Genomic DNA, 56114 nt, shown 5'->3' with positions numbered 1-56114 from the left:
AAAGCATCCAGATCCTCCCGCAGCTGGCTGGGGTCTCCTTCGCTGGCAAAGCGCACGCGCATGAAAAACAGGCCAGTGGCCGGATCGTTGAACTGGGCGGCTTCTTCAATATTGCTGCCGTGCTCCAGCAGGAATCCGGATACCGCGTGGACCAGCCCCCGGCGATCAGGGCACGAGAGAGTGAGGATGTAAGCGTTGGTCATAACCTGCCATTGTCGCAGTGTTGGCTAAGGGAGTTCCCCAGTCGGGGTTTGGTCTTTTTGCCGGGTAGAACGAAGCTGCGACTTTGTAAATAAACGTCAAGATTATAAATTTATTGTTCTGGCATCCAGCCGTCATGCGGGTCCATTGACGACCCGGAAAACCGCTGAAAATCAAAGACATCGACCAGAACCCGTGCTGCTTCGGATCCCGCCGTAAATAAGCGCTTCCTCGCTTCTCGAGCCGTGGCAGCGCAGCATTTCGGCGCTCGGGCCGAGCGGGTATGCAGCCACACCACAAGGGTGGTTTCGTGGTTTCCATGTTCGGCGAATGGGGGTAGATTGGTTGTTGGCCTCCAAACCCCCAAGTGCGTTTGGATCGGCCTATAGATTTCACCAAACTGCCGCCCTGACCCTGGGCATGCCCGAGCCACCATGCCCCGCTGCATGGCGCCGGGGTGCGGGTCGTCTGGCGCCAGTGCTGCCCCAGCGGCAGCCCATCGCCGCGATCTGCTTGCATACGACCGTTTTTTTGAGGATTTAACAGATGAAACGCGACAACATCACCCAGTCTCCCCAGGCCCTGGCTGCCCAGGCACCCCAGGCACCCCAGGCCATCAGCCTGGATGTGCTCAAGGAGAAGTACTTCAAGGGTGATGAGTCCAGCATCGAGGACCTGTACAGCCGCGTCGCACGCGCGCTGGCCTCGGTGGAAAAGCCCGAGCTGCAGGCCGAGTGGGAAGCCAGGTTCTACGCCAACCTGCATGCCGGCGCGATTGGCGCGGGCCGCATCATGTCGGCCGCAGGTACCGACATCCAGGCCACCTTGATCAACTGCTTTGTGCAGCCGGTGGGCGACTGCATCCAGGGCTTTGACGACGAAGGCTATCCCGGCATTTACGAGGCACTGCGCGAAGCCGCAGAGACCATGCGGCGCGGCGGTGGCGTGGGCTATGACTTCTCGCGCATCCGCCCCCGGGGTGCCGAGGTCAAGGGCACGGCCTCAATGGCCTCGGGCCCTTGCAGCTATATCAATGTGTTTGACCAGAGCTGCTCGACCGTGGAATCGGCCGGCGCACGCCGGGGCGCGCAAATGGGCGTGCTGCGCATCGACCACCCCGATGTGATGGAGTTCATCACCGCCAAGCGTACGCCAGGCCGCTGGAACAACTTCAATGTGTCGGTGGGCGTGCCCGATGCCTTCATGCAGGCGGTGGTGGACGATGCCGACTGGCAGCTGGTGCACAGCGGCAAGCCCAATGCCAAGCTGCGGGCCGAAGGTGCCGTGCTGCGCGACGATGGCAAATGGGTCTACAAGACGGTGCGTGCCAGCGCGATGTGGGACACGATCATGACCTCGACCTATGACTTTGCCGAGCCGGGCATTCTGTTCCTCGACCACATCAACGACGACAACAACCTGCGCTACTGCGAGCGCATTGCCGCCACCAACCCTTGTGGCGAGCAGCCGCTGCCGTCCTATGGCTGCTGCGATCTGGGCCCCATCATCCTGACCCGCTTTGTGCGCAACCCCTTTGGTTTTGGCGGCCTGCCGAGCTTTGATTTCGACAGCTTCGAGCAGGTGGTGGCCACCCAGGTGCGGGCGCTCGACAATGTGCTGGACGCCACCTTCTGGCCGCTGGAGCAGCAGCGCGAGGAATCGGCTGCCAAGCGCCGCATCGGCGTGGGCTTTACCGGCATGGGCAATACCTTGACCATGCTGACCCTGCGCTACTCCGACCAGGAAGGCCGCGACATGGCCAAGCGCATTGCCGAATGCATGCGCGATGCCTCCTACCGCGCCTCGGTCGGCCTGGCTCAAGAGAAGGGCGCTTTCCCCAAGTTCGATGCCAAGGGCTATCTGGCCAAGGGCACCTTTGCCAGCCGCCTGCCCCAGGACATCCAGGACGACATCCAAAAGCACGGCATCCGCAACAGCCACCTGCTGTCGATTGCGCCGACTGGCACCGTCTCGCTGGCCTTTGCCGACAATGCCTCCAACGGCATCGAGCCGGCTTTCTCCTGGACCTACACCCGCAACAAACGCGAGGCCGATGGCAGCAAGAGCCAGTACCAGGTCGAAGACCACAGCTGGCGCCTGTACCGTGAGCTGGGCGGCGATGTGGAGCAGCTGCCTGCCTACTTTGTCTCGGCGCTGGAGATGTCGGCCACCGAGCACCTGGCGATGATGGAAACCGTGCAGCCCTATGTGGACACCGCCATCTCCAAGACGGTGAACATCCCCGCCGACTACCCCTATGAGGATTTCAAGAACCTCTACCTGCAGGCCTGGCGCGGCAACCTGAAGGGCCTGGCCACCTACCGCCCCAACAGCATTCTGGGTGCGGTGCTGGAGACCACGCCCGCCGCCAAGCCCGAGGCAGCAGCCGCCGCTGACAAGGCCCCCGCTGCTGCCGTGGTGGACCCGATGAAGCTGGTGATCGAGCGCCGCCCCGAGGGCGAGCTCAGCGCCGTGGCCGACAAGGTCGAGTACTGGACGCAGGAAGGCCAGCAGCGCCTCTACATCATCGTCTCCTTCCTGCCGGTGCCCAGCGCCGATGGCAAGAGCATGGTGGACCGCGCGGTGGAGTTCTTCATGCCCGTGGGCCAGAGCGGCGAGTCGCAGCAGTGGATCACCTCCAGCATGCGCCTGCTGTCGCTGGCTGCGCGCGGTGGTTTCCTGGAGCGTGCGCTGGCCGACATGCGCAAGGTCGCCTGGGACCGGGGCCCCGTGCGCTTGGGCACCTACCAGCGCGCTGACGGTACCCATGTGCCGATGTGGCATGACTCGGAAGTGGCTGCCATCGCCTACGCGGTGCAGCAGATCCTGGAGCGCCGCCGCCAGCAGAACCTGCCCGGCATCAGCAGCTCCACCCTGACCCCGGCCGTGCCCGCGCCCGTGGTGAGCCAGGCCCTGCAGACCATGGCCGGCAAAAAGTGCAACGAGTGCGGCGCCCATGCGGTGATCCGCAAGGATGGCTGCGAGTACTGCACCTCCTGCGGTGCCGTGGGTGCCTGCGGCTAAGCCTGCGCTGGTGCTGAACCTGGCACCTTGTCCCTAAGAAAAACGCCCGTGTCGCAAGACCGGGCGTTGGTGTTTTCAGGGGTTCAAACGGGCATCAGCGCTTGGGCACCTTGGGCAGCAGGATGGCCACCATGCCCAGCAGCGGCAGGTAGGCCGCCATGGCATAGACATGCTCGATACCGCTGCGGTCGGCGATCATGCCCAGCACGGCAGCGCCCAAACCACCCATGCCAAAGGCCAGGCCAAAGAACAGGCCCGAGACCATGCCGATCTTGCCGGGAATCAGTTCCTGCGCGTAGACCAGGATGGCCGAGAACGCGGAAGACAGCACCAGGCCGATGATGATGGTGAGCACCACCGTCCAGCCCAGGTTGGCATGGGGGAGGATCAGCGCGAACGGCGCCACGCCCAGGATCGAGGCCCAGATGACGGGCTTGCGGCCAATGCGGTCGCCAATCGGGCCGCCCACCACCGTGCCCACGGCCGAGGCCAGCAGGAAGACAAACAGCAGCAGCTGCGCGTTTTGCACGCCCACGCCAAAGTGCTCCATCAGGTAGAAGGTGTAGTAGCTCGACAGGCTGGCGATGTAGAAGTACTTGGAGAAGATCAGCACCAGCAGCACGGCCACGGCACCCAGCACCTGCGAGCGCGGCAGGCCATTGGCCACCGGGGCGCCTGCGCCCTTGGCCGCGCGGTGCTGCAGCGCATACCAGCGGCTCACCCAGGTCAGCAGCGCAATGCCGCCCAGCGCAGCCAGCCCAAACCAGGCAATGCTCTGCTGGCCAAAGGGCACGATCACTGCCGCCGCCAGCAGCGGGCCCAGCGCTGTGCCGGTGTTGCCACCCACCTGGAACAGCGACTGCGCCATGCCATGCTTGCCGCCCGAGGCCATGCGGGCCACGCGCGAGGATTCGGGGTGGAAGATCGACGAGCCCGTTCCCACCAAGGCCGCGGCCACCAGCACCGTGCTGTAGTTGGGCGCAAAGGCCAGCAGCAGCAGGCCGCCCAGGGTAAAGCACATGCCCAGCGGCAGCGAATAGGGCGTGCTGCGCTTGTCGGTGTAGAGGCCTACCAGCGGCTGCAGCAGTGAGGCGGTGACCTGGTAGACCAGGGTGATGAAGCCGATCTGGCTGAAGCTGAGCTGGAAGTTGCCCTGCAGGATGGGGTAGAGCGCCAGGATCAGCGACTGCATCATGTCGTTGACCATGTGGGCGGTACTGATGGCGCCCAGCACGCCAAAGGCGGTGCGGGGCGGGGCAGCAGAGCGCTGCGCGGGATGGGCGGCGAGGGTGGAGTTCATGGCGGCATGGCCTGTGCGGTTCAACAGAAAGCAGCCATGCTAGGGCCGGCTCATTTGCCTGTCTTGCGCATTTTGGGATAAAGTCTCCGCGAAACGGACATTTGATGCCTTACTACTTCCAGACCCTGGAGGAGATGGAGCGCAGCCCCGTGCCCATCGCCTGCCATGCCACCGACTATGCGCCGGGCAGCAGCACCGGCACGCACCGCCATCCTTTCCACCACCAGCTCATCCATGCGGTGCATGGCGTGATGCTGGTCGCGTCGGAAGGCGGGCAGTGGATCGTGCCGCCCACCCGTGGCATCTGGATGCCGGCCGGCACCGAGCACCAGGTGCGCCATATTGGCGAGGTGCGCATGCGCAGCCTGTTTGTGCGCCCCCATGCTGCCCCCGGCCTGGCCGAGCAGGCCCAGGTGGTGGGCATCTCGCCGCTGCTGCGCGAGCTGATCCATGCGGCCATGCAGATCGACATCCCCTACGAGGTTGATTCACGCGATGGCCGCCTGATGCGGCTGCTGCTCGACGAACTGCAGGTGCTGCCCGTCCTGCCCATGCACCTGCCCAGCCCCGCCGACCCGCGCCTGCAGCGCATCTGCAGCCATATCCAGCGCAAGCCCGAGGACCAGGCCACGTTGGCCGACTGGGCGCGTTATTTCGAGGTAGATCCCAAGACCTTGCAGCGCCTCTTTCTGCGCGATACCGGCATGGGCTTTGCCCGCTGGCGCCAGCAGGCCCGGCTGCTGCAGGCGCTGGAGCGGCTGGCCCAGGGCCAGAAGGTGATCGACGTCGCGCTGGCGCTGGGCTATGACAGCCCGGGCGCCTTTGCCACGATGTTCAAGCGCCAGTTTGGCCAGACGCCGTCGGGGTTCTTCCGCTGATCAGACGCCATCGGCCGGGCGCTGCGCAAACACCTCCTTGGCTACAAACAGGCCATTGAGCGCTGCCGGAAAGCCCGCATACACGGCCATCTGCATGATGGTCTCCACCACTTCTTCCTGGCTGCAGCCCACATTCAAGGCCGCCTGGATATGCACCTTGAGCTGCGGTGCGGCATGGCCCAGGGCTGTGAGGGCGGCCACTGTGGCAATCTCGCGGCTTTTGAGGTCCAGCCCGGGGCGGCTGTAGATGTCGCCGAAGGGGAATTCGATCAGGTAATCCGCAAAGTCAGGCGCGATACCGGCCAGGCTGGCCACCACCTGTTCGCCGGCGTGGCCATCGATCTCGCGCAGCTTGTCCAGGCCTTGTTGGTAGCGGGTGGTTTCAGCCATGGTTCGACTCCTTCTTGGGCGTGTTGTTTTTGTGGGTGGGCGCAGAGGCCGCGTCTTCCAGTGCCTGATAGTGGGCAATCTTGTCTTGCAGCGCCTGGGCGGCTTGCTGCATGGCGCTGATGTCGGCCTGCACCTCGGCCAGATGCGTCTGCAGCATCTGGCGCCGTGCGGGCACGGTGGCATCGCCGCTGCTGCGCAGCTGGGCAAACACGCGCATCTTCTGGATGGACATGCGGGTGGTGCGCAGCCGGGTCAGAAAGGCGAGCCAGGCCAGGTCGGCGGCGGCATAGCGGCGTTGGCCGCCGGCTGCGCGCGTGACGGCGGCAATCAGGCCAATGCGTTCGTAATAGCGCAAGGTGTGGGCGCTCAGCCCGGTGCGTTGCGCTGCTTCTTCAATGCTGAGGGGTGGTTCCATGCAGGCATTGTCAAAGTTAGAGCGCACTCTAAGTCAAGGGGCGCTGACCAGCTTGGGCAAAAAAAAGCTGTTTGCGCCTGGAGGGCACGCAAACAGCTGGGATGGGTTGGGGGAGAGGTGCAGGGGTTTAATGCACGATCACCGGTTGTTGAGCGAGGCCGGTATAGCGGTCCAACGTCGCCTCGACTTCTTCTTCGGTCGGTGCATTGGCTTGCCAGGCCTGGATTTGCTGGTGGAACATTTCTGCCCAGGCGCCATCCAGGTACAGCTCCTTGCCGCTGCGCTTGTCCACAATTTCAAAACCCTGGCGCTGCAGATGGCGCAGGGGTTCGGTGATGGTGGGGGTGGTGACGGAAGCACCATCATTGGACAGGGGCAGCTCTGGCGTCAGGTGCAACACCACAAAAGAGTCCGAGTCGTAAATCATTTGCATGATGTTCCTCCTTGTGAAGTGCAGGTGGTGGCAGTTTGCAGCATTGCAAGTCTGCGTCCACACGTCCGTTGTAGCAGGTTTTGATGGCATTCCAGGCCATTCGCGCTGTTTTTACAGCCAAACGTCGCAAATCGGGGACGTATCGCGCAGGCTTTGTCGTACAAGGCTGGGCGGAACCGCCGTCAAGGTGGGCTGTCCACCGTGGCGGCCTGCAGCTGCAGATCTGCAAAATCGCCATTGGACTGGGACAGCCGGATGCGCACCGGCAGGTACTGCATTGACGGGGCCAGCCAGAGGTGGGCGGTCTGGTCCTGGTCTTTGCGGGGCTGGCGCGTCAGGCGCAGCGCTTCCGTGGGGCCGGCGGGCAAATCCAGGGTCTCCTTGGCGTCGACGACAAAGGTCCATACCTCCGTGCTGCGCGCGCTGGTCACATTGATCGCCACCGTGCTGCCCGGCGCATAGCGCTCGGGGTTGGCCGCCACCATGCTCGACAGCTGCAAAAAGATCGACAGCCGGTCCTGCACGCCGGCGCTGACGGCCTGGGGCTCGTCGCCATCGCTGTAGCGGATGCGGCCCGCCGAGGCATCCAGCTCGGCGCTGCGCTCTTTGCGCGCCTTGTCCACAAAGCGCTGGGGTGCCAGGCCATGGGGCGTAATCTGGCCGCTGCTGGTCTGGCTGCGGCTGCCCATCAAAAAGGCCGATACCTCCTGCTCCGCCTGGTAGCGCTGGCCATCGGTCTTGAAGCTCAGCTGCGCCTTGGCCGAATACTGGAAGCCCTTGGCCGAGCCTTTAGCCTGGAACTGCAGCCGCGCCGAAGGCGGCAGCTTGATCGCCGGCATCGGGCCGGCATAGCCGGGGCTGCCAATGCCGATCGGCGGGGCAGGTTCGCTGGCACTGGGCGCCTCCGTGTCGGCCTTGGCCTCAGCGGCGGCCGGGGCGGGCGTGGCGCCGGCATCGCCCTGGCCGGCGACATTGTTAAGCGGTTGCAGATCGGCCGCGGAGCCGGGGATGGGCGTGGGCGCGGCGCTGGCGTCGCCCGATGCGAGCAGCTGGTCGAGAGCCGAAGGCGCGGCGGGCGCTGCAGGGCTTTCTTCCGGCGGCGCAGTTTCGGCGGCGGGCGCGCTAGGGTTGGCTGCCACCTTTTGGGCCACCGGGCCCACACTGGCGCGACTGGCCGGCGCCTGTTTTGGCGGTGCTTTCTGGGCCTGGACCTGGGGCCGGGGGGGGATGGGGGCCGATTGCGCTAGGCTGGGCCTGGAGGCCGGTGCGGGTGCCGACGGCGCGGCCACCGGGGGCGGGGGGCTGATCTGGCGCACCTCAAAGCGCAGCTCGTTCGGGGTGCTGCCGGTGATGCGCGCCTTTCTGATGGCCTCCTGCACCCCGGGCCAGGCCAGCAGCAGCCCGTGGGCGGCCAGCACGGCAAAAGTCAGCAGGATCAGGGGGCGTTGGCGCATGAGACGCTCAGTGTAGTGCCTGCTGCGCAGGCCCACAGGTCCGCTGGATTAGCGCTGCAGGCGGGGTTCTGCGGGGCTGTAGCCCAGTTCGTGGGAGAGCTGCGCGGCGATGGCCTGCAGGCCCTGGGCCATGGCGCCATCGGGGGTGGGGTCAAAGGTCGCTTGCGTGCCCAGGCTGGTGATGCCCAGCACCAGCTGGCCCCGCGCATCAAAGACCGGGGCGCACAGCGCCACCACGCTGGGTAGCAAGGTATCGACCACGCAGGCGGTGCCCTGGCTGCGTACCTGGGCGAACAGCTGGTGGGCGTCGGCGGCAGTTTGGGGCAGGTCGCTGCGCCCGGCCAGGCGTGCCTGCGCCAGTTCGCGCTCCAGCGCGGGCTCCGTGCGGGCGGCGGGCAGCCAGGCGCCAAAGCAGCGCCCAGTGGCGGACGAGAGCAGGGGCATCACATCGCCCAGACGCAGGTGGCCGGTGGTGCCGTGCGGTGGTTCTTCCCAGTGCACGATGGTTGCGCCATGGTTGCCCCAGACGGCCAGCGCCACGGTATGGTCCAGGCGCTCCAGCCAGTCGGGCATGCGCTCGCGCGCCAGCCGCACCGCATCGCTGCGGCGCAGCGCCGCCAGCCCCAGCTGCAAGGCCATCGGGCCCAGGTCATAGCGCGAGGTGGCCGCGTCCTGCTTGACCAGGCCGCTGCGCTGGTAGCTGACCAGGTAGCGGTGGGCCTTGGCTGCCGGCATCGCAGCGGCATGCGCCAGGTCTTTGAGCGCCAGCGGGCCACGGGCCTCCACCAGCGCCTGCAACAGCGCAAATCCCACCTCCACCGACTGAATGCCTGCACGATCCTTGTCCATGGCGCTAGTTTAAGGTATTCTAAATAAAGGAATGCATTTCACTAATCGTAATTTCACGCTGCAAGGCGTGCATTGCGATAGGCGCAAGCAGCGTGGCAAGCGCCCAGCCCGGGGCCAATCTGGCACGATAGAGGCATGTTTGACTGTGAGACACCGGTATGAAGCTTGCAAGCTATAAAGACGGATCGCGCGACGGCCAGTTGGTCGTCGTGTCGCGCGACCTGCGTACGGCCCACTACGCCTCCGGGATTGCGCACCGCCTCCAGCAGGTGCTCGACGACTGGTATTTCTATGCCCCCCAGCTGCAGGACCTGTACGACGCGCTCAATGCCGACCGCGCCCGCCACAGCTTTGACTTCAACCCCGCCCAGTGCATGGCACCGCTGCCACGCGCTTACCAGTGGTTGAGCGGGGCGGCCTACCTGAGCCATGTGGCCTTGCTGCGCCAGGCACCGGGCGAGGACCTGCCCGCTGCGCTGAAGACCGACCCCTTGCTCCACCAGGGCGCCAGCGACGCCTTCATCGGCCCCAACGATGACATCGTCGTGGCCAGCGAGGCCATGGGCATTGATTTCTCCGCCGAGCTGGCCGTCATCACCGGCGATGTGAAGCAGGACAGCAGCCCCGAAGATGCGCTGGACAGCGTGCGCCTGCTGATGCTGGCCAATCCGGTCAGCCTGCGCCAGCTGGAAGCGGCCGAGCGCGACAAGAGCGCCGGCCTGGTGCAGAGCAAGCCGGTGACGGCCTTCAGCCCGGTGGCCATCACGCCCGATGAGCTGGGCGATGCCTGGCGGGGCGGCAAGGTGCACCTGGCCTTGCAGACCAGCTGGAACGGCCGCAAGGTCGGCATGTGCGATGCGGGCCCGGAAATGGGCTTTCACTTTGGCCAGCTGATCGCCCATGCGGCCAAGACGCGTAACCTGCGCGCCGGCACCGTGCTGGGCAGCGGCACCGTCAGCAACAGCGGCGCCGAAAAGCATGGCCGCATGGACTGGCCCAAGGGCTATGGCTGCATCGCTGAAAAGCGCAGCATGGAAGCGCTGCAAAAAAGCAAGAGCCAAACCGGCTTCATGCAGTTTGGCGACACGGTGCGCATCGAGATGAAGGGCAAGGACGGCAACAGCCTGTTTGGCGCGATTGACCAGAATGTGGCCTCGCTCTACCAGGCGCAGACCGATGCCGTGGCTGAGCCGGAGGCCGCTGCATGAGCGCCAGGCTGCATGCCTGCCAGCGGTGGCGCAAGCCACTGCTGCGCCATGCATGCAGCCATGCGGGCCGCAGGGTGCCGCTATTCGGGCAGGCTGGTCTGGCGCGCGTGCTGCAGCAAGCGGTCCAGCAGCACACTGAGCTGCTCGCGCTCGTCAATGGTCAGGGCCGAGAGGATTTCTTCGTTGCGGCGGGCGATCACCACCATCACCTTCTCCCAGCAGGCACAGCCCTTGGGTGTGAGGCTGAGCACCACGCCGCGCCCATCCACCTCGCTGGCCTGCTTGAGCACCATGCCCTGCTCGACCAGGGCCTGGGTGGAGCGGCTGGCCTGGGCCTTGTTCAGGTTGGCGCGCATCGCCAGGTCATTGACCGACAGGGGATGGAACGCGCCAATCGCTGCCAGGCAGCGGGCCTCGCTGATAGGTATGCCCACCTCCTCCTCGTACACCATCTGGGTGGTGCGGTCGGTGATCTTGGCCAGCGCATGCAGGCGGTGGGTATAGGTACGGTCCAGCGGCGTGTTCAACGCGTCTCCTTGGTTTTGTATCGATGCTGGCTGGGAAAGCAGCTACCGCGACTATGTCACGGAGCCCCGCTTTGCGGAAGCGCCCAAGTCAAGACAGCGTCAAGTGTTTACCCTAGCCGCCAGGTCCCCGGGCCTGCGCAGCTGCCCCCCAGAATGACTGACAGGAGACAAGCATGAGCAGTTTGAGCGCCGAGCCCCGGCACTATATGACAGGTTTTGCCAATGAATGGGCAACCGAGGCCGAGCCGGGTGCCTTGCCGGTCGGCCGCAACTCGCCGCAGGTGGCGCCGTTGGGCCTGTATGCCGAGCAGCTGTCGGGCACGGCCTTTACCGCGCCGCGCCACAGCAACCGCCGCAGCTGGCTCTACCGCATCCGGCCCGGCGCCATGCATGAGCCCTTTGCGCCGCTGGCGCTGCCGCGCTGGAAAAGTCATGCCACCGGCGGTTTCGACGAGGTGCCCACGCCCCCCAACCAGCTGCGCTGGGATCCGCTGCCGCCGCCCGATGCGCCCTGCGATTTTCTGCAGGGCATGGTCAGCATGGCTGGCAATGCCGCCTGCGGCATCCACCTGTATGCGGCCAACCGCAGCATGGAAGGCCGCTACTTCTACAACGCCGATGGCGAGCTGCTGATCGTGCCCCAGCAAGGGCGCCTGCAGATTGCCACCGAGCTGGGCACGTTGGAGGTGGAGCCGCAGGAGATCTGCGTAGTACCCCGGGGCGTGCGCTTTGCGGTGACCTTGCTGGACGGCAGCGCACGCGGCTATGTCTGCGAGAACTACGGCGAGTTGCTCAAGCTGCCCGACCTGGGCGTGATCGGCTCCAACGGCCTGGCCAATCCGCGTGATTTTCAGACGCCGGTCGCTGCCTATGAGGACAAGGAGGGCGACTTTGAGCTGGTGGCCAAGCTGCGCGGCCACTTCTGGTCGGCGCGCATTGGCCATTCGCCCCTGGATGTGGTGGCCTGGCATGGCAACTACGCGCCCTACAAATACGATCTGCGCCGCTTCAACACCATCGGCTCGATCAGCTACGACCACCCCGATCCGTCGATCTTTCTGGTGCTGCAATCGCCCACCTCACTGCCTGGCGTGGATGCGCTGGACTTTGTCATCTTCCCACCGCGCGTGCTGGTGGCGCAGGACACCTTCCGTCCGCCCTGGTTCCACCGCAATTTCGCCAGCGAGTTCATGGGCCTGATCGAAGGCGCCTACGACGCCAAGGCCGAGGGCTTTGTGCCCGGTGGCGCCTCCCTGCACAACTGCATGAGCGGCCACGGGCCCGATGCCGACACCTTCGACAAAGCCAGCAAGGCCGACACGCACAAGCCGCACTACATCGACAACACGATGGCCTTCATGTTCGAGACCCCGGCCGTCATCCAACCCACCGCCTATGCGCTGGAGACGGTGCAGCTCCAGCACGAGTACTACCGCTGCTGGCAAGGGCTGCAAAAGCATTTCAAGCCCCAGCGCAAAGCCTGAGGCGATTCCCCCACTTGGAGACATCCCGCATGACCCTGCTCAACGAAACCCATGACCCCGCACTGCAAAGCTGGGTCAGCAGCGCCCAGGCCGCTGGCAGCGATTTCCCGCTGCAGAACCTGCCCTTTGCCAGCTTTCGCCGCCAAGGCAGCCAGGACGCCTGGCGTGGTGGCGTCGCCATTGGCGACCAGATTGTCGACCTGCAGGCGCTGGCCGCCAGCGGCAGCCTGAGCGGTGATGCGCAACGCGCAGCCGAGGCGGGCGCGCAGGAATCGCTCAACGCCCTGATGGCGCTGGGCCCGAAAGCCTGGAGCGCGCTGCGCCTGGCGCTGTCGCGTGGTCTGCGCGTGGGCGCGGCCGAGCAGGCGCAGTGGCAGGGTTTCCTGGTGCCGCAGGCGCAGGCCGCCTACAACCTGCCGGCGCGGATCGGCGACTACACCGACTTCTACACCTCCATCCACCACGCCACCAACATCGGCAAGCAGTTCCGCCCGGACAACCCCCTGCTGCCCAACTACCAGTGGGTGCCCATTGGCTACCACGGCCGCTCGTCGAGCATCGTGGTCTCGGGCACGCCGTTCAAGCGCCCGGTGGGCCAGACCAAGGCGCCCGATGCAGCAGTGCCAACGGTCAAGGCCAGCGCGCGCATGGACATCGAGCTGGAAATGGGCATCTTCGTGGGCCAGTCCAATGCGCTGGGCGAGCCCGTCAGCATCGGCGAGGCCGAGGACCATGTGTTTGGCCTCTGCCTGCTCAATGACTGGTCGGCGCGCGACATCCAGCCCTGGGAATACCAGCCGCTGGGCCCGTTTCTGTCGAAGAACTTTGCCTCGACCCTCTCCCCCTGGGTCGTGACCCTGGAGGCGCTGGCGCCTTACCGCGTGGCCTTTGCCCGCCCCGAAGGCGATCCGCAGCCGCTGCCCTATATGGACAGCGCCCACAACCGCGATGCCGGCGCCTTCGACATCGCGCTGGCCGTGGACCTGCAGACCTCCCAGATGCGTGCTGCCGGTGAAAAGGCCGTGCAGATCACCCAGTCCAACTACCGCCATGCCTACTGGACGGTGGCGCAGCTGGTGGCCCACCACACCATCAACGGCTGCAACCTGCAGCCCGGCGACCTGCTGGGCACCGGCACCTTGTCCGGCCCCAGCCTGGACCAGGCCGCTGCGCTGATCGAGCTGACCGTTGGCGGCAAGCAGCCGCTGACCCTCCCCAATGGCGAAACCCGCACCTGGCTGGAAGATGGCGACGCCGTGGTGCTGCGCGGCTGGTGCGAGCGGCCCGGCGCGGCCCGCATCGGCTTTGGCATCTGCGAAGGCCAGATGCTGCCGGCGCGCACGCTTTAAGCGACAGGTCAGGGGCCGGGGGCAGGTGGACAATGCCACCAGGCCCCAGCCCGGCGCCTGTAGCTGGGCGCCCCTAGGCGGGCGCCCGGCTAGGGGCCCCACAGAGACAACAAAGATTACCAACAGGAGACAACCCATGCCCACCCCTTTTTCCCTGCGCCAGCTGCTGGCTGCCGCCGCGCTGGCCTTGCCGGCGCTGAGCCAGGCCGCCTACCCCGAGCGTCCCATTGAATGGGTCGTGCCCTATGCGGCGGGCGGCGGCTCTGATGTGGTCGCCCGCGTGGTGGCCGAGCCGATGGCCAAGGCCCTGGGCCAGTCCATCATCATCCTCAACAAGCCCGGCGCGGCCACCAATATCGGTGCCGACTACGCCGCGCGCGCCAAGCCCGATGGCTACACCTTGCTGACCGGCGACACCGGCACCCTGGCGGCCAACGCCTTTCTGTACCAAAAACTCAGCTACAACGCCGAAAAGGACTTTGCGCCGGTCGGCATGCTGGTGCGCTTTCCGCTGATCTTGGTCGTCAACCCCAAGCTGCCGATCAAGAACCTGGCCGAGTTCACGGCCTGGGCCAAGGCGCAGCAAGGCGGCGTCAGCTATGCAACGCCCGGCGCCGGCTCGCCCCACCACCTGGCGACCGAGATTTTCAAGGAGCAGGCCAAGCTGAGCCTGGTACATGTGCCGTACAAGGGCGCAGCGCCCGCCGTGCAGGATGTGCTGGGCGGCCAGGTGCCCTTCATGTTTGTCGACTCGGTGGCCGGTTTCCAGAACATCCAGGCGGGCAAGCTGCGCGCCATCGGCATTGCGACACCGCAGCGCTCCAAGGTGTTTCCAGACGTTCCCACCCTGGATGAGCAGGGTGTGAAGGGCTTTGAGGCCTATGCCTGGCAGGGCCTGGTGGTCCCCAAGGCCACGCCGGAAGACCGTGTCAACCGTCTGAGCGAACAGTTACAGGCCACTTTGAAGGACCCGGCTGTGGTCAAGCGCCTCGAAGACATGGGGCTCGAGGTGACGCCGACGAGCCGCAGCGAGATGGAGAAATTCCTCGTCACAGAGCGTAATAAGTTGGGCCCTGTGATAAAAAGCAACAATATCCAATTAGATTAGTTAAAAATTGTCGAATCGCGTTAAAATCGAAGCGCCAGTTGGTTAACCATTCGGTTTAAAAAAGTTAAGTCACCAAGCGCGATGTCCTAGACATCGCGCTTTTTTTGTGCCTGCGCTATAGCAGATTCCCTGGGCTGACACCTGCGCGATAGGGCGACCGCCCCTGCTGGCGCATGCTGGGCCCTGTTTTTTTGCAAGGAACCCCCATGGCTGCTGCGCTTCCCCAGATCTTGGCTTTTGACGTGTTTGGCACCGTGGTGGACTGGCACGGCAGCATCCAGCGCGAGATGGCCGAGCGCTATCCCCAGGTGGATGGCGACGCCTTTGCCTTGGCCTGGCGCAAGGGCTACCAGCCGGCGATGGACCTGGTGCGCCAGGGCCAACTGGGCTGGACGCGCATGGATGCGCTGCACCGCCGCATTCTGGACGGCATCCTGCCGCAGTTTGGGCTGGAGGACATGCCCGAGGCCGAGCGTGCCGAGCTGAACCGGGTCTGGCACCGGCTGGCGCCCTGGCCGGACGCTGTTGCCGGCCTGCAGCGGCTCAAAAGCCGCTTTGTCATTACGCCGCTGTCCAACGGCAATATTGCCTTGCTGACCTACATGGCCAAGAACGCGGGGCTGCCTTGGGATTGTGTTTTGTCGGCGGAGGTTTTTCAGGCTTACAAGCCGGATCCCCGGGCTTACCTTGGTGTGGCGGATGTTTTTGGGGTGGAGGCTGCTGCCGTGATGCTGGTGGCTGCGCATCATAGTGATTTGGCGGCGGCTCGGGGGTGTGGGTTGCGGACGGCTTATGTCCAAAGACCCCATGAATATGGGGCCAACCAGCCCAAAGATGTGGCCCCCCAACCCAACAATACCTACCACTGTCTGAATCTTCTCGATCTTGCTGATCAGCTGGGATGTTGAGTTTTGTTTGTTGTTTGGAGGTTTGGGCTGTCGATCGTGCGGACGCGCCGATATAGGGCCTGATCCTTCGTTGCGCAGGCTTGCCGTACAGGCGTGCTGTCTGCGCCTGCGCGCCTTGTTTAGATTGTTTTATTTGCTGGCAGTGGGCTGTTAATCGTGCGGGGGCGCCGATATAGGGCCTGATCCTTCGTTGCGCAGGCTTGCCGTACAGGCGTACTGTCTGCGCCTGCGCGCCTCGTCTCAGGCCCTATCTCGGCGTTGGGGTGGTGGGGTGGGCGCTGCGCTTGCTTCTTTGGCCCGCTCCGGCATACCGCTTGGTTGAATGCTGCGCTTCTTGCTACCGCTTTTGGTTGGGCGGGTTCAGCGGTTGGTCAAATTTTCAATGCAAAAAGTAAAGCGCCCGGGGTGTCCTCGGGCGCTTTTTGCTTTTGATTCGCTGGTTTCGCTTCTTATTTCTTCGCTTGGGCCAGCCACTTGGTGGCCAGCTCTACCCAGTAGGTGGCGCCCAGGGGGATCAGGTCGTCGTTGAAGTCGTAGCTGGGGTTGTGCAGGGTGCAGGGGCCGCCGCCGTGGCCGATGGCGCGGTGGTCGCCTTCGCCGTTGGCGATGAAGCAGTAGGCGCCGGGCTTGGCTTCGAGCATGAAGGAGAAGTCTTCGGCGCCCATGGTGGGCTCTTGCGCTTTCACTTTATCGGCACCGATGATGTCGATCATCACCTGGCGGGCGAACTCGGCTTCGGGGACGCTGTTGACGGTGGCGGGGTAGTTGCGGTTGAAGTAGAAGTCGCACTGCGCGTTGTTCATTGCGCAGCAGCCTTCGGCCACCTGGCGCATGCGCGATTCGATCAGGTCCAGCACTTCGGTGCGGAAGGTGCGCACCGTGCCTTGCAGCTCCACGCGGTCGGGGATCACGTTGTTGGCTTCGCCGCCGTGGATCATGGTCACGGAGATCACGCCGGTATCGAGCGGCTTCTTGTTGCGGGTGATGATGGTCTGGAAGGCGGTCACGATCTGGCAGGCGATCGGCACGGGGTCATTGCCCATGTGCGGCATCGCGCCGTGGCCGCCCTTGCCGGTGATGGTGATCTTGAAGTCGTTGCTGGAGGCCATGACCGGGCCGGGGCTGACAGCCATGTTGCCAGCGGCCATGCCGGGCCAGTTGTGCATGCCGAACACGGCCTGCATCGGGAATTTCTCGAACAGGCCGTCCTTGATCATCTCGCGCGCGCCGCCACCGCCTTCTTCGGCGGGTTGGAAGATCAGGTAGACGGTGCCGTCAAAATCGCGGAACTTGGAGAAGTGCTTGGCAGCGGCCAGCAGCATCGCAGTGTGGCCGTCATGGCCGCAGGCGTGCATCTTGCCGGCATGGCGGCTGGCGTGTTCGAAGGTGTTGGACTCCTGCATTGGCAGCGCATCGATATCGGCGCGCAGGCCCACGGCCTGGCCGCTGGCGCCGCCGTCCTTGCCGTGCACGATGCCGACCACGCCGGTGGTGCCCAGGCCACGGTGGATAGGAATGCCCCATTCCGTCAGCTTGGCTGCCACCAGATCGGCCGTGCGCACTTCTTCAAAGCACAGCTCCGGGTGGGCATGGATGTCTTTGCGGATCTGGGCGATGCTGGCCGCTTCGGCCACGATGGAATCAATCAGCTTCATGGGAAATCCTGTTGGCTACATGGGGGTGTATCTGTCTGGCGGCGCCTGCGGGGCCAAGGCATGGGCGGGCGGCCTGCCAAGCCCTCTATGGTGCAGCAAAGCAGGGCGGCCCTGCGCTGAAATGTCTTGGGAATAACCCTGGGCCTGGGCCCCGCTCAGGAACATGCTGCAGGAGACGCCAGCGCTTGCCAACTGGCGCTACCATGTGCAGCACTGCTTTCCCCCCGATACCCACGATTTCGCGCCCGCCTGGGCGCCGCCACTGCCATGACCACCACCGCTGCCACCACTACCGTTTTGGGGGCCTGCCCCCATGACTGCCCCGACACCTGCTCGCTGGTCACCACGGTGGTCGATGGCGTGGCCACCAAGGTCAGCGGCAACCCCGCGCATGCGCATACGGGTGGCGTGCTTTGCGCCAAGGTCAGCAAATACACCGAGCGCAGCTACCACGAAGACCGCGTGCTGCAGCCGATGAAGCGGGTCGGTCCCAAGGGCAGCGGCCAGTTTGAGCCGGTGGGCTGGGACGAGGCGCTGGCCGATATCAGCGCACGGCTGCACGGCATTGCACAGACCGATCCGCAGGCCATCCTGCCCTACAGCTATGCCGGCACCATGGGCCTGGTGCAGGGCGAGAGCATGGACCGGCGCTTTTTCCACCAGCTGGGCGCCTCGCTGCTGGACCGCACCATATGCGCCAGCGCGGGCTCGGAGGCCTTGCTGCACACCTATGGCGGCAAGCTGGGCATGCATGTGCAGTTCTTTGCCGAGAGCCAGCTGATCCTCATCTGGGGCAGCAACAGCATTGGCAGCAACCTGCATTTCTGGCGCTATGCGATGGAGGCCAAGCGCAATGGCGCCAAGCTGGTCTGCATCGACCCGCGCAAGAGCGAGACCGCCGACAAATGCCATGAGCACCTGCAGCTGCTGCCCGGCACCGATGCGGCGCTGGCGCTGGCCTTGATGCATGAGCTGATCAGCAACGACTGGCTGGACCACGACTACATCGCCCAGCACACGCTGGGCTGGGATGCGCTGAAGGCCCGCGCACTGCAGTGGTCGCCCGAACGCGCCGCCCAGGTCTGCGGCATCGATGCGGCGCAGATCCGCAGCCTGGCGCGCGATTACGGCACCACCGAGCGGGCGGCCATCCGCCTCAACTACGGCATGCAGCGTGCGCGCGGCGGCGGCAATGCGGTGCGCGCCGTGGCCTGCCTGCCAGCGCTCACCGGTGCCTGGCGCCAGCGTGCAGGCGGGCTGCTGCTGTCCAGCTCCTCGTCGGCACCGGCGCGCCGGGGCGCGCTGCAAATGCCGGCGCTGCTGGGCGCGCGCCAGCCCCGCACCGTCAACATGAGCACGATTGGCGATGCGCTGCTCAATCCCGCCAGCGCCGAGTTCGGCCCGCAAATTGCGGCGCTCATCTGCTACAACAGCAACCCGGTCGCGGTGGCCCCCGACTCGGCCAAGGTGGTCAAGGGCTTTGCCCGCGAGGACCTGTTCACCGTGGTGCTGGAGCACTTCATGACCGACACGGCCGACTATGCCGACTATGTGCTGCCCGCCACCAGCCAGCTGGAGCACTGGGACATCCACACCAGCTACGGCCATACCGATGTGCTGCTCAACCGCCCGGCCATTGCGCCGCTGGGCCAGGCGCGCAGCAATGCCCAGATCTTCCGCGACCTGGCCGCGCAGATGGCGCGCTACGACAGTGCCTTTGCCGCGCCGCATTTTGCCGACAGCGACGAGGAACTGTGCCGCCAGGCGGTGGACCCGACGCGCATCCCGTTTGAGCAGCTGCTGGAGCAGGGCTTTGTCGCCCAGAACCTGCCCGAGGCCCCCTTTGCCAATGGCGGCTTTGCCACGCCCTCGGGCAAGTGCGAATTCCACAGCGCGGCGCTCGAAGCCATGGGCATCAACCCCTTGCCCGACTACCTGCCCAACCATGAGCTGCCCACGGCCAGCCACCCGCTGGCAATGATCTCGCCGCCGGCGCGCAACTTTCTCAACTCCACCTTCGTCAACGTGCGCAAGCTGCGCAGTGCCGAGGAGCGCCCGATGCTGGAGATGCACCCCAGCGATGCGCAAAGCCGCCAGATTGAAGATGGCGATCTGGTGCGCGTCTTCAACGGCCGGGGCGAGCATGTCTGCCATGCCAGCATCAATGGCCGCGCCCGGCCCGGCGTGGTGGTGGGGCTGGGCATCTGGTGGCGGAAGGACGGGCCCAATGGCACCAACGTCAATGAGCTGACCCACCAGCAGCTGACCGATATCGGACGTGCACCGTCCTTTTACGACTGTGCGGTGCAGGTCGAGCGCATGGTCACTGCCGACATGAGCCACGGAGGTATTGCCGCATGAGCGTCGTAGAACAAGCCTTTTCCCCCAGCTATGCAGTAGCGCGCCAGCAGTTTCTGGAGGCCGCCGCCTCCGCCGGCCTGGCGCTGCAGTCGCAGCCCCATCCGCTGACCGGGGTGGCGGGTGAGGCGCTGGCCATGGATGTGGCCCGGGATGGTGCGATGGACGCCGACAAGCTGCTGATCCTCAGCAGCGCCTGCCATGGCATCGAAGGCTATTGCGGCAGCGGCGTGCAGGTCTATGCGCTGCGCGATGCCGAGTGGCTGGACAAGGCGCGCAGTGCCGGTGTGGCCGTGCTCTATGTGCATGCGCTCAACCCCCATGGCTTTTCCTACGGTCGGCGGGTGACGCAGGAGAACGTTGACCTGAACCGCAACTTTGTCGATTTTTCGCAGCCGCTGCCGGGCAACCCGGCCTATGACCAGCTGCATGAGGTGATCGTGCCTGCCCAGTGGCCGCCGACTGCCCAGGTGCAGCAGGCGATGCAGGACTTTATTGATACGCAGGGCCTCAAGGCCTGGCAAGCTGCCGTAGCCCAAGGCCAGTATCGCCATCCGCAAGGGGTGTTCTTTGGCGGCCAGGCCCCCACCTGGAGCAACCAGACCCTGCGCCAGGTGCTGCGCCAGCACGGCAGCCAGGCGCGCCAGATTGCCTGGATCGATGTGCACACCGGCCTGGGCCCCAATGGCTATGGAGAGCGCATCTTTACCGGCCCGCCCGGTGATGCCGCCATGCTGGCGCGGGCGCGTCGCTGGTGGGATGGCGCAGGCGCCACGCCGGTCACCTCGCTGGACGATGGCAGCTCCTCATCGCCGCCATTGACCGGCCTGCTCTGGAACAGCGTGGCGCAGGAATGCCCGCAGGCCAGCTTTACCGGCATGGCCCTGGAGTACGGCGTGCAGCCCGTGCATGCCACCCTGGATGCCCTGCGCGCCGACCACTGGCGGCACCAGCACCCCGAGGCGCCCGCCGCCCAGCAGGCCGCCATCCACCAGCAGATGCGCGAAGCCTTTTATGACGAGAGCGCGGCCTGGAAAGGGCAGATCATCAGCCAGGCGCGCCAGGCGCTGTTCCAGACGGTGGATGGGCTCAGCAGCGAAGCGCGCTGATTTTTAAGCCTGCAGCGCAACCTGCTGGCAGCCCCAGTGGTGCAGGCATTCGCGCAGCAGAACCAGCAGCGCCGCCTGCGCCGGCGTCAGTTGCAGGCCGCCATGGCTGCCGCCCATCATGTGCTGGGCATAGCGGTTAAACAGCTGCTCAACCGCGTCGGTGGTCTGCAGCGCGGCTTGCGGGTTGGGCAGCTGCGCCAGCAGCGCGGCCATGTCCGGCGCGCTGCACAGCAAGGCCAACTGCGGGCCCGGCGCTGGCCAGCTGCGGGTCAGCGGCATGATCTGGTCTTCCACCAACTCAATCACCTGCTCCACCTGGCCGGCACCTGCCGATGCGCGGCTCAGGTACTGTGTTGCCAATTGGCCATACCCCAGGGGCAGATCGTGTCGAATAGGTGACGCGTTTTGCGCTGCCACACGCCAGACATGGCAGGCATCCGGGTCGGCCTGCAGCACCAGCCAGTCATGGTCTGGAAAGCGCGCTTGCAGCGCTGCCCAACCGGGCGGCAGCGCGGTGGACAAAGGGGCAGAGGGGGGGGCTGGCTGGGATGTGGGCATGGTCTGAGAGCAATGCTAAGCGCGCTTCGGAGAGGCCGCTCGCTGTATCTTTTATACATATGCTGTCAGTAGGTGTGTCAGACAAATGCCATTGACGGAACGGGGCGGCGTCACACAATAAGTGGCATGAATATCCTGCAGTCCAAGCTCGAAGACAAGCTGGCGGGTTTGCCAGTGTTGGTTGCCATCTCCATGCCCAACGGCGGATGGATCGGTCCGCCCGACCAGGCCCAGGTGCGCATCCGATGCCACAACGCGGCGGCACTGGCCGCGCTGGCGGCGGGCGATGTGGGGGTGGTCGGTGCGGCCATGGTGGAGGGCCATGTCGAGATCGAAGGCAGCATGCGCGATGCGATGGCCGCCGCCGTGGCCCTGATGCCCGCCGACCCGGTGGCGGCCCGCTCGACCTGGTGGAGCCGGCTGCTGGCGCGCTCGCGCTCGGCGGCGCTCCATACCTTGACCAAGGATTCCGAGCAGATCCAGTTCCACTACGACGTCTCGGACGACTTCTACGGTCTGTGGCTGGACCCGCGCCGCGTCTATTCTTGCGCCTACTATGCCCAGCCCGATTACAACCTGGCCCAGGCCCAGGAGGCCAAGCTGGACCTGATCTGCCGCAAGCTGCGGCTGCAGCCCGGCGAGCGCTTTCTGGATGTGGGCGCGGGCTGGGGCGGCCTGCTGCTCTGGGCCGCCGAGCACTATGGCATCGAGGGCACGGGCATTACCTTATCGAAGAACCAGCATGCCCATGTCAACCGGCTGATAGAGCAAAAAGGCCTGCAGGGCAGGGTCAAGATGCTGCTGAGCGACTACCGCCAGCTGCAGGTGGACCAGCCCTTTGACAAGCTGGCCTCGGTGGGCATGTTCGAGCATGTGGGCCGCGCCCATATGCACGAGTACTTCAGCGTGCTCAAGCGCCTGATCAAGCCCGGCGGCCTGCTGATGAACCATGGCATCACCGCCGGTGGTACCGACAACGAGCAACTGGGGGCCGGCATGGGCGATTTCATCGAGAAATACATCTTCCCCGGTGGCGAGCTGATCCACGTCAGCGCCGTGCTCGAAGAGATGGCGCATGCCGGCTGGGAGATGGTGGACACCGACAACCTGCGCCCGCATTACGCCAAGACTCTGTGGGCCTGGTCCGATGCGCTGGAGGCGCAGCTGGACGAGGCGCTGGCCATCCTCTCGCAAAAGGGCAATCCCGCGCAGGCCGGCAAGACCTTGCGCGCCTACCGCCTCTACCTGGCGGGCTGCGCCACCGGCTTTGAGCATGGCTGGGTGGCCTTGCACCAGATGCTGGCTGTCATGCCCGATAGATCGATGACGACAGGGACCATGCCTGGTGCACAATCACAATACCCATTCACCCGGGACTATATGTATCGATAAGGAGAGCGCCGTGCTATTCAAATTCAAATCACAGGCCACTGCAGACCTGATCATGCTGGAGCCAGATGCCCGCAAGGTGCTGCAGATCATCGGCAAGGACGCATCGCCACGCGGCATCATCACCACCGACCAGATTCCCCAGGCCATAGCTGCCTTGCAAGCCGCCGTGGCAGCTGAGGACGAACGCGCCCAGGCCGCCAAGGCCCCCGATCTGGACCAGGACCCCGAAGATGCCGATGGCCAGGATGTGAAGGCCAGCGTCGGCCTCAAGCAGCGGGCCGTGCCCTTTATCGAGATGCTGCGCCGCAGTGCGGCCGAGCAGGCCGATGTGGTCTGGGGCGGCTGATCGTTCACAGAGTTACTCACACCAACGAAAAAAAGACTGCCGAGGCAGTCTTTTTGCATGGGGTATGCCCGATCAGTCAGCGAAGGTGCCGGCCGCCTTGATGATGGGCGTCCACTTGGCGATTTCAGCCTGCACAAAGGCCTTGTGGCCTTCGGGCGTGATGCGTTGGTCGGTGGCAACCACGGCGCTCAGGTTCTCGGACTTCTTGATGAACTCGGGGTCCTTCAAGGCCACCTTCAGTGCGTCGTTCACCTTCTTCAGGATGTCGGCCGGCGTGCCCTTGGGGGCGTACAGACCGTGCCAGATCGTCACTTCAAAGCCGTTCAGGCCTTCTTCCTGCAGAGTCGGCAGGTCCTTCAGCGATGGCGTGGTCAGGCGCTTGTTGGTGGTCACGGCATAGGCCTTGACCTTCTTGCCTTCGATCTGGCCGGTGGTGTTGGTGGTCTGGTCGCAGAGCACATCCACCTGGTTGCCCATCAGGTCGGCAATCGCCGGTGCGGCGCCCTTGTAAGGCACTGCGGTCAGCGGGATCTTCAGGGTGCTTTGCAGCAGCAGGCCGCAGAGGTGCGAGGCGGAACCAATACCGGCATTGGCCAGGTTGACCTTGTCCTTTTCCTTGTTCAGGTAGGCGGCCAGTTCCTTGTAGTTGTTCGGTGCCAAGGTGGGCTTGCCGATCAGGGTCATCGGCACGTCGTTGATGATGCCCAGGTATTCAAAGTCCTTGGTCACATCAAAGGACAGCTTGCGGTACAGGATAGGAGCGGTGGCCACGCCGATGTGGTTGAGCAGCAGGGTGTAGCCGTCAGCCTTGGCGCGTGCGGCCTTGGCCATGCCGATGGTGCTGCCCGCGCCGTCGGCATTGTCGATGACGACGGTCACGCCATTGAGGGGCTTGCGCAGTGCTTCGGCCAGATCGCGTGCCACGCGGTCGGTCGGGCCGCCTGCCGTGAACGGGACGACGATGGTGATGGGCTTGTTGGGGTAGGAGGCGTCGGCATAGGCGCCGGTGGCGGTAGCGGCCGCCAGGGCCAGTGCAGTCCATTGCATCATCTTGTTCATAACGGCTTGTCTCTTTAGTGGAGAAAAAGACTGCCATCCTACCGAGAGAGTGCTTGGGTTTTTTCTAAGGTAAACCCTTGTTTTTCCAGAGTGTTTCTAGTTTTTGACACGGCCGTTTTTCGCGAACTTAAAGCCCAATGGCTGCCCGGCTCAACCACGGTTTGCGATAGATGCTATCAATATTGATAGTTAAAATGTCATTAGTTCCGGGCGAAATGTCGTGCAGCCAGAGGCAGTGATGGACATTTATTTGCGCTGGCGCAAGCCGCAGGGGCCTTGCCGGGCCGCGCCAGACCCCGAAATGTCCGTAGCCTTCCTATGGCTTTCACCAAGCTTACGCCGTCAGCGAGCCGCTGACGATGGCCGCTGCCGCCGCACGCGTCTCCACGCCCAGCTTTTCAAACACATGCTCCAGGTGCTTGTTGACGGTGCGCGGGCTCATGCCCAGGATCTGCGCAATGTCGCGGTTGGTCTTGCCCTTGGCCAGCCAGCCCAGCACCTCCGTCTCGCGTGGGGTCAGCGCGGCATCCTGCAGGCGCTGGGTGCTGGCGCGCAGGCTGTCATGGCCCAGGCGCAGCACCAGCATGCGCTCGCCAATGCCCACCTCGCCGACATCCTGGGCCACCAGGGTGCCTTGCCCCAGCGCCTGCTGGGCGGACTGGTGGCGGGCCGATTGCAGCCAGGCCGCAGCCGTTGCCGCGCTGGCGCCAAAGGCCTGCTCCAGCCACAGCGCCGCCTGGGGCGAGCGCCAGGCCAGGCGCCCCTGGCGGTCCAACACCACCACGCCCATGCCGGCCACATCGACGGCGGCCTGGGCCATGCGGCCCACATGGGCGTTGTGCATATGGCGAGCCAGCCGGGCCAGCACCTCGGGCAGCTTCAGCGGTTTGACCACATAGTCCACCCCGCCGCAGGCAAAGCCTTCCACGATATGGTCGGTCTCCGACAGCCCGGTCATGAAGATCACCGGCACATGGGTCCAGGCCGGGTGGGCCTTGATCTTGCGGCACAGCGAGAAGCCGCTTTCGCCGGGCATCACGCAGTCCAGCAGCAGGGCATCGGGCGTGGCGATCTCCAGGCGCTCCAGCGCCTCGGCCGCATTGCGGGCCAGCAGCACGGTGTAGTCCTGCTGGCTCAGCGCCTCGCAGAGAAATCCCAGGGTCTCGACGGCATCGTCCACCACAAGAACAACGCCGGCATGGGCTTGGAAAGTAGGCATGGTCAGGGCTCGCTGTGCTCCGCAGGCGCCAGGCGCTCCAGGATGAAGGGGAAATCAAAACGCTGAGCCGCCGCATCCAGGGCCTGCAGCGCATGGCGTGATTCAGGGTGGCTGGCCTGGGCGGCGGCCAGCAGCTTGCGCAGGCCGGCGCCATCGCCAAAGCGGGCCAGGCGGGTGAGGTCCGATTGCAGATCCGGCGGCAGCGGCGGCTCCTGCGCGCTAGTGGGCAGCGCTGCGGGGGGCGGGGGCGCGGCTGTGTCTTCCAGCCATTCCAGCTTCAGCAGCCAGGCCAGGGTGTCCATCAGTTCGGACTCCAGCACCGGCTTGCCGACAAAGGCCTGGCAGCCGGCACGCTCGAGCTGCTCGGGCTGGTTCTCGAACAGGTCGGCCGAAACGATGACGATGGGCAGGTGCGCGGCGCTGTACTGCTGGCGCACCAGCGCAGCGGTCTGCCAGCCGCTCAGGTCGTCCATGCTCAGGTCCAGCAGGATGGCGTCGGGTGGCGCATCGCGGATGATCTCCAGGCACTCATGGCCGCTGGCCGCCTCCAGCACGGTAAAGCCCAGCGGGATCAGCACCCCGGCGATCAGCTGGCGGTGAATGGGCTGGTCATCGACCAGCAGCAGGCTTCTGCGCGGGCCCAGGTAGCCACCGATAAAGGGCCGCGCCTGGGGCTGGCCTGCCAGCGCGCGCGGCGGGTTGTGCACCTCGCTCAGGTAGAGGCGTACCGAGAAGGTGCTGCCTTGGCCGGGCGTGCTTTGCAGGCTCAGCTCGCCGCCCATCAGCAGGGTCAGCATGCGGGTGATGGTCAGGCCCAGGCCGGTGCCGGTGCTGGCTGCGCGGCGCCCGGCGCTGCCCCGCTCAAAGGGCATGAAGATGCGCTCATGGTCCTGCGGGGCAATGCCGATGCCGGTGTCGCGGATGTCAAAGCGCACCACATCGCTGTGGCAGTCCACCTGCAGGCGGATGCTGCCGCTGTCGGTAAAACGGATGGCATTGCCCAGCAGGTTGATCAGAATCTGGCGCAGGCGCTTGGCGTCCGCCCGCACCCACTGCGGAATGCGGCCCTGCGTCTGCAGCTCGAACTGCAAGCCCTTGGCCTGGGCCTGGGGCCGCACCATGCGGTTGACCGCTTCCAGAAACTCGGGGAACTGCAACGGCGCCGGGTCCAGCCGCAGGCGCCCAGCCTCGATGCGCGCCAGGTCCAGCAGCTCGTCGATCAGCGAATGCATGTGCTGGCCGCTGTGCAGCATGGTGCTGATGTTTTCGTGCGCGGGGCCGGGCAGGTCGCTACGGCGCAGCAGCAGCTGGGCATAGCCAAGGATGCTGGTCAGCGGCGTGCGCAGCTCATGGGCCATGCCGGCCACATAGCGTGACTTGGCCTGGTTGGCCGCCTCGGCATGCTCCTTGGCGGCCTGCAACTGCGCATCGGTGCGCTGGTGGGCCTCGATCTCCTGCAGCAGCATCTGCGTCTGGCGCTCCGATTCCTCGCGCGCCATGCGCCGGCTGTCCTTGGCCAGCACCAGCCACCAGGCGTAGAGCGCGCACAGCAGCGCCAGCAGCGAGAAGGCGCGCACAAAGGCCCAGCGCAAATCGGTCTGCCCGGGCGACAGGCTTTGCTGCATATAGACCACGAACAAGGCCAGCGCCATCGGGCTGGTCAGCAGCAGCACCGTGCCGGCATAGGATGCCAGCCGAAAATTGATGCTGCGCTGGATGCGCTGGGGCAGCAGGCTTTCGTACAGGCTGCGCCACTGCACCTGGGCGCGCGCGGTGCTGGGTTTGCAGCGGTCATGGCAGCGCGAATCGAGCGAGCAGCACAGCGAGCAGATCGGCGCGCCATAGGCGGGGCAGGCGGCCATGTCGGCGCGCTCAAACTGGTTCTGGCACACGGCGCATGGCAGCTCGGGCGCCTCAAACAGCGCGGGCTGGCGGGCGATGTACCAGCGCCCGCGCGTGGCCCAGGCCAGCAAGGGCGATACCAGCAGCGCAATCACCAGTGCGATATAGGGCGCAAAGGCGCTGGCCAGCTCGCCCAGCAGGCCGCTGTAGGCAATGCCGGCGGCCAGCGCGGCAATGCCCATGGCCCCCAGGCCGACGGGGTTGAGGTCATGCAGGTAGGCGCGCCGGAACTCGGTGCCCGGCGGGCTCAGCCCCAGCGGCTTGTTGATGACCAGATCGGCCACCAGCGCGCCCACCCAGGCGACGGCGATGTTGCTGTAGATGCCCAGCACCTTCTCCAAGGCGCTGAACACGCCCAGGGTCATGATCAGCATCGCGATCATCACATTGAACACCAGCCACACCACACGGCCGGGGTGGCTGCGGGTGATGCGCGAGAACACATTGGACCAGGCCAGCGAGCCGGCATAGGCATTGGTCACATTGATCTTGATCTGCGCCATGATGACGAAGACGAGGGTGACCCAGAGGGCGATGCCCGGGTCCTGGATGATCTTGCCAAAGGCCGTCAGGTAGAGGTGGGTGGGGTCCGAGGCCTCGGCCACAGTCGAGCCAAACTGCAGCGCCACATAGGCCAGGTAGGCGCCGCCCAGCATGCGTGCGGCACCCATCAGGATCCAGCCCGGCCCGCCCATCAGCACACAAAACCACCAGCGCCCCCGGTTGGCCGCCGTCTTGCGCGGCATGAAGCGCAGGTAATCGACCTGCTCGCCCACCTGCACGATCAGCGCAAAGATCACCGTGCTGGCCGAGCCGAAATACAGCCAGTTGAAATCGGCGCTGCCCGAGGTCAGGCCCGACAGGCCCGGCAGCTCATGCACAAACTGGGGCTGCGCAAACGCCAGCCAGAGGTAGGGCGTCAGCAGCATCAGTGCCCACAGCGGCTGGGTCCAGGCCTGCAGCTTGGAGATGAAGGTGACGCCATACAGCACCATCGGTATCACCACCAGCGCGCACAGCACATAGCAGACCACCAGCGGCCAGCCCAGCGCCATCTGCACCGCCAGCGCCATGATGGCCGCCTCCAGCGCAAAGAAGATGAAGGTGAAGGTGGCATAGACCAGCGAGGTGATGGTCGAGCCCAGGTAGCCAAAGCCGGCGCCCCGGGTGAGCAGGTCCATGTCCAGCCCATAGCGCGCCGCGCAGACCGAGATGGGCCAGGCGGTCAGAAAGATCACGATGCCCATCACCGTAATGGCCCAGGCGGCGCTGCTGAAGCCATAGGCCAGGGTGATGGTCGCGCCAATGGCCTCCAGCGCCAGAAAGGACAGCCCGCCCATCGCCGTGTTCAGCAGCTGCCATTCGCTCCAGCGCCGTGCTTTCTGCGGCGTAAAGCGCAGTGCGTAGTCCTCCATGGTCTCGTCGGCCACCCAGGCGTTGTATTCGCGGCGGATCGGGAAGATCTTTTGGGAGGGCTTGGTCATCACAGGCAGCGCGCAGGCGCTGTGGGCAAGGGATCAGCGGACTAAGCAATATTCAGGCCACGGCAAGGCTGGCGCGGCCGGCGAGGTGTGACCCAAAGTGCAGTGGGCGCGCAAGCTTAGCCCGGCGTGCGTACGCAGGGGCTACGTCAAATGACGTATGGGTGATTGGGGGCGGCACTTTTAGAGTGACCAACAGGTTTCAACCCGTTACCGGTTCAGCCCCTGAACCACTTGAGGAGAAAAGCATGTCTCAGGATTTCCAACAGTCGCTCCGCCGCCGCCGTCTCTTGCAAGGCCTGGGTGCCATCAGCATGGCGGGTCTGCCCATGCTGTCGCGTGCCCAGACGCCACCCACCACCCAGGTCAACACCAGCAAGCTGGCGGTGACCGATACCGAGGTGGTGGTCGGGCAGCTGCACTCCTCGACCGGCACGATGGCGATCTCCGAGACCGGCTCCATCCAGGCCGAGCAACTGGCCATTGACCAGATCAACGCCATGGGCGGTGTGCTGGGCCGCAAGATCCGCGTGATCAAGGAAGACGGCGCCTCCGACTGGCCCACCTTTGCCGAAAAGGCCAAGAAGCTGCTCATCAGCGACCATGTGGCCACCGTCTTCGGCTGCTGGACCTCGGCCTCGCGCAAGGCCGTGCTGCCGGTCTTCGAGAAGGAAAACGGCCTGCTCTACTACCCCACCTTCTACGAAGGCCTGGAGCAGAGCAAGAACGTCATCTACACCGGCCAGGAAGCGACCCAGCAAATTCTGTACAGCCTCGACTGGGCCAAGAAGGAGAAGAACGCCTCCAAGGTCTTCCTGGTGGGCTCCGACTACATCTGGCCGCGCACCTCGATGAAGATTGCGCGCAAGCACATCGAGACCTTCCAGAAGGGTAAGGTCGTCGGCGAGGAGTACTACCCGCTGAGCAACACCAACTTCAACTCGCTGATCAACAAGATCAAGGTGGCCAAGCCCGATCTGATCTTTGCGGCTGTAGTGGGTGGCTCCAACGTGGCCTTCTACAAGCAGCTCAAGGCCGCAGGCATCACCGGTGACAAGCAGTTCCTGGTGACCCTGTCGGTGACCGAGGACGAAATGCTGGGCATTGGCGGCGAGAACTTTGCCGGCTTCTACTCGAGCATGAAGTACTTCCAGTCGCTGGACAACCCCAACAACAAGAAGTTTGTCGAGGCTTTCAAGGCCAAGTACGGCCCCAAGTCGGTCATCGGCGATGTGACCCAGGCCGGCTACCTGGGCCCCTGGCTGTGGAAGGCCGCTGTCGAGAAGGCCGGCAGCTTCGATGTGGACAAGGTCGTGGCCGCATCGCCAGGCATCGAGCTGAACACCGCCCCCGAAGGCTACGTGAAGATCGACGCCAACCACCACCTCTGGAGCAAGTCGCGCATCTCGCAAGGCCTGCCGGACGGGACTTTCAAGGTCGTGTCCGAGTCGCCTGAATTGATCAAACCGGATCCATTCCCCAAGGGTTACCAATAAGTCCGGACCCCGAGAGCGGGCCACGGGGCATAGGCCTCTGGCCCGCATTGCCGCCGACCACCCGACAAGAGAGCGCCATGACCTTTTCTGAAATGATGAATATCGGGCTGATGCAGGGCTTTGCAGGCCTCAGCCTGTTTGCGGTATTGCTGCTGATGGGCCTGGGCCTGGCGATTATTTTTGGCCAGATGGGTGTCATCAACATGGCGCATGGCGAGTTCATGACCATCGGCGCCTACACCGTGTTCATGGCCTCCACCCTGGTGGAAGCCCATGCACCGGCCTGGATGCCCTACTACTTTCCCTTGTCGATCGTGGCTGCCTTTGTTTTTGCGTTTGTGCTGGGCTGGCTGGCCGAATGGGCGCTGATCCGCCATCTGTACAAGCGCCCGCTCGATACCCTGCTGGCCACCTGGGGCCTGAGCCTGGGGCTGCAGCAGGTGTTCCGCTCGGTGATCGGCCCCAAAGAGGTGAGCCCCACCTTGCCTGACTGGTTGATGGGCTCCTGGTCGCCCAGCGAGGGGCTGGACATTCCGATCAACGGCATGTTTGTGCTGGCGCTGGCGCTGCTGGTGACGGCCGGTGTGCTGATTGCGCTCTACCGCAGCCGTTGGGGCCTGCGGGTGCGGGCCACGGTCAGCAACCGCGTGATGGCCAATGCCATCGGCATCAACACCAAGAAGACCGACCGCCTGACCTTTGCCATTGGCTGCGGGGTGGCAGGCATTGCCGGGGCGGCCTTCACCACCATCGGCTCGACGGGGCCCACCTCCGGCTCGCTCTACATCGTGGATTCCTTCCTGGTCGTCACCTTTGGCGGCGCCGCCAGCCTGCTGGGCACCGTGGCATCGGCCTTTGGCATTGCCCAGGTGCAGTCCATCACGGAGTTCTTCCTGAGCGGCTCCATGGCCAAGGTGCTGACCTTGTCCTTCATCGTCGTGGTCTTGATGCTGCGGCCCCAAGGTTTGTTTGCCAGCAAGGTGCGCCGCTAAAGCCGGTGGAAAGGATGACAACCATGAAAGATATGCGTGCGTGGCTGGAACGAACCGGCCTGGGACATGTGGCACTGCTGGCCGTGGTGCTGCTGCTGGTGTTCCCCTTGGCGCTGGATTCCTTCCGCCTGAACCTGGTGGGCAAGTACCTCTGCTACGCCTTTGTGGCCGTGGGCCTGGTCATGCTCTGGGGTTGGGGCGGCGTGCTGAGCCTGGGGCAGGGCGTGTTCTTTGGCCTGGGCGGTTATGCGATGGCCATGTTCCTCAAGCTCGAAGCCTCGGACAAGGCCAGCACCAGCATCCAGTCCACACCGGGCATCCCCGACTTCATGGACTGGAACCAGCTCACCGCGCTGCCGCTGTGGTGGACGCCGTTCGAGCACCTGCCGTTTGCGCTGTTTGCCGTGGTGGCTGCCCCCGCGCTGCTGGCCTTCATCATCGGCTTTGCGATGTTCCGCCGCCGGGTGGGCGATGTCTACTTTGCCATCATCACCCAGGCCGTGGCGCTGATCCTCACGGTGCTGATCATCGGCCAGCAGGGCTACACCGGCGGTGTCAACGGCATGACCGACCTGCGCACCATGCTGGGCTGGGACATCCGCACCGACAGCGCCAAGTACATCCTCTACTACGTCTGCTGCGGCCTGCTGCTGCTGTCGGTGGTGGCCTGCCTCTGGATCCAGAAAAGCAAGCTCGGCACCCTGCTGCTGGCGATGCGCGACAAGGAAGACCGCGTGCGCTTCTCCGGCTACGACGTGTCGATGTTCAAGGTCTTTGTGTTCTGCCTGGCCGCTGCGATATCGGGCATTGGCGGCGCCATGTTTGCGCTGCAGGTGGGCTTTATGTCGCCCTCCATCGTCGGCATTGTTCCCTCGATCGAGATGGTGATCTTTGCCGCCGTCGGTGGCCGCATGAGCCTGGTCGGTGCCGTCTATGGCGCGCTGCTGGTCAACTTTGGCAAGACCTATTTCTCCGAGACCTTCCCCGATCTCTGGATGTTCTGCATGGCCGGCCTCTTCATTGTGGTGACCATGTTCTTCCCCAACGGCCTGGCGGGCCTGTATGCGAGCAAGCTCAAGCCCATGCTGGCCCGGCGCGCCGCCAAACCTGCCAGCCCGCCCATCCCTGCGGCGAACAGCACGGTCAGCAAACCCATCACCAGCCCGGCCAGCAGCAAGGCGCAGGAGCCGGTCGCCGGTAAGCCCGCGGCCGAAGGCGTCTGAACCAGGAGTGAGCAATGAGCAATACCGACTTTGCACTGGCGGTGGAGGGCTTGACGGTCTCCTTTGACGGCTTCAAGGCCATCGAGGACCTGACCCTCTATGTCGACAAGAACGAGCTGCGCGTGATCATCGGCCCCAACGGCGCCGGCAAGACCACCTTGCTCGATCTGATCTGCGGCAAGACCAAGGCCAGCAGCGGCAGCATCAAGTTCCAGAACCAGGAGCTGACGGGCATGGACGAGTACCTGCGGGTGCGCAAGGGCATCGGCCGCAAGTTCCAGACGCCGTCGATCTACGAGAACCTGTCGGTCTTCAAGAACCTGGAGGTCTCCTACCCCGAGGGGCGCTCGGTGTTCGGCGCGCTGCGCTTTCAGTGCACGCCGGCCGTGCAGCAGCGCGTGCAGGACGTGGCGCAGGAGATTGGCCTGGACCATGTGCTGGAGATGGAATCGGGCCTGCTGTCGCATGGGCAAAAGCAGTGGCTGGAGATTGGCATGCTGCTGATGCAGGAGCCCGAGCTGCTGATGCTGGACGAGCCGATTGCCGGCATGAGCGCGCGCGAGCGCGAGCTGACGGCCGAGCTGCTCAAGCGCATCTGCGTGGGCCGCTCGGTGATCGTGATCGAGCACGACATGGAGTTTGTGGCCCGCATTGCGCACAAGGTCACCGTCATGCACCAGGGCAAGATTCTGGCCGAAGGCTCGATGGAGGCCGTGCAGTCCGATCCCAAAGTCATCGATGTCTACCTGGGCCACTGAGGAGCCGCATATGCTGAAAGTCAACGATATCCACGTGGCCTACGGACAGAGCGAGGCGCTGCATGGCATCTCCTTCGAAGGCCGGCCCAATGAAACCCTGGCCATCATGGGCCGCAACGGCATGGGCAAGACCACCTTGTTCAAGGCGCTGATGGGCGTGCTGCCGCTCAAGAGCGGGGCGGTGCAGGTGGCGGGGCAGGACGTATCGCGCGACGAGAGCTATCTGCGCGTGGCCAAGGGCATTGCCTATGTGCCCCAGGGCCGCATGATCTTCCCGACCCTGAGCGTCGAGGAGAACATCGAGACCGGTCTGGAAAACGCCCGCGACCGCAAGATCCCCGACGAGATCTATGCGCTGTTCCCGGTGCTCTGGGACATGCGCCGGCGCAAGGGCGGCAACCTCTCGGGCGGGCAGCAGCAGCAGCTGGCCATTGCCCGCGCGCTGGTCACCAACCCCAAGGTGCTGCTGCTCGACGAGCCCACCGAGGGCATACAGCCGTCCATCATCAAGGACATCGCCAAGGCGCTCAATGAGATCCGCAAGATGCGCGAAATCACCATCGTCGTCTCCGAGCAGGTGCTGCATTTTGCGATGGATGTGGCCGACCGGCTCTTTGTCATCGAGGGCGGGCGCATCGTGCACGAGACCGACCGCGCCAACACCAACGAGGCCCACATCAAGTCCTATCTGTCGGTTTAGGTCCTTGCGCGGCCGGCCGCTGGCACTGCGCTGCCGGCCCGCATTTTTCTGTTTCATTGACTGCATCACAGGAGCTGCACATGCCCGAAACCCTGATCAAGGTTGATCTGTCCCAACCGGCCCCCTCCAACGAGAAGGTGCACAACCGCTGGCACCCCGATATTCCGATGGCCTGCTGGGTGAACCCCGGCGATGACTTTGTGCTGGAGACCTACGACTGGACGGGGGGCTTCATCCAGAACAACGACAGCGCCGACGATGTGCGCGATGTGGACCTGACCACGGTGCACTACCTCTCGGGCCCGGTCGGCGTCAAAGGTGCCGAGCCGGGCGACCTGCTGGTTGTGGACCTGCTCGACATCGGCGCCAAGGACGAGAGCCAATGGGGCTTCAACGGCTTTTTCTCGCAGAAGAACGGCGGCGGATTCCTGACGGACCATTTCCCGTCCGCGCAAAAATCGATCTGGGATTTCCAGGGCATGTTCACCACCTCGCGCCACATCCCCGGCGTGCGCTATGCCGGTTTGATCCACCCCGGCCTGATCGGCACCTTGCCCGATCCCAAGATGCTCGAGACCTGGAATGCGCGCGAGCAGGCGCTGATCGACACCAACCCGGACGGCAACCTGGCCAACCCGCCCTTCATGGCGACGGCGCACATGGGCCAGCTCAAGGGCGAGGCACGCGACAAGGCCGCAGCCAGCGGCGCGCGCACCGTGCCCCCGCGCGAGCATGGCGGCAACTGCGATATCAAGGACCTCTCGCGCGGCTCCAAGATCTTCTTCCCGGTCTATGTCGATGGCGCCGGCCTGTCGGTGGGCGATCTGCACTTCAGCCAGGGCGATGGCGAAATCACCTTCTGCGGCGCGATCGAGATGGCCGGCTGGGTGCACATGAAGGTGTCCATCATCAAGGGCGGCATGGCCAAGTACGGCATCAAGAACCCCATCTTCAAGCCCAGCCCCATCGTGCCGACCTACAACGACTATGTGATCTTTGAAGGCATCAGCGTCGACGAATCGGGCAAGCAGTACTACCTGGATGTGAACGTGGCCTACAAGCAGGCCTGCCTGAACGCCATCGAGTACCTCAAGAAGTTTGGCTACTCGGGCGCCCAGGCCTATTCCATCCTCGGCACCGCCCCGGTGCAGGGCCATATCAGCGGCGTGGTGGACGTGCCCAATGCCTGCGCCACGCTGTGGCTGCCCACGCAGATCTTTGATTTCGACATCAACCCCAGCGCGGCTGGGCCGGTCAAGTACCTGGACGGCAGCATCGATATGCCGATCTCGTACGACAAGTAAGACGCTGGCTTGCGCGGGCCGCAGCGCCGGCCCGCTTTTATCTTTTTGTGCAGGAGACTGTGATGCCCACCTATGACTACGCCTGCCAGCACTGCGGCGAATTCGACGCGCTGCGCCGCCTGGCCGACCGCAACCTGGCCTGCGCCTGCCCCCGCTGCGGCGCGGCCTCCGAGCGCGTCATCAGCCAGGCACCGCGCCTGGCCTGCACCTCCCCCCAGCAGCGCCGCGCCGCCGAGGTCAACGAACGCGCCCGCCATGCGCCGCGTATGTCGCGGGATAACGATCCTGCTGCGGGCAACTATGGGCGGCTGCGGCATCCCAGTGGCTGTGGGTGTTGCAGTGGGGGTGCCAAGACCGGCGCCGCTGCGGCTGCGGCGCAGCCGGCGCTAAAAAGCCAGGTGGGGAATCGGCCTTGGATGATTAGCCACTGAGGGGCCTGGATCAGAGATGCGGTTGCGCACAGCCAGGCAAGTTTTGGAGACGCGATAGACATTTGCGGCGTTTATGTCTATTATTCACCGCATGTTTAGCGGTGAATATATCTGGCAATCCCCGCACTGGCCTCAGTGGCAGTTCGATAGCGATGCCCTGGCTGCTCCACTGGCGCAGGTCAGTCAGGCGCAAGGCATGCTGCTTGGGCGCCTGGCGGATGTCGGCATGGGCCTAAGGGACCAGGCGAGCCTGGCTGCGCTGACGCAGGATGTGCTCAAGACTTCCGAGATCGAAGGGGAGTCGCTCAATGTGGCGTCTGTGCGCTCCTCCATCGCCCGGCGGTTGGGGTTGGACATTGGGGCGCTCGCACCGGTAGACCGGCATGTGGAGGGTGTGGTCGAGATGGTGCTCGACGCGACGGCAAACCACCAGCAAGCCGTCACCGAGCAGCGCATCTATGGCTGGCATGCCGCCTTGTTCCCAACCGGTTATTCGGGCATGAGCAAGATAGCGGTGGGCACGTGGCGCGATGACGCAGCGGGCCCCATGCAGGTGGTATCAGGCCCGATCGGCCGCCAGAAAGTGCATTACGAAGCGCCTCCTGCCCCCCAAGTGCCTGCAGAGATGGCCAAGTTGCTGGCCTGGATCAATGACCCGGTGCATTCCACCCTTCCGGCATTGCTCAAATCTGGGTTGGGGCATTTGTGGTTTGTGACCATCCACCCTTTTGATGACGGCAATGGTCGTATGGCGCGGGCCATCGGTGATCTGCTGTTGGCGCGCGCGGATGGCAGTGCGCAGCGCTTTTACAGCCTGTCTGCCCAAATACAGCGCGAGCGCAAGGCCTATTACGAGGTTTTGGAGCGCACGCAAAAGGGCGGCATGGATGTGACGCCATGGCTGCTGTGGTTTCTGAAGACCTTGCACCAGGCGGTCCTACAAGCGAACGAGGGTTTGGCGGTCGTACTCTATAAGGCGCGGTTTTGGCGCCATTGGGCGATGGCGCCGATGAACGAGCGCCATATCAAGGTGCTGAACCGCTTGCTCGATGGCTTTGACGGAAAGCTCACGACCGGGAAATGGGCGGCCATCGCCAAGTGCTCCAGCGACACGGCACTACGAGATATCAACGAGTTGCTGACGCTGGGAGTGTTGGCCAAGGAGCCAGCAGGTGGGCGCAGCACGAGCTATGTGCTTAGCCCGGTGTAGTGCGATAGGGCGAGCCCGCAGGTGCGGCGGGCCCCGGACCTGGCCCAGCGCCACCGCTGGTCAGTCATAACTCCGCGCATCCTCAATCACCTTGCCATCATTCGGCAGCTCACCCGGGCGCAGCAGCGCGATGTCGGCGCGCAGCTTGGTGACTTCGCGCACGGCGTCGGCGATCTGTTCGGCCAGGCCGGCGCCCAGCTCGGTGGTTTCCACCTGCAGGCTCATCTGGTCCTGGGCCATGGCGCCGCTGACAACCAGGCGCGCCTTTTGCACCTGGGGAAAGCGTTTGACGACCTCGGCGATCTGGCCGGGGTGCACAAACATGCCGCGCACCTTGGTGGTCTGGTCGGCGCGGCCCATCCAGCCCTTGATGCGGGTGTTGGTGCGGCCGCTGGGGCACTGGCCGGGGAGGACGGCCGACAGGTCGCCGGTGCCAAAGCGGATCAGCGGGTAGTCGGTGTTGAGGGTGGTGACGACCAGCTCGCCGACCTCGCCTTCGGCCACCGGGTCGCCGGTGCCGGGGCGCACGATCTCGACAATCACGTTCTCGTCCAGCACCAGGCCTTCGCGGGCCTCGGTTTCATAGGCAATCAGGCCCAGGTCGGCGGTCGCATAGCACTGGTAGGCAGCCACGCCCCGGGCACTGAACCAGTCGCGCAGTGAGGGCGGGCAGGCCTCGCCGGAGACGAGCGCCTTGGTCAGCGATGCGATGCGCTGGCCCTGGGCTTCGGCCTTCTCCAGGATGATCTTCAAAAAGCTGGGCGTGCCGATGTAGCCATGCGGGTGCAGATCGGCCATGGCCTGCACCTGCTGCTCGGTCTGGCCAGTGCCGGCGGGGAAGACGGTGGCGCCCAGCGCCTGGGCGCCTGACTCCATCATCGAGCCGGCGGGCACAAAGTGGTAGCTGAAGCTGTTGTGCACCAGCTCGCCAGCGCGAAAGCCGGCCGCATAGATGGCGCGGGCCATGCGCCAGTAGTCGGGGCGCTGGCCCTCGGGTTCATAGATGGGGCCGGGGCTGGCAAACATGCGTGGCATGGCGCTGCCAAAGGGCGCGGTGTTGAAGCCGCCAAAGATGGCGCGGCCTGGGTGCTGGGTGCGCTCGGCCTTTTGGCGCTCCAGCAGTTCATGCTTGCGGGTCACGGGCAGCTGCGCCAGCGCCGCGCGGCTGTTGATGCTGGCGGCATCGATCCCTTGCAGGATGCTGGCAAAGGCGGGGGAGTGTTGCTGGGCGTGCCGAATCTGGGCGGGCAGGCGGGCCATCAGATCGGCTTCGCGGGCAGCTGGGGCGCGGGACTCCAGATCGTCGTAATGCTGGCTCATGCGGGTTCTCCGGGACGTGTGATCGGTATTTTTGAGGGCGAATCTGCCGCAGACGCCGGCATCTGGGCATCAGCCGGCGCGGTAATCGGGTGCGTTGAAGCAGTGCGGTCAGGCCAGCCAGCGTTTTCTGCGCTTGTAGCTCTTGACGTCCTTGAAGCTCTTGCGCTCGCCGCCGCCCATGCCCAGGTAGAACTCCTTGACGTCCTCGTTGTTGGCGAGGTCCTTGGCGGCGCCGTCCATCATGATGCGACCGCTCTCCATGATGTAGCCGTAGTCGGCGTACTTCAGCGCCATGTTGGTGTTCTGCTCGGCCAGCACGAAGGTGACCTTTTCCTTCTGGTTCAGGTCCTGCACGATGTTGAAGACCTCTTCAACGATCTGCGGCGCCAGGCCCATCGAGGGCTCATCGAGCAGCACCAGGCGCGGGTTGCTCATCAGCGCGCGGCCAATGGCGCACATCTGCTGCTCGCCGCCCGAGGTGTAGGCCGCCTGGCTGGTGCGGCGCGTCTTGAGGCGGGGGAAATAGTTGTAGACCTTGTCCAGGTTGGCGGCGATCTCGCCCTTGCTGGTGCGGGTGTAGCTGCCGGTGAGCAGGTTCTCTTCGATGGTCAGGTGGGCAAAGCAGTGCCGGCCTTCCATCACCTGTACGACGCCGCGCTTGACCAGGTCCGACGGGGTCAGCGCTTCGATGCGCTCGCCTTCGAGCTCGATGCTGCCCTTGGTGACTTCGCCGCGCTCGCCCTTGAGCAGGTTGGAGATGGCGCGCAAGGTGGTGGTCTTGCCGGCGCCATTGCCGCCCAGGATGGCTACGATCGATTCACGCGGCACCGACAGCGAGACGCCTTTGAGCACCAGGATCACATGGTTATAGATCACCTCGATGCCGTTGACGACCAAAAGCGGCGCTGCTGCGGATGGGGTGGAAGCTGTTTGCGGGGAATCGGTCATGCCGTCACCTGATCTCTCAACAAAATGGAGGGTGGGCGGCCCCGGGGAGCGGGCGCCTTCCGCAGGGGAAGGGCGCCAGGGGCCTGCCACGAGAGGCCCCGGGCCACCAGGCCCAGGGACCACGCAGCCTTAGCTGCAGGAACGTGGCGTCACGTTCTTTTCCTTGGCGTACTTGTCGGCGTATTCCTTGACCAGCGGGTCGATCAGGCTCTTGTCCGATTGGTACCAGTCCGAGGTGACGTTGAACTTGCTGCCGTCCCAGGTGGCGATACGGGCCCAGTCGGCGCCCAGGTGGTTGTCACAGCTGGTCTTGAAGGGGCGGATGATCTTGCCAAAGCCCAGCTCATTGAGGCGTTCCTGGGTCATGTTCATGTTCTCCAGGCCCCAGCGCACTTGCTCGGAGGTCATGACCTTGCCCTTGCCGTACTTCTCTTGCGCAGTGCGGATGGCTTCAACCTGCAGCATCGCAATCATCATGCCGCGCGTGTGTGCCAGCTGGCCCAGTTCCTTGGGATCGGACGCGGTGCCTTGGCCCTTGTCGTACAGCGTGGCCTTCACCTCGTCATGCACCTTGTCGCGCTCGCCGGTGTTGTGGATGGTGACGGTGTTGTAGCCCTTGGCGCCGGCACCGATGTCCTTCACGTCATGGTCGGAGCCGCCCCACCAGATGGCGTACATCTTTTCGCGGGGGTAGCCGGTGGCCTGGGCTTCGCGCACGGCCGTCGGCGTCATCACGCCGGCCGACCACAGCAGCACATAGTCAGGGCGGTTCTGGCGGATCTGCAGCCAGGTGGACTTCTGCTCCACACCGGGGGCGGTCACGGGCAGCAGCATCAGGTCAAAGCCTTCCTTGGCTGCGCGCTTTTGCAGCAGCGGGATGGGTTCCTTGCCATAGGGCGAGTCGTGGTAGACCAGCGCGATCTTCTTGCCCTTGAGGTTGCCCTTTTCCTTCTTCAGGATGTCCTGCACGATGGAATCGGCAGCGGTCCAGTAGTTGCCCAGCAGCGGGAAGTTCCACTCAAACACCTTGCCATCGGCCGATTGCGACAGGCCATAGCCGGGGGTGATGACGGGCATCTTGTCGCCCGCGGCCTTGTCGGTCACCGCGAAGGTGATGCCGGTCGATTGCGTGTCAAAGCCGGCAGCGCCGCCGTCGCGGCCCTTGAGGCGCTCATAGCATTCCACGCCCTTGGCGGTGTCGTAGGCGGTCTCGCACTCTTCGAACTTGATCTTCACGCCGTTGATGCCGCCCTTGGCATTGACGAGCTTGAGGTAGTCCTGCTTGCCGTCACCCCATGGGATGCCCAGCGGCGCGAACTGGCCGGTGCGGTAGACCAGCAGCGGAACAAATTGCTCCTGGGCTTGTGCGGCTGGGGCAGCCATCATTGCGCCCAGACCCAGGGCTGCCGTAGCAGCGGCGATCACAGCTTTCTTGAAAGACATGGTTCTATCTCCTTAGGGTTGTTGGGGCTGGTGACCCCCACTTGCGAACACTCTGCGTTGCTCTCGGTAAAAAACACTCAATGCGGGAACGGCCACAGACGCAGCTTCTGGCGGGCCGTGGCCCACAGCTTGGCCAATCCATGGGGCTCGACAATCAGGAAAAACACGATCAGCGCGCCAAACACCATGTGCTCCAGGTAGGTGGCGGTGGCGGTGGACAGCGGCAGGCCCAGCCAGTGCGGCACCTGGGTCAGGAAGATGGGCAGCAGCACAAAGAAGGCGGCGCCAAAGATGCTGCCAACGATGGAGCCCAGGCCGCCGATGATGATCATGAACAGCAGCTGGAAGGAACGGTCCAGGCTGAAGGCGGCGGGCTCCCAGGCGCCCAGGTGGACAAAGCCCCAGAGCGCACCGGCAATGCCGACGATGAAGCTGCTGACCGCAAAGGCCGAGAGCTTGGCGTACATGGGGCGGATGCCGATCACGCTGGCGGCCACATCCATGTCGCGCATGGCCATCCACTCGCGGCCGATGGCGCTGCGCACCAGGTTCTTGGCCATCAGGCCCAGCACACAGAGGATGACCAGGCAGAACAGGTACTTCTGCACCGGCGTCTCGATCGGCATGCCGAACACCGACAGCTTGCCGGCGCTGACCGAACCGGACGAGGAGTAGTTGCTGACCCAGGCAGCGCGGCTGGTGATCCAGTCCATGAAGAACTGGGCCGCCAGGGTGGCCACGGCCAGATACAGACCGCGAATGCGCAGGCTGGGCAGGCCAAACAGCACGCCGACCAGCATGGACACCAGGCCGCCACCGATCAGCGACAGGATCAGCGGCATGCCTTCAAAGCGCACATGGAAGTTGTAGGCCGCGTAGGCACCTGCCGCCATGAAGGCGCCGGTGCCCAGCGAGATCTGGCCGCAGTAGCCCACCAGGATGTTGAGCCCGATGGCGCCCAGTGACATGATCAGGAAGGGGATCAGCACCGCCTTGAAGGTGTAGTCGCTGAAGCCAAAGGGCACCAGCACAAAGGCCACCAGCAGCAGGGCGAGCATGGCCCACTTGTCCTGCAGCACCGGGAAGATCTGCTGATCGGCCGCGTAGCTGGTCTTGAACTGGCCATTTTCACGATAAAACATAGTTCAGTCTCCGTTTACACGCGGTCAATAATTTTGTCGCCAAACAAACCTTGGGGACGGAACAGCAGGAAGCACAGCGCCAGACCGTAGGCGAACCAGGTCTCGATACCGCCGCCCACATAGGGGCCCAGGTAGACCTCGGAGAGCTTCTCGCCCACGCCGATGATCAGACCGCCGACGATGGCGCCGGGCACCGAGGTGAGGCCACCCAGGATCACGACCGGCAAGGCCTTCAGGGCGACCAGGGACAGCGAGTACTGCACGCCCAGCTTGGAGCCCCAGATGATGCCGACCACCAGCGCCACGCAGCCGGCCACCGACCAGACGATGACCCAGATGCGCGAGAGCGGGATGCCGATGGACTGGGCGGCCTGGTGGTCGTCCGCCACGGCGCGCAGGGCGCGGCCGGTCTTGGTCTTTTGGAAGAACACGCTCAGCACCAGCACCAGCACGGCGGCAATGCCGGCGGCATACAGGTCTTCCTGGCTGATCAGCACGCCGCCCTGGAACAGGCTTTCCATGACGAACATGGGGTCCTTGGGCATGCCCACATTGATGCTGTAGACGGCCGAGCCAAAGATCATCGGGCCCAGGCCGTCGAGGAAGTAGGCGATGCCCAGCGTCGCCATCAGCAGCGCGATGGGTTCCTGGTTGACGAGGTAGCGCAGCGCAAAGCGCTCGATCGCCCAGGCCACGCCGACCATGATGACCATGGCAACGACTAGCGCCAGCGCAATGCTGAGCACGCCGGGCTCCATGCCCAGCCACTTCGGAATCCATTCCGAAAAGCGGGCCATGGCCAGCGCGGCAAACAGCACCATCGCGCCCATGGCGAAGTTGAAGACGCCCGAGGCCTTGAAGATCAGCACAAAGCCCAGCGCGATGAGCGCGTAGAGCATGCCCACCATCAGGCCACCAAACAAAGTTTCAAGAAAAAATGCCATTGCGGTCCCCTGGGGTCTGTGCTCAGTGGCCTGCGCCCAGATAGGCGCGGATCACATCTTCGTTATTGCGGACTTCTTCGGGCGTGCCGTCGCCGATCTTCTTGCCGTAATCCAGCACCACCACGCGGTCGGAGATGTCCATCACCACGCCCATGTCGTGCTCGATCAGCACGATGGTGGTGCCGAACTCGTCGTTCACATCGAGGATGAAGCGGCACATGTCCTGCTTTTCCTCGACGTTCATGCCGGCCATAGGCTCATCGAGCAGCAACACCTTGGGCTCCATCGCCAGCGCGCGGCCCAGATCGACCCGCTTTTGCAGGCCGTAGGGCAGCTGGCCCACGGGTGTCTTGCGGAAGGCCTGGATCTCCAGAAAGTCGATGATGTGCTCGACAAACTCGCGCTGCTGGATCTCCTCGCGCTGGGCCGGGCCCAGGCGCAGCGCCTGCATCAGCAGGTTGCTTTTGATCTTCAGGTTGCGGCCGGTCATGATGTTGTCGATCACGCTCATGCCCTTGAACAGCGCCAGGTTCTGGAAGGTGCGGGCCACGCCCATCTCGGCGACCTGGCGGCTGTTCATGTGCGCAAAGGTCTGGCCGCGAAAGCTGATGGCGCCTTCCGACGGCGTGTAGACGCCGTTGATGCAGTTGAGCATGGAGCTCTTGCCGGCGCCGTTGGGGCCGATGATGGAGCGGATCTCGTGCTCTTTGACGTTGAAGGAGATATCCGTCAGCGCCTTGACGCCGCCAAAGCGCAGGCTGATGTTCTTGATGTCAAGAATGACGTCACCGATTTTTTTGCTCATGGGTGGCTTTCTCTTGGCTGGGCGCTCAGGCAACCGACTTCAGCGGCGCAAAGGTCTTGCTGTCGGCGATCTTCAAGGTGGCGCTGACGCTGCCGGTGCGGCCGTCTTCGAACTTCACCTGGGTCTCGATGAACTGCTCGCTGCGCCCGGCGTAGAGCGCATCGACCAGCACGCCGTACTTGTCGGCGATAAAGCCACGGCGCACCTTGTTGGTACGGGTCAGCTCGCCGTCATCGGCATCCAGCTCCTTGTGCAGGATCAGGAAGCGCGTCACCTGGCTGCCAGCCAGCATGGCATCGGTGGCCAGGTCGGCATTGACTTTCTCGACGCAGTTCTGGATCAAGGTGTAGACCTGCGGCTTTTGCGCCAGGTCGGTGTAGCCGGCGTAGGGCAGGTTCTGGCGCTCGGCCCAGTTGCCCACGGCCTCGAAGTCGATGTTGATCATCGCGCAGACCTTCTCGCGCCCATCACCCAAGGCCACAGCTTCCTTGATGAAGGGGAAGAACTTGAGCTTGTTCTCGACATACTTGGGCGCAAACATGGCGCCGTCGTTGCTGCCGCCCTTCAAGCGGCCCACGTCCTTGACGCGGTCGATGATCTTGAGCTGGCCGCTCTTGTCCATGAAGCCGGCATCGCTGGTGTGGTACCAGCCGTCTTCACTCAGCACCTCGGCGGTCGCCTTGGGGTTCTTGTAGTACTCCTTGAGCAAGCCGGGTGACTTGACCAGGATCTCGCCGTTCTCGGCCATCTTGATCTCGACGCCGCGAATCGGGTTGCCCACGGTATCGGCAAACACCTGGTTGTCGGGCTGGATGCAGACGAACACGGCGGTCTCGGTCGAGCCGTAGAGCTGCTTGAGGTTGATGCCGATGGAGCGGAAGAAGCTGAACAGATCGGGGCCAATCGCTTCACCGGCCGTATAGGCCACGCGCACGCGGCTGAAGCCCATGTTGTTGCGCAGCGGGCCAAACACCATCAGGTCGCCCAGCTTGTAGCTGATCTTGTCCAAGAGGCTCACCGGCTTGCCATCGCGCAGCGCCGGACCGACGCGCTTGGCCACCGCCATGAAGTGGTGGAACATCTTGCGCTTGATGAGGCCGGCGTCTTCCATGCGGATCATCACGCTGGTGAGGATGCCTTCGAACACGCGCGGCGGCGCAAAGTAGTAGGTGGGGCCGACTTCCTTGAGGTCGATCTGCACGGTGGCATTGGACTCGGGGCAGTTCACCACATAGCCGCAGGCCAGCCATTGCGAGTAGCTGAAGATGTTCTGGCCGATCCAGGCCGGGGGCAGGTAGGCCAGCACTTCCTCGCCATGGCCGAGCTTTTCAAACTCGGCGCCGGCGGAGGCGCTCTCCAGCAAGGAGCTATGCGTGTGCACCACGCCCTTGGGGTTGCCGGTGGTGCCGGAGGTGAAGAACATCGCCGCCACATCGCCGTTGTTGGTGGCATCGACCTGCTGCTGGAACCAGCCGGGGTTGGCCGCCACAAAGGTCTCGCCGCTGGCGATCAGGCTGTCGAGCGAGGCCAGGCCGGGCTCTTCGTAGTTGCGCAGGCCTCGTGGGTCGTCGTAGTAGACATGGCTGATCTGCGGGCAGTGCTCGCGCAACTCCAGCAGCTTGTCGACCTGCTCCTGGTCTTCGACCAGGCAAAAACGCACTTCGGCATTGTTCAGCGGAAACACGCATTCGGCCGCTACCGCATCTTGGTACAGCGGCACAGGGATGGCGCCAATCGACTGGGCGGCCAGCATGCTGGCATAAAGCCGGGGGCGGTTGGCACCCATCAGCACCAGGTGCTCGCCGCGCGCCAGGCCGGCTTGCGACAGGCCTGCGGCAATCTTGGCGACCATCACGGCCAGCTCGGACCAGCTATAGCTTTGCCAAATGCCGTATTCCTTTTCACGCAATGCTGCGGCCTCGGGCCGATTGGCAGCGTGCTGCAGCAATAGCTTGGGAAATGTCGTTGACATGGTTGTCTCCTATGCCGTTTTTTGTAGATCACAAGTGCCATGCCTTGCGTCCTGTTGAAACCGAATGTAGATTCAGCTTTGACGTTGTTTTGTCTTTATGACGACAATCTGCGGGAAAACGCTGTAGGTACTTTCCTGCGGCAGGCAAATATTCCAGCGCTGGGGCTGGATGGAGGGAGATACCGAATGGGAATAGGTCGATCCGCGCTGCTGGCAGCGCTGTTGGCGGGCGGCGCTTGGGCAGCACACAGCGCGGGCCTGCAGCGGCTGACATTGGCGGGCGAGCCGCCGCTGCAAGCCATGTTCTGGACGCCTTGCGCCCAGCCGCCTGCGCCGTTGAAGCGCGGGCCTTTTGAGGTCATGGCCACTGAGGATTGCCCGGTTGCTGCCAGCGGCAAGCTGCCTTTGGTCGTCATCTCGCATGGCTATGCGGGCAGCGCGCTCAGCCACTGGAACATGGCCGCAGCGCTCGCCGATGGCGGCATCGCCGTACTGAGCCTGAACCACAGCCTGGATTCAGCCCTGAACCTGGCCCAAGGTGGCAGCTTTGCAGCACTGGAGGCGCGGCCCGCCGATGTGCGCCGCGCTATCGATGGCGTGCTGGCAGACCGCCGCTGGAGCGCCGTGCTGGATGCGCAGCGCATTGGTTTTTTGGGCTTTTCACGCGGGGCCTATACCGGCCTGGTGCTGGCCGGTGCCAAGCCGGATTTTGCGCAGCTGGCAGGCCATTGCCCGGAGCCGCAATCGCCCATGTGCCAGGCCATCGCACAAGGACAGATCCCTGCGCTGAAGCCCCAGCCGGAGCCCCGCATCAAGGCCATGGTGCTGGCCGATCCGCTGGCCGCCTTTGGTGCCAGCAGTGGTTTGGAAAAGCTCAAGCTGCCGCTGCAGCTCTGGGCCTCAGAACAAGGTGGGGAGGGAGTGCCTGCGGGCGCTGTGCAGGCGCTGGCTAAATGGCTGCCTGCCGGCAAGTCTGCCAAACCGACCGTGCAAGTGGTGGCAGGGGCTGCGCACTTTGCGTTTTTGGCGCCCTGCAGTGCGCAGCTGGCCGCTGCGGCGCCGGAGATCTGCAGTGACCCGCCGGGCTTTGAGCGCAGCGCTTTTCAAAAGCGCTGGGCGGCCGAGGTGCTGGCGTTTTTCCGCCAGCAGCTCTGAGTCTTCAAAGTTCCTCTTACAGGAGCTCTTGGATCATGTCGATGTATTGCTGCTTCGCATCATCCTGCGCCATGCCCTTGCACTGGTTCCAGGCGTTCCACTTGGCCGAGGCGACAAAGTCGGTGAAGCCGGGCTTGGGCTCGTTGTTGTCGCCATGGGCGCCTTGCTTGTACAGACCGTAGAGCTTCAGCAGGGTCTGGTTGTCGGGGCGCTCGCTCATGTTCAGGGCGGCTTCCTTGGCGGCTTCAAAGGCGGTGTTCAGATCGGACATGGGGACCTCTTGGGGTTGGGTTAAGGGGCGGTGCGCAAGGCTGCCAGTGTAGCTGCGGCCAGGCCGCAGCACGGCCTTGGCGGCAGACTATTGGCGGCCGATGCCGGCGCTGGGCTGCACCTGGAAAGCACCGGTATAGGGCGTGTGCACCACATGGATGGTGACCAGCGGTTGGCCCTCGCGCATGTCCTTGGGGACCTGGCGCGAGTAGGTGAATTCGGTGGTATTGATCACCTCCATCTTGCGGCGCAGCTGGGTGCCGTTGTCGGATACCGTGTGCTGGTACTGGCGGTCGCCGGTAAAGAAGAACCAGCCAGCGCCGCCTTGCTGGCTGCGCGAGCGGCCGGTGGCAGGGTCAAAGTATTCGTAGCGGTTGCTGCAGGCATCCCAGAGCGAGATGCCGACGACGCCGGGGTAGCGTTCCACCAGGTTGCTGCTGCGGTCATCGCCTTCGTAGACGGCGGTGGTGAGCCAGGTTTTGCCAGCCAGCACCTGGGCATCGGGCGATGCTGCAGCGCAAGCAGGGGCGGCAAGCGCATGGCCAGGGGCCAGCAGTGCGGCGGCCAACGCCAGGGCTGCGATGGGGGAGTGGGGGCGGTTCAGATCGGACATGGGAGATTGGATAGTCATTGAGCGATGAACGCTCCAGTCTAGCGGGCCGCCTGTTGTGCAGAACCTACTTGCTGCGCAGGTGACAAGTGCAGGGCCAACCCTGGTAGCGCCCCTCTTTGCAGCCTGTGCGGCCTCGTGCATTCTTGGCCGCCATGAGCCCGCATGCCTCTCTCTACCAACGCCGCCGTGCCCCGCATGCTGCGGAAGTGGCCGATATCCCCTGGATCCCCGTTCTGCAGCCTGCCGAGCGCGAATACGCCGTGCGCCAGCTGATGGTGACTGAGGCCGAGCCGGGCGAGTATGTCTGCCGCGTGGGCAAGCCGGTGACCTACTGGTTTGGTGTGATCGAGGGCCTGCTCAAGATGAGCGCCGAAGACAGCGAGGGCCGCACCATGACCTTTGCCGGCCTGCCGCGCACCGGCTGGTTTGGCGAGGGCACGGCGCTGAAGCGCGAGATCTACCGCTACGACATCCAGGCACTGCGCAAAAGCTCCGTCTGCGGTATTCCGGTCGATGCCTTCCATTGGCTGCTGGACCATTCGCTAGGCTTTAACCGCTTTGTGATGCACCAGCTCAACGAGCGGCTGGCGCAGTTCATCAGCGCACGCGAGATTGACCGCCTGAACCGGCCCGAAGAACGGGTGGCCCGCACCCTGGCCGCCTTGTTCAACCCCGTGCTCTGCCCAGGCGTCAGCGATGTGCTGCGCATCACGCAGCAGGAGCTGGCCTACCTGGTGGGCCTGTCGCGCCAGCGGGTGAACGAAGCCCTGGCCGCTTTGCAGCACCAGGGCTTTATCCGCATTGAATACGGCGGCCTGCGCGTGCTCGATCTGCAGGCCCTGCGCGGGCAGGGCTGGCTGGTCAAGCCGCAACGGGCAGATTTCGATCTCTAGACTTACCCAGCTTTTAAGGCTTTGTGGCTGGCGCTGCGGGTGTTTCTGGCGTTGCACCTGCAGGCGGCGGTGCGGGCATCGAGCCACCGGGCGTCGTGTTGTCCGGCGTTGCCCGTGGCATTGGCGCATTGGAGGCGCCCTTGTCGCAACCGCTCAAAGCCGCAACGCCCAGGACCAGAACGGCGGCAGGCAGCCAGTACAGCGCATGGCGTGGGGTGCTTGGGGTGGTGGTGGTCTTCATTCTTATCTCCTCAATAATGAATAAGTCCATGCTACGCCTCAATAATTGCTGTTTTTAAGCGCGCTTGCAGTGCTCACATCTGTACGCATTCCGATGCATATCGCGCCAAGCCGCATGGGCAGGGGCTTGGCGGGCTGTGATGCTGGGCGATAGCGGTGGGAATGCGGAGGCGCATGGCCAGCGGCCAGGCATTTACGTAAGTAAGGGGCCAAGTTGTAAGCGCTGCTGAAAAAACAGGCAGGGTGCCTGCCCTTCTTTGTGCACAGACTTATCCACAGACGCCATAGCCGTGCGCCCCGCTTGGAATGGCAAGACACGCGACAATAGCGGGCTATGTCAAATCCCCGCTCTCCAGCTGATTCGCCTGCCGCCGACGATGGCGAAGGCCGCAAAAAACTCACCCTGACCCGCAAACCCGCGCCCGCTCCTGTGGCGCGTGGCCGTGACGGAGGGCCGGGTGCGGACCGTCCGCGTTCAGCTGGTGGCCCTCGCCCTACAGGGCCCCGTGCTGGCGGCGACAGCCGATTCAGCGACAACCGAGGCGGCAGGGACAGCCGTGATAGCCGCGATGGTCGTGACGCACGCGACAACCGGGGTGAGCGTGGCAGCCGGGATAGCTGGCCCGGCCGCGACAGCCGCGACGGCGGTTTTGGCCGTGGTGAGGCACGCGGCGGTGGCTATGGCCAGGAACGCCGTTTTGGCGACCGCGCTGATGGTGGCCGCCGTGACGATGCGCGCCCTTATGCAGGTCGCTCCGATGCCGCGCGCCCCTATGCCGGGCGCGGTGACTTTGTCTCCGTAGGTGCCGGATCGCGTGACCCGCGCCAGGATGGCCGCCGCCCCGCAGGCCCGCGCCAGGACGACCGCCGCAACGACGGCCCACGTGGCTTTGGCCCCCGCCAGGACGACCGCCGTAACGACGGCCCACGTGGCTTTGGCCCGCGCCAGGATGACCGCCGCAATGACGGTCCCCGTGGTTTTGGCCCCCGCTCGGACGGCCCCCGCGAGGGCGGCCCACGTGAGGGCGGACCCCGTTCCTTTGGCGCCGGCCCACGCCAGGATGGCTTCCGCTCGGAGCGTCCACGCGACGAAGCCCCGCGCCGGGACGGCCCACCACCACGCCGGGAGATGCCATCGAACGTCTGGCGCGCCGATGCGCCCCAGCGCACGATGCAGACCGCCAAGGCCCAGGCCCAGAATGAGCAGCTGAAGGCCGAAGGCCAGGTGCGCGTGAACAAGCGCATGTCTGACCTGGGCCTGTGCTCACGCCGCGAGGGCGATGCCTGGATCGAGAACGGCTGGGTGCTGGTCAATGGCGAAGTCGCGACGATGGGCCAGCTGGTGGAGCTGACCGACAAGATCGAGATCCGGCGTGAAGCGCAGGATCTGCAGGCCCAGCAGGTGACGATTCTGATCAACAAGCCCATGGGCTATGTCAGCGGCCAGGCCGAAGACGGCCATGAGCCAGCGGTGGTGCTGGTCAACCCGCCCAACCACTGGCGCGAGGACCACAGCAAGACCCGCTTCAACTTCAGCCAGCTCAAGGGCCTGGCCCCTTGCGGCCGTCTGGATATCGACTCGATCGGTCTCTTGGTGATGACCCAGGACGGCCGCATTGCCAAGCACATCATTGGCGAGGATTCCGAGGTTGAGAAGGAATACCTGGTGCGCGTGACCTATGGCGCCGTCGAGCAGGATGTGCAGCAGCACTTCCCTGAAGACAAGCTGGCGCTGCTGCGCCATGGCCTGTCCCTGGATGGCGAAGCCCTGCTGCCCGCTGGTGTGGAATGGCAAAACCCCGAGCAGCTGCGCTTTGTGCTGCGCGAAGGCAAGAAGCGCCAGATCCGCCGCATGTGCGAGGCCGTGGGCCTGTTTGTGGTGGGCTTGAAGCGCATCCGCATCGGCAAGGTGGTGCTGGGCAATCTGCCGGTGGGGCAGTGGCGCTATCTGGGCGAGAACGAGCAGTTCTAAGCTGACTGCGCATCCGCTCTCATTGAGGGCGGTGGCTTGCCAAAGCCCTCTCCGGCCTGATGGGTCTGGGAGGGCTTAGTTTTTGGCGATCGGCGGTTTCTGCGGGCGGGCCGCTGCAATGCCCCGGGCCATGCGCGCATTGCGCACCGCTGCCAGGCTCAGTCCCAACTGCGCGGCCACATCGGCATCGGATGCAGTGCCCAGCAGCATCACCTCGTTAGGTTGCCAGCTGTGCTGGCTTTGCTTGCCCCGGCTGCTGTCCTGCGGGGCGATCCCCAAGGCACCGCGCTTGGCCACCACGCTGGCCTTGCTGATGCCCCATTGGGTGGCCAGGCTGGCATCGCTCTCCTGGCCCAGTGCGGCCAGCATTTCCGGCGTCCATTCCACATGGCCAAAGGCGGCTATCCCCAGGCTGTTGCGCTTGAGGTTCACGGTCTTGGCGCTGGTGCCCCAGCGCTCGGCCAGTACCGCATCCTTGTCCGTTCCCAAGGCGGCCAGCATCTCGGGGCTCCATTGCAGGCTTGCGCGTCCCATGCGGCGCTCCCTATGCCTGGGCCAGCGCCTGTTCGGCAGCGGCGGCCATGGCCAGCAACGCCTGGTCTTGCATGCGTGCGCCCACCAGCATCATCCCCACCGGCAGGCTGCCGGCACTGCGTGGCAGCGGCAGCGAGATGGCAGGCAGGTCGTAGAAGTTGAAGATCGAGGTGTTGCGCAGAATCAGCGCGTTGGCGGCGAAGAAGGCGCTGTCGTCCTCGAGCAGCGGCGCAATGGCTGGCGCGGTGATGGCGATGGTGGGCAGCAGCAGCAGATCCACCTCCTGCATGGCGGCATCCATCTTGGCGATCCATTGCTGGCGCTGTTGCAGCAGCTGGATGTAGTAGGGCGCCGTCAAGGCGCGGCCCTTGTCCATGCGCGAGAGCACGCGCGGGTCAAAGGCATCGCGCTCCTGCACCAGTGCCTGTTGGTGGATGGCGGCGGCCTCGGCGGCAATCAAGGTACCCTCGCTTTGCAGCTGCGCGGGGGCGGCCATCAGCGCTTGCCAGGGCAGCTTGCGGATGCTGGCGCCTTGCGCCTGTAAGCTGGCGATGGCCTGCTCGGTCTGGTCCAGCACCTCGGCGCTGCAATCGGTCCAGGGCAGGCCCTGGGGCAGGCCAATGCGCAGGCCTTGCAGGCTGCGCTGGGGCAGGGCTCGGGGGATGGTGCCGGCCATGATGGCATCGGCGGCTGCGCAATCGGCCACGCTGCGGGCCAAGGGGCCTAGCGCATCGAGGGTGTAGGACAGCGGAAAAGCCCCGTCGCGCGAGACCCGCGCTTGCGTGGGCTTGAAGCCGGTCACACCATTGAAGGCGGCGGGGATGCGCACCGAGCCGCCGGTGTCCGAGCCAATGGCGATATCGACCAGGCCCCGGCCCACGCTGACCCCGGCACCCGAGGAGGAGCCGCCGGGGATGTGCCGCACATCAGCCGCGTTGCCCGGTGTGCCGAAATGGGGGTTGATGCCCACGCCCGAGAACGCGAACTCCGTCATGTTCGTCTTGCCGACGATCACCGCGCCGGCAGCGCGCAGGCGCTGTACCACTGGCGCATCGTGTGTGGCCGGGGCGCTGTGGCGGCGCATTTTCGCGCCGGCGGTGGTCACCTGGCCAGCCACATCGAGCAGGTCCTTGACGGACACGAGCTTGCCATCGAGCGGGCCGAGCGACAGGCCGCGCGCTGCGCGCTGGTCTGCGGCCTGCGCGGCCTCCTGGGCGGCATCGGGGTAGAGCTGGGTGAAGATGCGCTGCGCCTCGTCGCCCAGCGAGTTCAGGGTCTGCAGGCTCTGGGCAAGGCGTTCGGCGCTGGTGGGCATGGCTTAGGTATTCAAAAATTAGATGGGATGGCCATCGTAACCAATAACCAGGGGCTGTTGCATCTATCGCAGGCGCTGGCATCGCCTCATGGCACGGACGCGGTAAAGCTCAGCTGCCCGCTGTAATTGCCGGCGGGGCGGCTGATGGCGCTGTTGTAGCCAAAGGTCCAGTTGGCCGTGCGGATGGTGACCAGGCTGTTGACGGTGCCAGCGCCGCCGCCGCTGACATTGACGCTGGTGCCGGTACCTGTGGCAGGAATGGTCGGTCCCGGCAGCGCCGCGTCGCTGCTGGTGATGCTGACCATGTTCATCGGAATGGTGTTGCTGCCGCTGGTCAGCGCCGTGGTGACGGTGGCAAACAGGGTTACCTGGCCGCCGTTGCTGCGCACCTCGACCGGGAGCACATTGCCGCTGGCGGTGACCGCGAATGGGGGCGCTGTGCCGCTCCAGTTGACGGCGGTGTTGCTGCCATTGACGGGTGTGGTGGGTACGGCAGGGATAGAGGGGCTCAAGCTAAAGCTGACCTGCGAGGTGGTGCCACCCGGCGTGGGCCAGGCACCATCGCCGATGCGCAAGAAAACGAACTTGTCGATCTGGATGGAAAAGTTCAGTGCTACTGCGGGAGTGGCGATGGGCACGGTGGCGCTGGGGCCCGCAGTTGCGCTGGCAGCCTGTGCCTTAGTGCCTGCGATCACCAAGGCCAGCGACAACACTGCAAGGCATGTTGCCTGGCGCGGGCAGCGCTTCTTGCTCATTGGAAATCCGCATTCAGCTTGAAGCTGCCCTTGTCCCAGTCCAACAAGCCATTGGCCTGGATGGGGTAGCTGGGTTGCAGCACATTCTGGCCATCATCGGTCTTGGGGACCAGGGCCAGGTGCCGGGTCTGGCCGGGCATGATGGGCGTGCCTTCCACCGCCAAGCTAAAGCTGCGGCCTTGCGCGTCTTTGGCGTCTACCGTGCCTTCGAGGCGGCCATGGGCATCGCCGCTGTTGCGCACGGTAATGGAGGGGCTTCGTTTGCCGGCCATGTCGCGCATGCCGATCTGCTCGACTTCCAGCTTGGGCTCGGCGCCGCCCAGCATCACATAGACGGCCACGGCGATGCGGCCGGTGACTGGCAGGCTGAGGTTGGCGCCTGCGCTCTGGATGATGGTCTGCTGGGCGGGTTCCACGCCTTCGATGGCGATCATGAAGCGGCATTCGCCGCGTGGGGCATCGGCTGGAGGGGTGACCTGGAAGCGAAAGGCTTGCTTGCTTTGGGCGGGGACCTTGACGGTGCGGCGCTCCAGTGCCACCCAGGGGCGGCAGCTGCCGGGCAGCAGCTCATCGTGGTAGGTAATCTGGCCTTCGGCCGAGTAGCTCCAGTCCAGGGTCCGTACCGACAAGGCGGTGGTGGCCGAGCCCAGGTTGTGCAGATCGATGGACTGGCCAATGCGCTCGCCGTTTTTGGCACTCAGCTCAAAGCGCGAAGGTGACACCGCCATCTCGAAGGGTGATGCGAGGGTCAGGCCACTGATGAGGGGCAGTGCGAATGCCAAGCTACGGCGCACAAAGGTGGAGAAAGTCATGGCTGGGTCTCGATTTCAAAATAGGATTCAAAGCGCAGGTTGCCACCCTGGCCCATTTGCAGCTCGCGGCGGTCAATGCGCAGCTGCAGGTCAAAGTTCTCGGTGATCCAGGGGGCGCGCACCACGCCGGTCCAGACCAGAACCCGGTCACCGGGGCGACCCATGCCGGGCTGGAACTGGCCGCTGCTGCGCCACTGCACCTGCATGCCCGCGGGAGAGCGCAGACCTGCCACGGCCAGCGGAATCACATAGTAGATGCGCGCCTGCTTGCCCACATAGGCGGCAGTGGCCAGGCGGTATTCCACATGTCCAAAGGGCAGGCTGATGGTCTGGTTGTCCAGCATCTGCGCCTGGCGGAAATCAGCGTTGACCTGGGCTCGGGGGGAGGTGGAATCATCCAGCCGGGTGGCCTGTGCATAGGCGCTGGGGCCCCAGGTGCATGCGGCTGCCAACAAGACACTCAGGCACGGAAAGCGAAAACGTGGCATGCACGAGCCTCCTTTATTCCATCGACGCGGTGAAATACACCGTGCCTTGGTAGGTGCCTGCCGGGTAGATCGTGTCGTTGGCAAAGCTGAACGTCAAACGCGTGGCGCTTATTGCATTGGACTGGTAGGTCCAGCCCAAGCAAAAAATAATGAGCGGGAACGAACAGTAGGTGGCATTGGCATTGAAGCTGGCCAACTGCTGGTTGGCTGCGCCGCTGAACTGGCCGTTCTGGATATCGCCACCACTGCCGTTGCCAGTGCTGGTCCAGCTGATTTTGCTGAACGGTATGCTGGTGCCGCCGCAGGGGCCACTGACACAGCTCAGCGCAACGCTGGAGTCCACCCGCAGGGTCACTGGCCTGGCGGCCGACGCGCTGGTGGCGGGGCGTAGCGGCGTCACCGAAATATCAATGGCGGGCGAGCCCGTCACTGCCGTGGGCGTGAGGCCCACGTTGTTCCCGGTGACATTGAATTGCACGGTATCAATGCTGGCCGCAGACCCTACGCGCAGCGACAGCGCGTAGTTGTTGCCACTGTCGCTGACCGTGGTGATAACAGCGTGAGCAGGCAGGCTGATGCCACAGGCGAGCAGCACCAGCCCCGCGCTCAGCGGTGCGCATGCTGCCCGCAAGGCGGCACGTGCAATGGTGGTTGCATCGCGCTTGCGCATCAGAGGCCAGTTGCCGTGTAGACCACGCTGTTGTTGTAGGTGCCTGCCTTCCAGCTGGTAGGCGTGCCGGTCAGCGCATAGGTCCAGGTGCCGCTCAACAGCGTGTTGGAGGTGATCGAGGTGGAGGCACAGGCGGCCAACGTACTACCGGGGTGAGGCAAGTTGCCTGTGGTCGTCACGCCGAAGTCGCCATTGCCAGGACCGCCGGCGGCGGACCAGGTGCCCACGCTGCAATTGATATTGGCCGTGGAGGCATTGGTCCAGGCAGACACGTTCAACACGTTGCCGGTGGGGGTGGTTGTGGCGCTCGGGGCGGTGCCATCCCAGGGTACCTGGACATTGTTGCCGCTGGTCGTCAGCGTGGTGCCAGGAGTGGGTGGAATGGTCAGCGTGGTCGCCCAGGAGGCGGTGTCCTGGACGGCATTGCTGCTACCCACCCTCAACAAGACCAGCTTGGGAACGACCACCTTCAGATTGACAGTGGCGGTGGCGGTCACGTTGCCGGAACCGGTCGAGGAGTAGCCGTACTGGCTTTCAGCAAGTGCCTGGCCGGTGCAGGCCAGAGCCAGGGCAGCGCCCAGGGCCAGCGCATGGAGTTTTGGGTGTTTCATAGTAGATCCTTGAAGGAGGGATAAGCAAAGCGCCTGAGCGCATGGGTTCTTCAGCATGGTTAGTCCTCCACCTTGACGATGGGGATCTCGGCGTTGGCTTCACCACGCAGCGGAACATCGACGCCCTGCACCGCGCCATCGGCGGTGCCCCAGGGCAGGGGCACGCTGTCGAGCGTGAGGCTGAGCTGATGGCGGCCTACGCCGACCATCGGGAAAAAGAAGCGGCCTTCGGCATCAGTGGTGGCGCGATAACGTCCATCCATCACTACCTCAATGCCTTGTGCGCCGGTTTCATCGGGCTGGATGCGGCCATCCTTGTTGGCGTCGTAGAACACGCGGCCGCTGACACTGCCGCTGCCATTGCCGGCCATGCCGCCCGCAACGGCAAAGGGGCGGCCGGTGCCGCCTTCCCAGCGCAGATAGACATAGGCGGTCTTGTCGTTGCTGCGGTAGATCTGCGGGCTGGTCCAGCTGAGCACCTGGGTGGTGGC

53 protein-coding genes (2 of these 53 cut by a window edge) are annotated in these 56114 nt (G+C 64.6%); 22 read left to right on the top strand and 31 right to left on the bottom strand.

What is annotated here, in order from left to right; all coding sequences use genetic code 11:
* Positions 1–203 carry the beginning of a formyltetrahydrofolate deformylase gene (purU, locus tag EDF71_RS03285; protein WP_133855200.1) on the bottom strand. The gene continues 643 nt to the left of window position 1, outside the view, so only the first 203 of its 846 coding nucleotides appear in the window; it begins with the start codon at positions 201–203; its stop codon lies off the left edge, out of view.
* 544 nt (positions 204–747) lie between these two features.
* Between purU and EDF71_RS03280 the strand changes: the two genes are divergently transcribed.
* Complete coding sequence (locus EDF71_RS03280; RefSeq protein WP_133855199.1) at positions 748–3225, top strand: adenosylcobalamin-dependent ribonucleoside-diphosphate reductase; 2478 nt, start codon at positions 748–750, stop codon at positions 3223–3225.
* Positions 3226–3319: 94 nt separating this feature from the next.
* Here the strand turns inward: EDF71_RS03280 and EDF71_RS03275 are convergent, their stop codons facing one another.
* Positions 3320–4525, bottom strand: a complete 1206-nt coding sequence (locus tag EDF71_RS03275) for an MFS transporter (protein WP_133855198.1) — start codon at positions 4523–4525, stop codon at positions 3320–3322.
* Between the two features lie 104 nt (positions 4526–4629).
* On the opposite strand from EDF71_RS03275, the gene EDF71_RS03270 reads away from it, so the two are divergent.
* Positions 4630–5403, top strand: a complete 774-nt coding sequence (locus EDF71_RS03270; RefSeq protein WP_133855197.1) for a helix-turn-helix transcriptional regulator — start codon at positions 4630–4632, stop codon at positions 5401–5403.
* On the opposite strand, the gene EDF71_RS03265 is transcribed toward EDF71_RS03270, so the two are convergent.
* The 5 genes from EDF71_RS03265 to EDF71_RS03245 all read right to left on the bottom strand — a co-directional run bounded on the left by EDF71_RS03265 (position 5404) and on the right by EDF71_RS03245 (position 8944).
* Positions 5404–5793 carry a carboxymuconolactone decarboxylase family protein gene (locus EDF71_RS03265; protein WP_133855196.1) on the bottom strand — a complete coding sequence of 130 codons (390 nt, stop codon included), beginning with the start codon at positions 5791–5793 and terminating at the stop codon, positions 5404–5406. It lies immediately after the preceding gene.
* A complete protein-coding gene (locus EDF71_RS03260) occupies positions 5786–6208 on the bottom strand; it encodes a MerR family transcriptional regulator (RefSeq protein ID WP_133855195.1) in 423 nt (140 codons plus the stop codon). Before EDF71_RS03260 ends, EDF71_RS03265 begins: the two co-directional genes overlap by 8 nt.
* A gap of 127 nt (positions 6209–6335) precedes the next feature.
* Entirely contained in the window at positions 6336–6641 is a 306-nt protein-coding gene (locus tag EDF71_RS03255; protein WP_133855194.1) for a DUF3567 domain-containing protein, read from the bottom strand.
* A 182-nt stretch (positions 6642–6823) separates the two neighbouring features.
* Positions 6824–8095 (bottom strand): DUF3108 domain-containing protein, encoded by a 1272-nt coding sequence (locus EDF71_RS03250; protein WP_133855193.1) that lies wholly within the window; start codon positions 8093–8095, stop codon positions 6824–6826.
* Between the two features lie 48 nt (positions 8096–8143).
* Positions 8144–8944 carry an IclR family transcriptional regulator gene (locus EDF71_RS03245; RefSeq protein ID WP_133855192.1) on the bottom strand — a complete coding sequence of 267 codons (801 nt, stop codon included), beginning with the start codon at positions 8942–8944 and terminating at the stop codon, positions 8144–8146.
* A gap of 158 nt (positions 8945–9102) precedes the next feature.
* Here EDF71_RS03245 and EDF71_RS03240 point away from each other — a divergent pair, with 158 nt between their 5' ends.
* Entirely contained in the window at positions 9103–10152 is a 1050-nt protein-coding gene (locus EDF71_RS03240) for a fumarylacetoacetate hydrolase family protein (RefSeq protein ID WP_133855191.1), read from the top strand.
* A gap of 80 nt (positions 10153–10232) precedes the next feature.
* Here the strand turns inward: EDF71_RS03240 and EDF71_RS03235 are convergent, their stop codons facing one another.
* A complete protein-coding gene (locus EDF71_RS03235) occupies positions 10233–10679 on the bottom strand; it encodes a MarR family winged helix-turn-helix transcriptional regulator (protein WP_133855190.1) in 447 nt (148 codons plus the stop codon).
* Positions 10680–10852: 173 nt separating this feature from the next.
* On the opposite strand from EDF71_RS03235, the gene hmgA reads away from it, so the two are divergent.
* From hmgA to EDF71_RS03215, 4 genes are all read left to right on the top strand, one after another.
* Entirely contained in the window at positions 10853–12163 is a 1311-nt protein-coding gene (hmgA, locus tag EDF71_RS03230; protein WP_133855189.1) for a homogentisate 1,2-dioxygenase, read from the top strand.
* Positions 12164–12192: 29 nt separating this feature from the next.
* On the top strand, positions 12193–13512 hold the full coding sequence (gene fahA, locus EDF71_RS03225) for a fumarylacetoacetase (protein ID WP_133855188.1): 1320 nt from the start codon (positions 12193–12195) through the stop codon (positions 13510–13512).
* A 136-nt stretch (positions 13513–13648) separates the two neighbouring features.
* Complete coding sequence (locus tag EDF71_RS03220; protein ID WP_133855187.1) at positions 13649–14620, top strand: tripartite tricarboxylate transporter substrate binding protein; 972 nt, start codon at positions 13649–13651, stop codon at positions 14618–14620.
* A gap of 206 nt (positions 14621–14826) precedes the next feature.
* Entirely contained in the window at positions 14827–15528 is a 702-nt protein-coding gene (locus tag EDF71_RS03215; RefSeq protein ID WP_133855186.1) for a haloacid dehalogenase type II, read from the top strand.
* A 449-nt stretch (positions 15529–15977) separates the two neighbouring features.
* Here EDF71_RS03215 and EDF71_RS03210 read toward each other — a convergent pair whose 3' ends face one another.
* Positions 15978–17183 (bottom strand): M20 aminoacylase family protein, encoded by a 1206-nt coding sequence (locus EDF71_RS03210; RefSeq protein WP_133855185.1) that lies wholly within the window; start codon positions 17181–17183, stop codon positions 15978–15980.
* 267 nt (positions 17184–17450) lie between these two features.
* On the opposite strand from EDF71_RS03210, the gene EDF71_RS03205 reads away from it, so the two are divergent.
* Both EDF71_RS03205 and EDF71_RS03200 read left to right on the top strand, forming a co-directional pair.
* Positions 17451–19544, top strand: a complete 2094-nt coding sequence (locus tag EDF71_RS03205) for a molybdopterin oxidoreductase family protein (protein WP_133855184.1) — start codon at positions 17451–17453, stop codon at positions 19542–19544.
* A complete protein-coding gene (locus tag EDF71_RS03200) occupies positions 19541–20650 on the top strand; it encodes a M14 family metallopeptidase (protein ID WP_133855183.1) in 1110 nt (369 codons plus the stop codon). The genes EDF71_RS03205 and EDF71_RS03200 overlap by 4 nt, the downstream gene beginning before the upstream one ends.
* Positions 20651–20653: 3 nt before the next feature.
* On the opposite strand, the gene EDF71_RS03195 is transcribed toward EDF71_RS03200, so the two are convergent.
* A complete protein-coding gene (locus tag EDF71_RS03195) occupies positions 20654–21172 on the bottom strand; it encodes a hypothetical protein (RefSeq protein ID WP_133855182.1) in 519 nt (172 codons plus the stop codon).
* A 162-nt stretch (positions 21173–21334) separates the two neighbouring features.
* Here EDF71_RS03195 and EDF71_RS03190 point away from each other — a divergent pair, with 162 nt between their 5' ends.
* A complete protein-coding gene (locus EDF71_RS03190) occupies positions 21335–22600 on the top strand; it encodes a class I SAM-dependent methyltransferase (protein ID WP_133855181.1) in 1266 nt (421 codons plus the stop codon).
* 10 nt (positions 22601–22610) lie between these two features.
* The gene (locus EDF71_RS03185; protein ID WP_133855180.1) at positions 22611–22946 is read left to right on the top strand and encodes a DUF1840 domain-containing protein; all 336 of its coding nucleotides are present in this window, start codon (positions 22611–22613) and stop codon (positions 22944–22946) included.
* A 72-nt stretch (positions 22947–23018) separates the two neighbouring features.
* Here the strand turns inward: EDF71_RS03185 and EDF71_RS03180 are convergent, their stop codons facing one another.
* The 3 genes from EDF71_RS03180 to EDF71_RS03170 form a co-directional block, all read right to left on the bottom strand.
* Positions 23019–24005: a tripartite tricarboxylate transporter substrate-binding protein gene (locus tag EDF71_RS03180; protein WP_133855179.1), complete on the bottom strand. Its 987-nt coding sequence runs from the start codon at positions 24003–24005 to the stop codon at positions 23019–23021.
* Positions 24006–24339: 334 nt separating this feature from the next.
* On the bottom strand, positions 24340–25224 hold the full coding sequence (locus EDF71_RS03175) for a response regulator (RefSeq protein WP_133855178.1): 885 nt from the start codon (positions 25222–25224) through the stop codon (positions 24340–24342).
* 2 nt (positions 25225–25226) lie between these two features.
* A complete protein-coding gene (locus tag EDF71_RS03170; RefSeq protein ID WP_133855177.1) occupies positions 25227–28610 on the bottom strand; it encodes an ATP-binding protein in 3384 nt (1127 codons plus the stop codon).
* Positions 28611–28855: 245 nt separating this feature from the next.
* Between EDF71_RS03170 and urtA the strand changes: the two genes are divergently transcribed.
* The 8 genes from urtA (at position 28856) to EDF71_RS03130 (ending at position 36721) form a co-directional block, all read left to right on the top strand.
* Positions 28856–30103, top strand: a complete 1248-nt coding sequence (urtA, locus tag EDF71_RS03165) for an urea ABC transporter substrate-binding protein (RefSeq protein ID WP_133855176.1) — start codon at positions 28856–28858, stop codon at positions 30101–30103.
* A gap of 77 nt (positions 30104–30180) precedes the next feature.
* Positions 30181–31095, top strand: coding sequence for an urea ABC transporter permease subunit UrtB (gene urtB, locus EDF71_RS03160; RefSeq protein ID WP_133855175.1), 915 nt, complete (start codon positions 30181–30183; stop codon positions 31093–31095).
* A 23-nt stretch (positions 31096–31118) separates the two neighbouring features.
* On the top strand, positions 31119–32318 hold the full coding sequence (urtC, locus tag EDF71_RS03155) for an urea ABC transporter permease subunit UrtC (RefSeq protein WP_133855174.1): 1200 nt from the start codon (positions 31119–31121) through the stop codon (positions 32316–32318).
* Between the two features lie 14 nt (positions 32319–32332).
* Entirely contained in the window at positions 32333–33076 is a 744-nt protein-coding gene (gene urtD / locus EDF71_RS03150) for an urea ABC transporter ATP-binding protein UrtD (RefSeq protein ID WP_133855173.1), read from the top strand.
* 10 nt (positions 33077–33086) lie between these two features.
* A complete protein-coding gene (gene urtE / locus EDF71_RS03145; RefSeq protein WP_133855172.1) occupies positions 33087–33776 on the top strand; it encodes an urea ABC transporter ATP-binding subunit UrtE in 690 nt (229 codons plus the stop codon).
* Positions 33777–33856: 80 nt separating this feature from the next.
* Positions 33857–35080, top strand: coding sequence for a formamidase (gene fmdA / locus EDF71_RS03140; RefSeq protein WP_133855171.1), 1224 nt, complete (start codon positions 33857–33859; stop codon positions 35078–35080).
* A gap of 62 nt (positions 35081–35142) precedes the next feature.
* Positions 35143–35511 (top strand): zinc ribbon domain-containing protein, encoded by a 369-nt coding sequence (locus tag EDF71_RS03135; protein WP_133855170.1) that lies wholly within the window; start codon positions 35143–35145, stop codon positions 35509–35511.
* Positions 35512–35602: 91 nt separating this feature from the next.
* The gene (locus EDF71_RS03130; RefSeq protein WP_133855262.1) at positions 35603–36721 is read left to right on the top strand and encodes a Fic family protein; all 1119 of its coding nucleotides are present in this window, start codon (positions 35603–35605) and stop codon (positions 36719–36721) included.
* A 60-nt stretch (positions 36722–36781) separates the two neighbouring features.
* Here the strand turns inward: EDF71_RS03130 and EDF71_RS03125 are convergent, their stop codons facing one another.
* The 7 genes from EDF71_RS03125 to EDF71_RS03095 form a co-directional block, all read right to left on the bottom strand.
* Positions 36782–38041, bottom strand: a complete 1260-nt coding sequence (locus tag EDF71_RS03125; protein WP_133855169.1) for an AMP-binding protein — start codon at positions 38039–38041, stop codon at positions 36782–36784.
* A 108-nt stretch (positions 38042–38149) separates the two neighbouring features.
* Entirely contained in the window at positions 38150–38989 is an 840-nt protein-coding gene (locus tag EDF71_RS03120) for an ABC transporter ATP-binding protein (protein ID WP_021028666.1), read from the bottom strand.
* Between the two features lie 129 nt (positions 38990–39118).
* Entirely contained in the window at positions 39119–40432 is a 1314-nt protein-coding gene (locus EDF71_RS03115) for an ABC transporter substrate-binding protein (RefSeq protein WP_133855168.1), read from the bottom strand.
* A gap of 77 nt (positions 40433–40509) precedes the next feature.
* Positions 40510–41574 (bottom strand): branched-chain amino acid ABC transporter permease, encoded by a 1065-nt coding sequence (locus tag EDF71_RS03110; protein ID WP_133855167.1) that lies wholly within the window; start codon positions 41572–41574, stop codon positions 40510–40512.
* Between the two features lie 14 nt (positions 41575–41588).
* Complete coding sequence (locus EDF71_RS03105) at positions 41589–42518, bottom strand: branched-chain amino acid ABC transporter permease (protein WP_133855166.1); 930 nt, start codon at positions 42516–42518, stop codon at positions 41589–41591.
* A gap of 22 nt (positions 42519–42540) precedes the next feature.
* Positions 42541–43323, bottom strand: coding sequence for an ABC transporter ATP-binding protein (locus EDF71_RS03100; protein ID WP_133855165.1), 783 nt, complete (start codon positions 43321–43323; stop codon positions 42541–42543).
* 25 nt (positions 43324–43348) lie between these two features.
* Entirely contained in the window at positions 43349–45295 is a 1947-nt protein-coding gene (locus EDF71_RS03095; protein WP_133855164.1) for an AMP-binding protein, read from the bottom strand.
* A 186-nt stretch (positions 45296–45481) separates the two neighbouring features.
* Between EDF71_RS03095 and EDF71_RS03090 the strand changes: the two genes are divergently transcribed.
* A complete protein-coding gene (locus EDF71_RS03090; RefSeq protein ID WP_133855163.1) occupies positions 45482–46450 on the top strand; it encodes a dienelactone hydrolase in 969 nt (322 codons plus the stop codon).
* Between the two features lie 16 nt (positions 46451–46466).
* Here the strand turns inward: EDF71_RS03090 and EDF71_RS03085 are convergent, their stop codons facing one another.
* A complete protein-coding gene (locus EDF71_RS03085; RefSeq protein ID WP_021028674.1) occupies positions 46467–46721 on the bottom strand; it encodes an acyl-CoA-binding protein in 255 nt (84 codons plus the stop codon).
* 87 nt (positions 46722–46808) lie between these two features.
* Positions 46809–47333, bottom strand: a complete 525-nt coding sequence (locus tag EDF71_RS03080; protein ID WP_133855162.1) for a DUF4822 domain-containing protein — start codon at positions 47331–47333, stop codon at positions 46809–46811.
* A 152-nt stretch (positions 47334–47485) separates the two neighbouring features.
* Here EDF71_RS03080 and EDF71_RS03075 point away from each other — a divergent pair, with 152 nt between their 5' ends.
* Entirely contained in the window at positions 47486–48226 is a 741-nt protein-coding gene (locus EDF71_RS03075) for a Crp/Fnr family transcriptional regulator (protein ID WP_116926186.1), read from the top strand.
* Positions 48227–48239: 13 nt separating this feature from the next.
* Here the strand turns inward: EDF71_RS03075 and EDF71_RS03070 are convergent, their stop codons facing one another.
* A complete protein-coding gene (locus EDF71_RS03070; protein ID WP_133855161.1) occupies positions 48240–48467 on the bottom strand; it encodes a hypothetical protein in 228 nt (75 codons plus the stop codon).
* Positions 48468–48800: 333 nt separating this feature from the next.
* Here EDF71_RS03070 and EDF71_RS03065 point away from each other — a divergent pair, with 333 nt between their 5' ends.
* Positions 48801–50438: a pseudouridine synthase gene (locus EDF71_RS03065; RefSeq protein ID WP_133855160.1), complete on the top strand. Its 1638-nt coding sequence runs from the start codon at positions 48801–48803 to the stop codon at positions 50436–50438.
* Positions 50439–50513: 75 nt separating this feature from the next.
* Here the strand turns inward: EDF71_RS03065 and EDF71_RS03060 are convergent, their stop codons facing one another.
* The 8 genes from EDF71_RS03060 to EDF71_RS03025 form a co-directional block, all read right to left on the bottom strand.
* Positions 50514–50972 (bottom strand): hypothetical protein, encoded by a 459-nt coding sequence (locus EDF71_RS03060; RefSeq protein WP_133855159.1) that lies wholly within the window; start codon positions 50970–50972, stop codon positions 50514–50516.
* A gap of 10 nt (positions 50973–50982) precedes the next feature.
* Entirely contained in the window at positions 50983–52287 is a 1305-nt protein-coding gene (locus tag EDF71_RS03055; RefSeq protein ID WP_133855158.1) for an amidase, read from the bottom strand.
* A gap of 86 nt (positions 52288–52373) precedes the next feature.
* Positions 52374–53042 (bottom strand): hypothetical protein, encoded by a 669-nt coding sequence (locus EDF71_RS03050; protein ID WP_133855157.1) that lies wholly within the window; start codon positions 53040–53042, stop codon positions 52374–52376.
* Positions 53039–53854: a hypothetical protein gene (locus EDF71_RS03045; protein ID WP_243854151.1), complete on the bottom strand. Its 816-nt coding sequence runs from the start codon at positions 53852–53854 to the stop codon at positions 53039–53041. Before EDF71_RS03045 ends, EDF71_RS03050 begins: the two co-directional genes overlap by 4 nt.
* Entirely contained in the window at positions 53851–54342 is a 492-nt protein-coding gene (locus EDF71_RS03040; protein ID WP_243854150.1) for a hypothetical protein, read from the bottom strand. The genes EDF71_RS03045 and EDF71_RS03040 overlap by 4 nt, the downstream gene beginning before the upstream one ends.
* Positions 54343–54355: 13 nt before the next feature.
* Positions 54356–55012 (bottom strand): hypothetical protein, encoded by a 657-nt coding sequence (locus tag EDF71_RS03035; protein WP_243854149.1) that lies wholly within the window; start codon positions 55010–55012, stop codon positions 54356–54358.
* Positions 55012–55623, bottom strand: a complete 612-nt coding sequence (locus EDF71_RS03030; RefSeq protein WP_133855156.1) for a hypothetical protein — start codon at positions 55621–55623, stop codon at positions 55012–55014. Before EDF71_RS03030 ends, EDF71_RS03035 begins: the two co-directional genes overlap by 1 nt.
* 59 nt (positions 55624–55682) lie before the next feature.
* On the bottom strand, positions 55683–56114 hold the end of the coding sequence (locus EDF71_RS03025; protein ID WP_133855155.1) for a hypothetical protein. It continues 1707 nt past the right edge of the window; 432 of the gene's 2139 nt are visible here — the last part of the coding sequence; the start codon falls outside the window, past its right edge; the stop codon is at positions 55683–55685.

This window comes from Comamonas sp. JUb58 (assembly GCF_004364775.1).
In the GTDB taxonomy this organism is placed as follows: domain Bacteria; phylum Pseudomonadota; class Gammaproteobacteria; order Burkholderiales; family Burkholderiaceae_C; genus Comamonas.
Note: the sequence above shows the minus strand (reverse complement) of the source record. Positions and strands in the feature narration are given on the sequence as shown.

What these genes read in the sequence shown, in the direction of transcription:
- urtA (WP_133855176.1), top strand. Translation starts at nt 28,856, where the DNA reads ATGTCTCAGGATTTCCAACAGTCGCTCCGCCGCCGCCGTCTCTTGCAA.
- EDF71_RS03100 (WP_133855165.1), bottom strand. Translation starts at nt 43,323, where the DNA reads ATGAGCAAAAAAATCGGTGACGTCATTCTTGACATCAAGAACATCAGC.
- EDF71_RS03265 (WP_133855196.1), bottom strand. Translation starts at nt 5,793, where the DNA reads ATGGCTGAAACCACCCGCTACCAACAAGGCCTGGACAAGCTGCGCGAG.
- EDF71_RS03085 (WP_021028674.1), bottom strand. Translation starts at nt 46,721, where the DNA reads ATGTCCGATCTGAACACCGCCTTTGAAGCCGCCAAGGAAGCCGCCCTG.
- EDF71_RS03175 (WP_133855178.1), bottom strand. Translation starts at nt 25,224, where the DNA reads ATGCCTACTTTCCAAGCCCATGCCGGCGTTGTTCTTGTGGTGGACGAT.
- EDF71_RS03060 (WP_133855159.1), bottom strand. Translation starts at nt 50,972, where the DNA reads ATGGGACGCGCAAGCCTGCAATGGAGCCCCGAGATGCTGGCCGCCTTG.
- EDF71_RS03210 (WP_133855185.1), bottom strand. Translation starts at nt 17,183, where the DNA reads ATGAAGCTGATTGATTCCATCGTGGCCGAAGCGGCCAGCATCGCCCAG.
- EDF71_RS03110 (WP_133855167.1), bottom strand. Translation starts at nt 41,574, where the DNA reads ATGTTTTATCGTGAAAATGGCCAGTTCAAGACCAGCTACGCGGCCGAT.
- EDF71_RS03135 (WP_133855170.1), top strand. Translation starts at nt 35,143, where the DNA reads ATGCCCACCTATGACTACGCCTGCCAGCACTGCGGCGAATTCGACGCG.
- EDF71_RS03075 (WP_116926186.1), top strand. Translation starts at nt 47,486, where the DNA reads ATGAGCCCGCATGCCTCTCTCTACCAACGCCGCCGTGCCCCGCATGCT.
- EDF71_RS03255 (WP_133855194.1), bottom strand. Translation starts at nt 6,641, where the DNA reads ATGCAAATGATTTACGACTCGGACTCTTTTGTGGTGTTGCACCTGACG.
- EDF71_RS03030 (WP_133855156.1), bottom strand. Translation starts at nt 55,623, where the DNA reads ATGAAACACCCAAAACTCCATGCGCTGGCCCTGGGCGCTGCCCTGGCT.
- urtE (WP_133855172.1), top strand. Translation starts at nt 33,087, where the DNA reads ATGCTGAAAGTCAACGATATCCACGTGGCCTACGGACAGAGCGAGGCG.
- EDF71_RS03280 (WP_133855199.1), top strand. Translation starts at nt 748, where the DNA reads ATGAAACGCGACAACATCACCCAGTCTCCCCAGGCCCTGGCTGCCCAG.
- hmgA (WP_133855189.1), top strand. Translation starts at nt 10,853, where the DNA reads ATGAGCAGTTTGAGCGCCGAGCCCCGGCACTATATGACAGGTTTTGCC.
- EDF71_RS03065 (WP_133855160.1), top strand. Translation starts at nt 48,801, where the DNA reads ATGTCAAATCCCCGCTCTCCAGCTGATTCGCCTGCCGCCGACGATGGC.
- EDF71_RS03170 (WP_133855177.1), bottom strand. Translation starts at nt 28,610, where the DNA reads ATGACCAAGCCCTCCCAAAAGATCTTCCCGATCCGCCGCGAATACAAC.
- urtD (WP_133855173.1), top strand. Translation starts at nt 32,333, where the DNA reads ATGAGCAATACCGACTTTGCACTGGCGGTGGAGGGCTTGACGGTCTCC.
- EDF71_RS03220 (WP_133855187.1), top strand. Translation starts at nt 13,649, where the DNA reads ATGCCCACCCCTTTTTCCCTGCGCCAGCTGCTGGCTGCCGCCGCGCTG.
- EDF71_RS03130 (WP_133855262.1), top strand. Translation starts at nt 35,603, where the DNA reads ATGTTTAGCGGTGAATATATCTGGCAATCCCCGCACTGGCCTCAGTGG.
- EDF71_RS03205 (WP_133855184.1), top strand. Translation starts at nt 17,451, where the DNA reads ATGACCACCACCGCTGCCACCACTACCGTTTTGGGGGCCTGCCCCCAT.
- EDF71_RS03250 (WP_133855193.1), bottom strand. Translation starts at nt 8,095, where the DNA reads ATGCGCCAACGCCCCCTGATCCTGCTGACTTTTGCCGTGCTGGCCGCC.
- EDF71_RS03270 (WP_133855197.1), top strand. Translation starts at nt 4,630, where the DNA reads ATGCCTTACTACTTCCAGACCCTGGAGGAGATGGAGCGCAGCCCCGTG.
- EDF71_RS03035 (WP_243854149.1), bottom strand. Translation starts at nt 55,012, where the DNA reads ATGCGCAAGCGCGATGCAACCACCATTGCACGTGCCGCCTTGCGGGCA.
- EDF71_RS03180 (WP_133855179.1), bottom strand. Translation starts at nt 24,005, where the DNA reads ATGAACAAGATGATGCAATGGACTGCACTGGCCCTGGCGGCCGCTACC.
- EDF71_RS03215 (WP_133855186.1), top strand. Translation starts at nt 14,827, where the DNA reads ATGGCTGCTGCGCTTCCCCAGATCTTGGCTTTTGACGTGTTTGGCACC.
- EDF71_RS03200 (WP_133855183.1), top strand. Translation starts at nt 19,541, where the DNA reads ATGAGCGTCGTAGAACAAGCCTTTTCCCCCAGCTATGCAGTAGCGCGC.
- EDF71_RS03095 (WP_133855164.1), bottom strand. Translation starts at nt 45,295, where the DNA reads ATGTCAACGACATTTCCCAAGCTATTGCTGCAGCACGCTGCCAATCGG.
- EDF71_RS03050 (WP_133855157.1), bottom strand. Translation starts at nt 53,042, where the DNA reads ATGAGCAAGAAGCGCTGCCCGCGCCAGGCAACATGCCTTGCAGTGTTG.
- EDF71_RS03275 (WP_133855198.1), bottom strand. Translation starts at nt 4,525, where the DNA reads ATGAACTCCACCCTCGCCGCCCATCCCGCGCAGCGCTCTGCTGCCCCG.
- EDF71_RS03240 (WP_133855191.1), top strand. Translation starts at nt 9,103, where the DNA reads ATGAAGCTTGCAAGCTATAAAGACGGATCGCGCGACGGCCAGTTGGTC.
- EDF71_RS03040 (WP_243854150.1), bottom strand. Translation starts at nt 54,342, where the DNA reads ATGCCACGTTTTCGCTTTCCGTGCCTGAGTGTCTTGTTGGCAGCCGCA.
- EDF71_RS03125 (WP_133855169.1), bottom strand. Translation starts at nt 38,041, where the DNA reads ATGAGCCAGCATTACGACGATCTGGAGTCCCGCGCCCCAGCTGCCCGC.
- EDF71_RS03190 (WP_133855181.1), top strand. Translation starts at nt 21,335, where the DNA reads ATGAATATCCTGCAGTCCAAGCTCGAAGACAAGCTGGCGGGTTTGCCA.
- fahA (WP_133855188.1), top strand. Translation starts at nt 12,193, where the DNA reads ATGACCCTGCTCAACGAAACCCATGACCCCGCACTGCAAAGCTGGGTC.
- EDF71_RS03045 (WP_243854151.1), bottom strand. Translation starts at nt 53,854, where the DNA reads ATGACTTTCTCCACCTTTGTGCGCCGTAGCTTGGCATTCGCACTGCCC.
- EDF71_RS03260 (WP_133855195.1), bottom strand. Translation starts at nt 6,208, where the DNA reads ATGGAACCACCCCTCAGCATTGAAGAAGCAGCGCAACGCACCGGGCTG.
- EDF71_RS03105 (WP_133855166.1), bottom strand. Translation starts at nt 42,518, where the DNA reads ATGGCATTTTTTCTTGAAACTTTGTTTGGTGGCCTGATGGTGGGCATG.
- EDF71_RS03055 (WP_133855158.1), bottom strand. Translation starts at nt 52,287, where the DNA reads ATGCCCACCAGCGCCGAACGCCTTGCCCAGAGCCTGCAGACCCTGAAC.
- EDF71_RS03070 (WP_133855161.1), bottom strand. Translation starts at nt 48,467, where the DNA reads ATGAAGACCACCACCACCCCAAGCACCCCACGCCATGCGCTGTACTGG.
- EDF71_RS03090 (WP_133855163.1), top strand. Translation starts at nt 45,482, where the DNA reads ATGGGAATAGGTCGATCCGCGCTGCTGGCAGCGCTGTTGGCGGGCGGC.
- fmdA (WP_133855171.1), top strand. Translation starts at nt 33,857, where the DNA reads ATGCCCGAAACCCTGATCAAGGTTGATCTGTCCCAACCGGCCCCCTCC.
- EDF71_RS03115 (WP_133855168.1), bottom strand. Translation starts at nt 40,432, where the DNA reads ATGTCTTTCAAGAAAGCTGTGATCGCCGCTGCTACGGCAGCCCTGGGT.
- EDF71_RS03080 (WP_133855162.1), bottom strand. Translation starts at nt 47,333, where the DNA reads ATGTCCGATCTGAACCGCCCCCACTCCCCCATCGCAGCCCTGGCGTTG.
- urtB (WP_133855175.1), top strand. Translation starts at nt 30,181, where the DNA reads ATGACCTTTTCTGAAATGATGAATATCGGGCTGATGCAGGGCTTTGCA.
- EDF71_RS03120 (WP_021028666.1), bottom strand. Translation starts at nt 38,989, where the DNA reads ATGACCGATTCCCCGCAAACAGCTTCCACCCCATCCGCAGCAGCGCCG.
- urtC (WP_133855174.1), top strand. Translation starts at nt 31,119, where the DNA reads ATGAAAGATATGCGTGCGTGGCTGGAACGAACCGGCCTGGGACATGTG.
- EDF71_RS03245 (WP_133855192.1), bottom strand. Translation starts at nt 8,944, where the DNA reads ATGGACAAGGATCGTGCAGGCATTCAGTCGGTGGAGGTGGGATTTGCG.